This window comes from Amycolatopsis sp. NPDC051371 (assembly GCF_040682155.1).
GTDB lineage: Bacteria > Actinomycetota > Actinomycetes > Mycobacteriales > Pseudonocardiaceae > Amycolatopsis.
The window spans coordinates 1-47313 of the sequence record NZ_JBFBAG010000072.1 but is presented as its reverse complement, the minus strand read 5'-3'; the positions used below and the strand labels follow the sequence as shown (position 1 = coordinate 47313).

39 protein-coding genes, 2 tRNA genes and 1 pseudogene are annotated in these 47313 nt (G+C 70.8%); 32 read left to right on the top strand and 10 right to left on the bottom strand.

Annotated elements, in window-relative coordinates:
- Window positions 1–98 precede the first annotated feature (98 nt).
- A complete protein-coding gene (locus AB0M59_RS49535) occupies window positions 99–920 on the bottom strand; it encodes a hypothetical protein (protein WP_364630032.1) in 822 nt (273 codons plus the stop codon).
- A gap of 145 nt (window positions 921–1065) precedes the next feature.
- Here AB0M59_RS49535 and AB0M59_RS49530 point away from each other — a divergent pair, with 145 nt between their 5' ends.
- The 4 genes from AB0M59_RS49530 to AB0M59_RS49515 all read left to right on the top strand — a co-directional run bounded on the left by AB0M59_RS49530 (window position 1066) and on the right by AB0M59_RS49515 (window position 4700).
- Window positions 1066–1941 (top strand): TIGR03619 family F420-dependent LLM class oxidoreductase, encoded by an 876-nt coding sequence (locus AB0M59_RS49530; protein ID WP_364630029.1) that lies wholly within the window; start codon window positions 1066–1068, stop codon window positions 1939–1941.
- Window positions 1942–1946: 5 nt separating this feature from the next.
- Window positions 1947–2393, top strand: coding sequence for a nuclear transport factor 2 family protein (locus AB0M59_RS49525; protein WP_364630026.1), 447 nt, complete (start codon window positions 1947–1949; stop codon window positions 2391–2393).
- A gap of 116 nt (window positions 2394–2509) precedes the next feature.
- The gene (locus AB0M59_RS49520; RefSeq protein ID WP_364630023.1) at window positions 2510–4075 is read left to right on the top strand and encodes a carbohydrate-binding protein; all 1566 of its coding nucleotides are present in this window, start codon (window positions 2510–2512) and stop codon (window positions 4073–4075) included.
- 34 nt (window positions 4076–4109) lie between these two features.
- A complete protein-coding gene (locus tag AB0M59_RS49515; RefSeq protein ID WP_364630020.1) occupies window positions 4110–4700 on the top strand; it encodes a hypothetical protein in 591 nt (196 codons plus the stop codon).
- Here AB0M59_RS49515 and AB0M59_RS49510 read toward each other — a convergent pair.
- Window positions 4667–5053 (bottom strand): helix-turn-helix domain-containing protein, encoded by a 387-nt coding sequence (locus tag AB0M59_RS49510; RefSeq protein ID WP_364630017.1) that lies wholly within the window; start codon window positions 5051–5053, stop codon window positions 4667–4669. The genes AB0M59_RS49515 and AB0M59_RS49510 overlap by 34 nt on opposite strands.
- 52 nt (window positions 5054–5105) lie before the next feature.
- Between AB0M59_RS49510 and AB0M59_RS49505 the strand changes: the two genes are divergently transcribed.
- From AB0M59_RS49505 to AB0M59_RS49495, 3 genes are all read left to right on the top strand, one after another.
- The gene (locus AB0M59_RS49505; RefSeq protein ID WP_364630014.1) at window positions 5106–5885 is read left to right on the top strand and encodes an NAD(P)H-binding protein; all 780 of its coding nucleotides are present in this window, start codon (window positions 5106–5108) and stop codon (window positions 5883–5885) included.
- Window positions 5882–6655: a haloalkane dehalogenase gene (locus AB0M59_RS49500; RefSeq protein ID WP_364630011.1), complete on the top strand. Its 774-nt coding sequence runs from the start codon at window positions 5882–5884 to the stop codon at window positions 6653–6655. Before AB0M59_RS49505 ends, AB0M59_RS49500 begins: the two co-directional genes overlap by 4 nt.
- An 85-nt stretch (window positions 6656–6740) precedes the next feature.
- Window positions 6741–7373, top strand: a complete 633-nt coding sequence (locus AB0M59_RS49495; protein ID WP_364630008.1) for a maleylpyruvate isomerase family mycothiol-dependent enzyme — start codon at window positions 6741–6743, stop codon at window positions 7371–7373.
- 146 nt (window positions 7374–7519) lie between these two features.
- Here the strand turns inward: AB0M59_RS49495 and AB0M59_RS49490 are convergent.
- Window positions 7520–7593, bottom strand: a tRNA-Pro gene (locus tag AB0M59_RS49490).
- 78 nt (window positions 7594–7671) lie between these two features.
- Between AB0M59_RS49490 and AB0M59_RS49485 the strand changes: the two genes are divergently transcribed.
- A tRNA-Gly gene (locus tag AB0M59_RS49485) sits at window positions 7672–7742 on the top strand.
- On the opposite strand, the gene AB0M59_RS49480 is transcribed toward AB0M59_RS49485, so the two are convergent.
- Complete coding sequence (locus tag AB0M59_RS49480; protein ID WP_364630038.1) at window positions 7697–12358, bottom strand: HAMP domain-containing protein; 4662 nt, start codon at window positions 12356–12358, stop codon at window positions 7697–7699. The genes AB0M59_RS49485 and AB0M59_RS49480 overlap by 46 nt on opposite strands.
- Before the next feature lie 139 nt (window positions 12359–12497).
- On the opposite strand from AB0M59_RS49480, the gene AB0M59_RS49475 reads away from it, so the two are divergent.
- The 3 genes from AB0M59_RS49475 (at window position 12498) to AB0M59_RS49465 (ending at window position 14962) form a co-directional block, all read left to right on the top strand.
- Window positions 12498–14051 carry a SpoIIE family protein phosphatase gene (locus AB0M59_RS49475; RefSeq protein WP_364630005.1) on the top strand — a complete coding sequence of 518 codons (1554 nt, stop codon included), beginning with the start codon at window positions 12498–12500 and terminating at the stop codon, window positions 14049–14051.
- 80 nt (window positions 14052–14131) lie between these two features.
- Window positions 14132–14674 carry a type 1 glutamine amidotransferase domain-containing protein gene (locus AB0M59_RS49470; RefSeq protein WP_364630002.1) on the top strand — a complete coding sequence of 181 codons (543 nt, stop codon included), beginning with the start codon at window positions 14132–14134 and terminating at the stop codon, window positions 14672–14674.
- Window positions 14675–14797: 123 nt separating this feature from the next.
- A complete protein-coding gene (locus tag AB0M59_RS49465) occupies window positions 14798–14962 on the top strand; it encodes a hypothetical protein (RefSeq protein WP_364629999.1) in 165 nt (54 codons plus the stop codon).
- Window positions 14963–15014: 52 nt separating this feature from the next.
- Here the strand turns inward: AB0M59_RS49465 and AB0M59_RS49460 are convergent, their stop codons facing one another.
- Complete coding sequence (locus tag AB0M59_RS49460; protein WP_364629997.1) at window positions 15015–15431, bottom strand: hypothetical protein; 417 nt, start codon at window positions 15429–15431, stop codon at window positions 15015–15017.
- Window positions 15432–15588: 157 nt separating this feature from the next.
- Here AB0M59_RS49460 and AB0M59_RS49455 point away from each other — a divergent pair, with 157 nt between their 5' ends.
- The 5 genes from AB0M59_RS49455 to AB0M59_RS49435 all read left to right on the top strand — a co-directional run bounded on the left by AB0M59_RS49455 (window position 15589) and on the right by AB0M59_RS49435 (window position 19356).
- Window positions 15589–16017, top strand: a complete 429-nt coding sequence (locus tag AB0M59_RS49455; protein WP_364629994.1) for a helix-turn-helix domain-containing protein — start codon at window positions 15589–15591, stop codon at window positions 16015–16017.
- Window positions 16014–16868 (top strand): alpha/beta fold hydrolase, encoded by an 855-nt coding sequence (locus tag AB0M59_RS49450; protein ID WP_364629991.1) that lies wholly within the window; start codon window positions 16014–16016, stop codon window positions 16866–16868. The genes AB0M59_RS49455 and AB0M59_RS49450 overlap by 4 nt, the downstream gene beginning before the upstream one ends.
- On the top strand, window positions 16865–17227 hold the full coding sequence (locus AB0M59_RS49445; protein ID WP_364629988.1) for a DUF4180 domain-containing protein: 363 nt from the start codon (window positions 16865–16867) through the stop codon (window positions 17225–17227). The genes AB0M59_RS49450 and AB0M59_RS49445 overlap by 4 nt, the downstream gene beginning before the upstream one ends.
- Window positions 17228–17284: 57 nt before the next feature.
- Entirely contained in the window at window positions 17285–18379 is a 1095-nt protein-coding gene (locus tag AB0M59_RS49440) for a hypothetical protein (protein WP_364629985.1), read from the top strand.
- A 137-nt stretch (window positions 18380–18516) separates the two neighbouring features.
- Complete coding sequence (locus AB0M59_RS49435; RefSeq protein WP_364629983.1) at window positions 18517–19356, top strand: SAM-dependent methyltransferase; 840 nt, start codon at window positions 18517–18519, stop codon at window positions 19354–19356.
- Between the two features lie 72 nt (window positions 19357–19428).
- Here AB0M59_RS49435 and AB0M59_RS49430 read toward each other — a convergent pair whose 3' ends face one another.
- A complete protein-coding gene (locus tag AB0M59_RS49430; protein ID WP_364629980.1) occupies window positions 19429–20262 on the bottom strand; it encodes an aldo/keto reductase in 834 nt (277 codons plus the stop codon).
- A gap of 23 nt (window positions 20263–20285) precedes the next feature.
- Window positions 20286–20552, bottom strand: a pseudogene (locus AB0M59_RS49425) (MFS transporter); the annotation flags it as partial.
- A 258-nt stretch (window positions 20553–20810) separates the two neighbouring features.
- Between AB0M59_RS49425 and AB0M59_RS49420 the strand changes: the two are divergent.
- The 11 genes from AB0M59_RS49420 to AB0M59_RS49370 all read left to right on the top strand — a co-directional run bounded on the left by AB0M59_RS49420 (window position 20811) and on the right by AB0M59_RS49370 (window position 35125).
- Window positions 20811–21260, top strand: a complete 450-nt coding sequence (locus AB0M59_RS49420) for a MarR family transcriptional regulator (RefSeq protein ID WP_364629978.1) — start codon at window positions 20811–20813, stop codon at window positions 21258–21260.
- A 399-nt stretch (window positions 21261–21659) separates the two neighbouring features.
- The gene (locus tag AB0M59_RS49415; protein ID WP_364629975.1) at window positions 21660–22931 is read left to right on the top strand and encodes an ROK family transcriptional regulator; all 1272 of its coding nucleotides are present in this window, start codon (window positions 21660–21662) and stop codon (window positions 22929–22931) included.
- Between the two features lie 308 nt (window positions 22932–23239).
- Entirely contained in the window at window positions 23240–24355 is a 1116-nt protein-coding gene (locus AB0M59_RS49410; protein WP_364629972.1) for an inositol-3-phosphate synthase, read from the top strand.
- Window positions 24352–25179 (top strand): SCO3242 family prenyltransferase, encoded by an 828-nt coding sequence (locus tag AB0M59_RS49405; protein WP_364630035.1) that lies wholly within the window; start codon window positions 24352–24354, stop codon window positions 25177–25179. Before AB0M59_RS49410 ends, AB0M59_RS49405 begins: the two co-directional genes overlap by 4 nt.
- Window positions 25176–25997, top strand: a complete 822-nt coding sequence (locus AB0M59_RS49400) for a sugar phosphate isomerase/epimerase family protein (RefSeq protein WP_364629969.1) — start codon at window positions 25176–25178, stop codon at window positions 25995–25997. The genes AB0M59_RS49405 and AB0M59_RS49400 overlap by 4 nt, the downstream gene beginning before the upstream one ends.
- Complete coding sequence (locus AB0M59_RS49395; protein WP_364629966.1) at window positions 25994–26539, top strand: EboA domain-containing protein; 546 nt, start codon at window positions 25994–25996, stop codon at window positions 26537–26539. The genes AB0M59_RS49400 and AB0M59_RS49395 overlap by 4 nt, the downstream gene beginning before the upstream one ends.
- Window positions 26539–27390, top strand: a complete 852-nt coding sequence (locus AB0M59_RS49390; RefSeq protein WP_364629963.1) for a TatD family hydrolase — start codon at window positions 26539–26541, stop codon at window positions 27388–27390. The genes AB0M59_RS49395 and AB0M59_RS49390 overlap by 1 nt, the downstream gene beginning before the upstream one ends.
- A complete protein-coding gene (gene eboE, locus AB0M59_RS49385; RefSeq protein ID WP_364629960.1) occupies window positions 27387–28514 on the top strand; it encodes a metabolite traffic protein EboE in 1128 nt (375 codons plus the stop codon). The genes AB0M59_RS49390 and eboE overlap by 4 nt, the downstream gene beginning before the upstream one ends.
- A complete protein-coding gene (locus AB0M59_RS49380; protein ID WP_364629957.1) occupies window positions 28511–29881 on the top strand; it encodes a nucleotide pyrophosphatase/phosphodiesterase family protein in 1371 nt (456 codons plus the stop codon). Before eboE ends, AB0M59_RS49380 begins: the two co-directional genes overlap by 4 nt.
- A 22-nt stretch (window positions 29882–29903) precedes the next feature.
- Complete coding sequence (locus AB0M59_RS49375) at window positions 29904–30908, top strand: sugar phosphate isomerase/epimerase family protein (RefSeq protein WP_364629954.1); 1005 nt, start codon at window positions 29904–29906, stop codon at window positions 30906–30908.
- Between the two features lie 338 nt (window positions 30909–31246).
- The gene (locus AB0M59_RS49370; RefSeq protein ID WP_364629952.1) at window positions 31247–35125 is read left to right on the top strand and encodes a carbohydrate-binding protein; all 3879 of its coding nucleotides are present in this window, start codon (window positions 31247–31249) and stop codon (window positions 35123–35125) included.
- Window positions 35126–35184: 59 nt separating this feature from the next.
- On the opposite strand, the gene xylA is transcribed toward AB0M59_RS49370, so the two are convergent.
- The gene (gene xylA, locus AB0M59_RS49365) at window positions 35185–36333 is read right to left on the bottom strand and encodes a xylose isomerase (RefSeq protein WP_364629949.1); all 1149 of its coding nucleotides are present in this window, start codon (window positions 36331–36333) and stop codon (window positions 35185–35187) included.
- Window positions 36334–36429: 96 nt separating this feature from the next.
- On the opposite strand from xylA, the gene AB0M59_RS49360 reads away from it, so the two are divergent.
- Window positions 36430–37593: an ROK family transcriptional regulator gene (locus tag AB0M59_RS49360; RefSeq protein WP_364629946.1), complete on the top strand. Its 1164-nt coding sequence runs from the start codon at window positions 36430–36432 to the stop codon at window positions 37591–37593.
- 72 nt (window positions 37594–37665) lie between these two features.
- Here AB0M59_RS49360 and AB0M59_RS49355 read toward each other — a convergent pair whose 3' ends face one another.
- The gene (locus AB0M59_RS49355) at window positions 37666–38679 is read right to left on the bottom strand and encodes a glycoside hydrolase family 99 protein (protein WP_364629943.1); all 1014 of its coding nucleotides are present in this window, start codon (window positions 38677–38679) and stop codon (window positions 37666–37668) included.
- 170 nt (window positions 38680–38849) lie between these two features.
- Window positions 38850–42083: a S8 family serine peptidase gene (locus AB0M59_RS49350; RefSeq protein WP_364629940.1), complete on the bottom strand. Its 3234-nt coding sequence runs from the start codon at window positions 42081–42083 to the stop codon at window positions 38850–38852.
- Window positions 42084–42320: 237 nt separating this feature from the next.
- Here AB0M59_RS49350 and AB0M59_RS49345 point away from each other — a divergent pair, with 237 nt between their 5' ends.
- From AB0M59_RS49345 to AB0M59_RS49330, 4 genes are all read left to right on the top strand, one after another.
- Window positions 42321–42935, top strand: a complete 615-nt coding sequence (locus tag AB0M59_RS49345) for a TetR family transcriptional regulator (RefSeq protein WP_364629937.1) — start codon at window positions 42321–42323, stop codon at window positions 42933–42935.
- Between the two features lie 2 nt (window positions 42936–42937).
- A complete protein-coding gene (locus tag AB0M59_RS49340) occupies window positions 42938–43846 on the top strand; it encodes an ABC transporter ATP-binding protein (RefSeq protein WP_364629934.1) in 909 nt (302 codons plus the stop codon).
- Entirely contained in the window at window positions 43843–45399 is a 1557-nt protein-coding gene (locus AB0M59_RS49335; RefSeq protein ID WP_364629931.1) for an ABC transporter permease, read from the top strand. The genes AB0M59_RS49340 and AB0M59_RS49335 overlap by 4 nt, the downstream gene beginning before the upstream one ends.
- Before the next feature lie 310 nt (window positions 45400–45709).
- Window positions 45710–47158: an amidohydrolase family protein gene (locus tag AB0M59_RS49330; protein ID WP_364629928.1), complete on the top strand. Its 1449-nt coding sequence runs from the start codon at window positions 45710–45712 to the stop codon at window positions 47156–47158.
- The last annotated feature ends 155 nt before the right edge of the window (window positions 47159–47313 follow it).

The window sequence follows — 47313 nt, the reverse complement described above, 5'->3', positions numbered from 1 at the left end:
TTGGCCTGCGGGAAGGCCTTCTGCACCTGGTCGAGCAGCGCGGGGGAGCCGATCAGCAGACGCACCGAACGCCACATTGGGGCGCTTGAAGCCGTGGCTCAGAAGTCGAACCCGCCGCCGTCGAAGCCTCCACCATCGAAGCCGCCGCCGTCGAAACCGCCGCCGCCCCAGTCGCCGCCGCCCATGTCGCCGCCGTCGTCGCCACCCATGTCGCCGCCGCCGTCACCACCGTCGCCGCCGCCCGCGTCACCGGACTCGAGCGCGTCCTGCTGGCCCGCGTCGTAGCCCGACTCCCAGGCCCCGGCGCTGGCGATGCCGCCCATGCCGGAGAACATCGCGCTGAACAGGAACATCGACCCGAGACCCCAGGCGCCGGCGACGAGCGCGGGCTTCCACCACGGCTCGCTGTACCAGCCCTGCGGCACGGGCCGCCCGGCCACGCGGCCACCGGGGTAGTAGTACGGCGTGTCCTGGCCCGCGTCGGGCGAGGCGGCGTAGTGCTGGCCCTCGACATCGACGTCGCGGCGCTCGGTCACCTTGCCGGCGCGCTCGCGCTCGGCCTCCTCCGGCAGCTGCGGGCCGGGGTCCATGCCCATCGCGACGCGCGCCGCGCGGACGTAGTAGAGGCCCTCGACGGCGGTGTCCTTGACCAGCCGGGCCTGCTCGATCGTGCGGGCCTGCTCCATCTGCGAGCCGGCCGCGTTGTAGCGCTCGGCGGCGTCCGCCATCGCCTGCATCGACGCGGTGTCGTTGCCGTTGAGGTTGAGGACCTGGCCGCCGAGCCGCTCGACGAGGCGCCGGGCGTCGGCCTTGGCGTCGTCGAGTTCCCGCTGCCGGGCCGCGGCGCGCTGCCGCGAGAAATAGAGGCCGCCACCGACGATCACGACGACGAGCACGATCAGGAAGATCGCGGTGCCCATGGACCACTCCCAGAAGCTCGGTGCCCGGTGACCGGAAGTCACCTTTGATTCGGACAACGCGGACGTTACGCGGAGGGTTCCCGGGACGTGATCCGGCACACCGCGCGGACTGGCCGAAGAAACTAGAACACGTTATAGTTCCGTCATGAAGTTCACCCTGTCGATCGCGATGAACCCGCTTGATCAGCTGGGCGAACTCGCCCAGGCCGCCGAAGAGGCCGGCTTCGCCTCCATCGCCCTGCCGGACTCGCTGTTCTACGCGGAGACGGTGGACACGGACTACCCGTACACGCCCGACGGCAGCCGGTTCTGGACCGGCGAGACGCCCTGGGTGGATCCGCTCGTCGCGACCGCGTCGATGGGTGCGGTCACCAGCCGCATCGAGTTCTACACGTCGGTGCTGAAGCTCGGCTCGCGCAACCCGGTGCTGCTGGCGCGCCAGGTCGGCTCGGCGTCGGTGCTCACCGGCGGCCGCTTCGGCCTCGGGCTCGGCGTCGGCTGGCTGCCGCAGGAGTTCGAGTACTGCGGCGTGCCGTTCGAGCGGCGCGGCAAGCGCGTCGACGAGGCCATCGACGTCCTCCGGCTGATCCTCGACGGCGGCATGGTCGAGTACCACGGCGAGTTCTACGACTTCGACAAGATCCAGATGAGCCCGGCGCCGCCGAAGCGGGTGCCGTTCTACATCGGCGGCCACACCGACGTCGCGCTGCGGCGCGCGGCCCGCGTCGCGGACGGCTGGTCGTCGGCGATGATGAAGCTCGACGAGCTGCGCGACACGATCGCCCGGCTGAAGGAGCTGCTGGCCGAGCGCGGCCGCGCCGACGACCCGTTCGAGTACCAGGCCGTCTGCATCGACAAGTTCGGTCTCGACGGCTACCGCGAGCAGGCCGAGGTGGGCGTCACGGACATCATCACCATGCCGTGGGTGTTCGACGGCGTCGGGTTCGACGCGCCGGTCGAGCCGAAGCTCGAAGCGATCCACAAGTTCGGGGCCGAGATCATCGCGAAGTTCGAGGAGTGACTCCCATGGGCGTGCAGGTCAGCTGGGACACCGGCAAGGAGCAGCCACCGGCGCGGCGCGCGGCGCTCGCCTCGATGACCGCGGTGACGGCGGGGGACAAGGAGGCGTGGCTGGACCTGTTCGCGCCGGACGGCGTCGTCGAGGACCCGGTCGGGCCGTCGTTCTTCGACGAAGAGGGCAAGGGCCACCACGGCCGCGAGGGCATCAGCGCGTTCTGGGACAAGACGATCGGCAACGTGGAGCGCTTCGAGTTCACGATCCGCGACTCGCACGCGGCGGGCGACGAGTGCGCCAACGTCGGCACGATCACGACGTACCTGCCGGGCGGCTACCGCGTCGACACCGACGGGGTGTTCGTCTACCGCGTCGGCGAGGACGGGCTGATCACGTCGATGCGGGCGTTCTGGGAGACCGAGCGCGCGATGGCGACGGCCCGGCAGGTGACGGAGTAGCGTCCCGGCCAGCGGAAACCCAATTTCATATCTGATACACGATACCTTGACGCGCGGTTAAACAGGACTCTTTACTAACTGGTGTAGACCTCCGATGTCTCCACCAGGGAGCAAGCATGTCCTACTTCCGGCGCACGGCGGTCGCGGTCGCCGCGTTCGCTCTCGCGGCCAGCGGCACCGTCCTGGGCCAGACCCCGGCTTCCGCCTCGGAAAACGGGCTCCTGCGCACGCCGCCGATGGGGTTCAACAACTGGAACTCCACGCAGTGCAAGGCCGACTTCAACGAGACGATGATCCGAGGTATAGCCGACCTCTTCGTGAGCAAAGGGCTCAAAGACGTCGGCTACACCTACGTCAACATCGACGACTGCTGGGCGCTGCCCGCGCGGAACTCGGCGGGCAACTTGGTGCCGGATCCCGCGCGTTTCCCCAGTGGCATCAAGTCGTTGGCCGATTACGTGCACTCGAAGGGCCTGAAGTTCGGCATCTACACCAGCGCGGGCACGAAAACGTGCAACACGGCCGGCTTCCCCGGCGGCCTCGGCCACGAGCAGCAGGACGCGAACCTCTTCGCCTCCTGGGGCGTCGACTACCTGAAGTACGACAACTGCAACAACCAGGGCGTCGACGCGCAGCAGCGCTACAAGGCGATGCGGGACGCGCTGGCGAAGTCCGGCCGCGCCATCGCGTACTCGATCTGCGAGTGGGGCCAGAACAAGCCGTGGACGTGGGCCGCGCCGGTCGGGAACCTGTGGCGCACCACCGGCGACATCTCCGACAAGTGGTCGAGCATGATCGGCAAGGCGCAGACGAACCGCGGTCTCGCGCAGTACGCCGGCCCCGGGCACTGGAACGACCCGGACATGCTGGAGGTCGGCAACGGCGGCATGACCGCGGCCGAGTACCGCACGCACTTCAGCCTCTGGGCGATGATGGCGGCGCCGCTGCTCATCGGCAGTGACCTGCGGAAGGTGTCCGACGACAGCTTCTCGATCCTGAAGAACGCCGACGTCATCGCGCTCGACCAGGACCCGCTGGGCAAGCAGGCGACCGTGCTCGGCGCGAACGGCGGCTTGGTCGTCTACAGCAAGGTGCTGGCGAATGGCGACCGCGCGGTGGCGCTGTCCAACGAAACCGGCTCGACGGCGACGATCAGCACGACGGCGTCGGCGACCGGCATCGGCGGCGCGTCGTCGTACACGCTGAAGGACCTGTGGAGCAAGGCGGTCCGGAACACTTCGGGGACCATCAGCGCGTCGGTGCCCTCGCACGCGACCGTGCTGTACCGCGTTTCCCGCGCCGGCGGTTCTCGTTACGAAGCCGAGTCGGCGACCCTCTCGGCGGGCGGCACGGTGGACGCGAACCACGCGGGCTTCTCGGGGACCGGCTTCGCGAACGGCGCCAACGCGGCCGGCAGCTACGTCGAATGGCAGGTGACCGGCCCGGCGTCGGCGTTGACGTTCGGCTACGCCAACGGCACCACGGCGGCGCGCCCGGTGGACATCGCGGTCGACGGCACGGTGGTGGCCACGGCCGTGCCGTTCCCGGCGACCGGCGCGTGGACGACGTGGAGCACGGTGACGCGACCGTTGTCCCTGGCCGCGGGGTCGCACGCGGTGCGGCTCACCGCGACGACCGCTGACGGCCCGGCCAACCTGGACTATCTGGACGTTTCGCCCTAACCTCTTCTCGTATGGCATACGAGAAGAGGGGGCCATGGCCGGTGAAGTGACGACTCCGCTGCTGCCTTGCGCGGACATCGACGAGATCGACGAGTTCTACGCGATGCTCGGGTTCGAGCGGACCTACCGCCAGCTCCGCCCGAACCCGTACGTGGTACTACGCCGCGAGGACCTGCACCTGCACTTCTTCGGGATGGCCGGGTTCGACCCGGAGCAGTCCTACGGAACCTGCCTGGTGCAGGTCCCCGACGTCGGCGCGCTGTTCGAGGCGTTCGCCGCGGGGATGCGCGCGGTGCACGGCAAGCTCCTGGTGGCCGGGGTCCCGCGCATGACGCGGCCTCGCCCGCGCAAGAACATGGGCGGGGTGACGGGGTTCAGCGTGGTGGACCCGGGCGGCAACTGGATCCGGATCGTCCCCCTGGCCGAGACGCCGGCGCAGGCGGCGACCACAAAACTGGGCAAGGCGCTGGAGAACGCCGTCGTCCAGGGCGATTCTCGCGGCGACGTCGGGCAGGCGGTGAAGACCCTGACGGCGTCTCTCGATCGGGAGCGTGCGTCCGCCTCGGCAGCCGATGTGGCCGCCGCGGAAGACTACCTGGCTGAGCTGCGCGAACGGTCGTCGTAGTGCGTGCGGGCTTCTTCGACCTTCGCGAGGTTGGGTGACCACTCGGCGAGGGTCGCGAACATCGGGCCGAGGCTGCGGCCCAGCTCGCTGATCTCGTACTCCACCCGCGGCGGCACCTCGGCGTGGTAGGTGCGCGTGATCAGGCCGTCACGTTCCATCTGCCGCAGCCGCTGGGTGAGCACCTTCGGGGTGATGGTGGCGATGCGGCGCTGCAGTTCGACGAACCGCTGACGCCCGTATTCGTTGAGCGACCACAGGATCGGCGTCGTCCAGCGGCTGAAGACGATGTCGACGATGGGGGTGATCGGACAAGCCAGCTCGGGTGTGGTCTCGGTCACTTTGGGCGTCTCCATCCATTACTTTCCTCTAGGTACCTACTATACGTCGGAATGTAGCGTCGCCCGCATGATCGTAGTGACTGGAGCAACGGGAAACGTCGGACGACCGCTGGTAGAGGCTTTGACGGCGGCGGGTGAAGAAGTGCGGGCCGTGTCCCGCAAGGGGCCGGTGCCGGGTGACTTGTCGGACGCATCGTCGTTGCGTCCGGCCTTCTCCGGTGCGACGGCGGTGTTTTTGCTGCTGCCACCGGGTTTCCAGGGGCCTTTGGAACCGGTGCTCTCGCAGGTCGACGGGGCGCGGGTGGTGCTGCTGTCGTCGCAGGGCGTCGGAACCGGTCGGCACCCTTCGTTCTTCGAGGATGCACTGCGCGCCTCGGGTCTGAAGTGGACGGTGCTACGCGCGGGCGGGTTCGCGTCGAATGCGTTCCAGTGGGCGGAAAGCGTGCGTTATTCGCGAACGCTGGCCGCACCGTTCGGCGACGTGGCGCTCCCGGTGATCGACCCGTCGGACATCGCAGAGGTGGCGGCTGCGGTTCTCGTGGATCCTTCGCACGCCGGCCAGACTTACGAACTGACGGGTCCTGCTCTGATCTCCCCACGCGACCAGGCGGCGGCCATCGGCACGGCCTTGGGTGAGCCGATCGAGTTCGTCCCGCAGACGCGCGAGGAAGCGCGTTCGGACATGTCGGGCTTCATGCCTGCGGAGGTCGCGGAGGCAACGCTGGACATCCTGGGATCGCCATCGCCTGCGGAGCAGCGGGTAAGCCCTGACGTCGCACGGGTACTGGGTCGCCCGCCGCGCACGTTCGCGGACTGGGCAGCACGCAACGCGGTGGCATTCAAATGACGACCTTGTCCTATGTGGAGGCCGGAACCGGCGCCCCGGTGGTGTTCCTGCACGGCAACCCGACGTCGTCGTACTTGTGGCGCAACGTAATGCCGTTGGTCCCGGGCCGCAGGCTGGCCCCGGACCTGATCGGCATGGGCGACTCACCCAAGCCGCAGATCGAGTACACGTTCGCCGACCACGCGCGTTACTTGGACGAGTGGTTCGACGCCCTGGAGCTGGAGAATGTGGTCCTGGTGGGCCACGACTGGGGAGGAGCACTGGCGGCGGACTGGGCGTCACGACACCCAGGACGCGTCCGCGCTCTGGCGTTCACGGAGGCGGTCCTGAAGCCGATGACGTGGGAGGAGTTCCCCCCGGTAGGCGCAGAGGTGTTCCGCGCGATCAAAACTCCCGGCATCGGCGAATCGATGATCGCGAAGTTCCTGGCGTCGCTCCCACAGGAGTACGCGAAGATGTATCCGACCCCGAAGTCCCGCATTCCATTGCTGCGCTGGGCCCGTTCGATGCCCTTGGGCGGCGAACCGGCCACAGTGGTATCGCGCATAGAGGCTTTCGACGGCTGGCTGGCAACCAGCCCGGAGACCCCGAAGCTCCTGATCACGTTCGACCCAGGCTTCGACACGATGCTGACCGAACCGATGATCGAGTGGATGTCCAAGACGTTCGCGTCACTGGAGCAGCTCCACCACCCGGTGAAGGCAGGCCACCACACGCCAGAGGAGCAGCCAGAGTTGATCGCCTCGACGTTAGCCGCGTGGCTGCCCTGAAGAGCGAGCAATCCGTAACAACCGCCCGGCCGGGCCCGCTCGTATCCTCGAACCCGGCCGGTTCCCTCCGAAGCAAGGACACCGCATGGATGAAGCACGGATGTGGTCCGGGGTGGAGCAGGGCCGGCTGAGGCTGGCTGACCTGCTCGACGGCCTGTCGCCGGAGGACTGGGAGCGGCAGTCCCTCTGCGAGGGTTGGCGGGTCCGTGACGTCGCGGCCCACCTGGAGGGCAACGCGAGATTCGGCGTCAGAGACTGGTTCCGCGAGGCAGTGCGAGCCCGAGGCAACTTCAACCGCATGGTCGCCGACTCGGGCAGACGTTTGGGCGCGGAGCCAACCACTGAGATCGTGGCGAACCTCCGGAAGTACGCCGGTTCCCGCCGGGTGCCCCCGGCCCCGGGAGCAGGCGCGGACTCGACGATCATGGACGTCCTGACACACACGCAGGACATAGCGCTGGCCCTGGGTTACAAGCCTGAGATCCCGCCGGAGGATGCGGTGGCGGGACTGGGCAGCCTCTGGAAGCTGAGATTCCCGTTCAACCCGCGCAAGCGGCTGGCGGGCTTGCGCCTGGTGGCAGAGGACGCGGACTGGGCGGTGGGCGCCGGCCCGGAAATAACGGGCCCGGCAGCTGGCTTCCTCCTGCTGCTGACAAATCGCCCAGCGGCGCACGAACATCTGAAGGGCCCAGGCCTGGAGGTGGCCGCAAGAATGTAGGCGACCCGGCAGCAGGGCGCAGCGACGGCAGAGTTCCCAACGGGCGAGTAAGGCGCCGTGGGGGTCCGGGGGCTCGGCCCCCGCGATACAACCCGGATTCCGGAGGCCTGCGCGTTCCGCGGGCACACCCCACCCACGGAATCCGGTCGGGATGACAGGATTTGAACCTGCGACCCTTCGCTCCCAAAGCGAATGCGCTACCAAGCTGCGCCACATCCCGTGACACCCCCAGGGGGGTGTGTGGTCAGCCTAGCGGGTCACGCTAAGCTGACCACGCACCCGGGTACCTCGGGGGCACGCGGGTGTAGCTCAATGGTAGAGCCCTAGTCTTCCAAACTAGCTACGCGGGTTCGATTCCCGTCACCCGCTCCGAACGACGCAGCGTCCGCTTCGAGGGATGCGGCGATCACGTCCAGCAGCTTGTCCGTGTCCACCGGCTTCGTGATGTAGTCGTCCGCGCCGCTGGCCAGGGTGCGGGCCCGGTCCTCCTGGGTCGCCTTCGCCGTCACCGCGATCACCGGCAGGTCCGCGTTGGCCGCTTCCGCCCGGATCGCCGCGATCGTCGCGTTGCCGTCCAGTTCCGGCATCATCACGTCCATCAGCACCAGCGCCGTGTCCTCGTGGCGCTCCAAGGCCCGGATTCCGTCCACACCGGTCTCCGCGTAGACCACCTCCAGGCCCGCCTGCTCCAGGACCGCTGCCAGGGCGAACACGTTGCGGAGGTCGTCGTCGACGATCAGGACCTTCTCGCCGTGGAAGCGCTTCGGTGTGACGTCCGGGGCCGCGACCAGGACCGTGCTCGGGACCGGCGGGAGGCGGGGCAACGACAACGCCGTCACGGCCGGGTCGACCAGGTTGGAGGCCGCTACCGGGAGGTAGAGGGTGAACGTGCTGCCCGCTCCCGGCTCGCTCACCACGCGCAGCTCGCCGCCCAGGAGTTCCGTCAGCTGCTGGCTGATGTTGAGCCCGAGGCCCGTGCCGCCGTACTTGCGGCTCGTCGTGCCGTCCGCCTGGCGGAACGCCTCGAAGATCACCGCCAGCTTCTCCTCCGGGATCCCTATCCCGGTGTCCTCGACCGCGAACGCGATGATGCCCGGCGCGTTCCGCAGCGCTTCCTGCTCCACCTCCGCCGGGTCCGCCGCCCGGATGTGGAGGCGGACGCGGCCCTCGTCGGTGAACTTCGCCGCGTTCGACAGCAAATTCCTGAGGATCTGCTGGAGGCGGTGCTCGTCGGTGTGGACGCTGCCCGGCACCGGCGGGTCGATGTGGACCGCGAACTCCAGGCCCTTGTCCGCCGTCAGCGGGCGGCACAGGGACTCGACGTAGTCCACCAGCTCCGGCAGCGTGATGTCGGTCATCTGCAGGTCGAGCCGGCCCGCCTCGACCTTCGCCAGGTCCAGTATGTCGTTGATCAGCTGCTGGAGATCGGACCCGGCCGCGTAGATCGTCTTCGCGAACTGGATCTGCTTCTCCGTCAGGTTGCCCTCGGGGTTCTCCGACAGCAGCTTCGCCAGGATCAACGCGCTGTTCAGCGGCGTGCGCAGCTCGTGCGACATGTTCGCCATGAACTCGGTCTTGTACTGCGACGCCACCGTCAGCTGCCCGGCGCGCTCCTCCAGCTCCTGGCGCGCCTGCTCGATCTCGCTGTTCTTGACCTCGATGTCGCGGTTCTGCTGGGCCAGCAGCGCGGCCTTCTCGGCCAGCTCGGTGTTGGACCGCCGCAGCTCGCCCTGCTGGGCCTGCAGCTGCTCCGACCGCGCCCGCAGCTCCTGGGCCAGCCGCTGCGACTCGGTGAGCAGCGCTTCGGTCCGCGAGTTCGACAGAATCGTGTTGACGTTGACGCCGATCGTGTGCCGCAGCTGCTCCAGCAGGTCCTGGTGGACCGTGCTGAACTCGTTGACCGAGGCCAGCTCCAGCACCCCGAGCACCTCGCCCTGGAACAGCACCGGCAGCACGATCAGGTTCACCGGCGCCGCCGAGCCGAGCCCGGACGACACCAGCGCGTACTCCGGCGGCGCGTTGTGGACCAGGATCGTGCGGTGGTCCACGGCGGCCTGCCCGATCAGCGACTCGCCGATCGCGAACCGCAGGCCGGCGCGGGACTGGGCGAGGCCGTACGCGGCGATGCACTCCAGCACCGTGCCGTCGCGGTCGTCGTCGCGGGCCAGGAAGAACGCGCCCTGCTGGGCGCGAACCAGCGGGGCCAGCTCGGACAGGATCAGCGCCGCGACGGACGCCAGGTCGCGGTGCCCCTGCATCCGGCCGGACAGCTGGGCGAGGTTCGTCTTCAGCCAGTCCTGCTCGGTGTTGGTCCTCGTCGTCTCCTTGAGGTTCGCGATCATCTGGTTGATGTTGTCCTTGAGGTCCGCGACCTCGCCGGACGCGTCGACGGCGATGTGCCGGGTCAGGTCGCCCGCGGTCACCGCCGTCGCCACCTGCGCGATCGCGCGGACCTGCGTGGTCAGGTTCCCGGCCAGCTGGTTCACGCTCTCGGTGAGCCGCTGCCAGGTGCCGGACACCCCGCCGACCTCGGCCTGGCCGCCCAGCTTGCCCTCGGTACCGACCTCGCGCGCCACACGCGTGACCTCGGAGGCGAACGCCGAGAGCTGGTCGACCATCGTGTTCATCGTGGTCTTGAGCTCGAGGATCTCGCCGCGGGCGTCGACGTCGATCTTCTTCGTCAGGTCGCCCTTCGCGACCGCGGTGGTCACCTGCGAGATGTTGCGGACCTGGCTGGTCAGGTTGTGCGCCATGAAGTTGACGTTCTCGGTCAGGTCCTTCCAGGTCCCGGCCACACCGGGGACCCGCGCCTGACCGCCGAGGATGCCTTCGGTGCCGACCTCGCGCGAGACGCGGGTGACCTCGTCGGCGAACGCGCGCAGCGTCTCGACCATGCCGTTGAGCGTCTCGGCCAGCGCCGCGACCTCGCCCTGGGCGTCGATGGAGATCTTCTTCGACAGGTCGCCGTTGGCCACGCCGGCAGCCACCGTGGCGATGCTGCGCACCTGGTCGGTCAGGTTGGTGGCCATGACGTTGACGTTGTCGGTGAGGTCCTTCCACGTGCCCGCGACGCCGCGGACGGTGGCTTGGCCGCCGAGCTTGCCTTCGGTGCCGACTTCGCGCGCCACTCGGGTGACTTCGTCGGCGAAGGCGGACAGCTGGTCGACCATCGTGTTGAGCGTGGTCTTGAGTTCGAGGATCTCGCCGCGCGCGTCGACCGAGATCTTCTGGGTCAGGTCGCCCTTCGCGACCGCCGACGTCACCGTGGCGATGTTCCGGACCTGGTCGGTCAGGTTGTTCGCCATGAAGTTGACGTTGTCGGTGAGGTCCTTCCAGGTCCCGGCGACGCCGGGCACGGTGGCTTGGCCGCCGAGCTTGCCTTCGGTGCCGACTTCGCGCGCCACTCGGGTGACTTCGTCGGCGAAGGCGGACAGCTGGTCGACCATCGTGTTGAGCGTGGTCTTGAGTTCGAGGATCTCGCCGCGCGCGTCCACCGCGATCTTCTGCGTCAGGTCGCCGCGCGCGACGGCCGTGGCGACCTGGGCGATGTTGCGGACCTGGGTGGTCAGGTTGTTCGCCATGAAGTTCACCGACCCGGTGAGGTCGCGCCAGGTGCCCGCGACGCCGGGGACCTGCGCCTGCCCGCCGAGCTGCCCCTCGGTGCCCACCTCGCGGGCGACGCGGGTGACTTCGTCGGCGAAGGCGGACAGCTGGTCGACCATCGTGTTCATGGTCGTCTTGAGCTCGAGGATCTCGCCGCGCGCGTCGACGGTGATCTTCTGGGTCAGGTCGCCCTTCGCCACGGCCGTGGTCACGTGCGAGATGTTGCGGACCTGGTCGGTGAGGTTGTCGGCCATCCCGTTGACCGAGTCGGTGAGGCTGCGCCACGTCCCGGCCGCGCCGGCCACCTCGGCCTGGCCGCCGAGCTTGCCCTCGCTGCCGACCTCGCGCGCCACGCGCGTGACCTCCCCGGCGAACGCCGAGAGCTGGTCGACCATCGTGTTCAGCGTGTTCTTCAGCTGCAGGATCTCGCCGCGGGCGTCGACGTCGATCTTCTTCGTCAGGTCGCCGTTGGCCACCGCGGTCGCCACCAGCGAGATCCCGCGGACCTGGTCGGTCAGGTTGTCAGCCATCTGGTTGACCGAGTCGGTGAGGTCGCGCCACGTCCCGGCGACGCCGGCGACCTGGGCCTGGCCGCCGAGCTTGCCATCGGAGCCGACCTCGCGGGAGACGCGCGTGACCTCGTCGGCGAACGACGACAGCTGGTCGACCATCGTGTTGATCGTGTTCTTGAGCTCGAGGATCTCGCCGCGGGCGTCGACGGTGATCTTCTGGGTCAGGTCGCCGCGCGCGACGGCGGTGGTGACCTGGGCGATGTTGCGGACCTGGTCGGTGAGGTTGTCGGCCATCCCGTTGACCGAGTCGGTCAGGTCGCGCCAGGTGCCGGACACGCCCGGGACGACCGCCTGGCCGCCGAGACGTCCCTCGCCGGCGATCTCGCCGGAGAGCCTCGTCACTTCGGCGGCGAAGCGGGACAGCTGCGCGATGAGGCCGTTGACCGTCTTCGCCAGCGTCGCGTACGCGCCCTGCAGCGGGCGGCCGTCCAGCGTCATGGTCATCGGCTGGGAGAGGTCACCCTCCGCGACCGCGCCGAGCACGCGGTCCAGTTCGATCGTGGGCCGCGTGAGGTCCTCGACCAGGCCGTTGACGCTGTCGACGGCGGTGCTCCAGCCGCCCGGGCCGACCTCGGCCTCCAGCCGCTCGCTCAGCCTGCCGTCCTGGCCGACGGCCGCGCGCACCCGCAGCAGCTCGCTGACCAGCCGCTGGTTGCGTTCGGCGATGTCGTTGAACGCGACCGCGAGCTGCGCCGAGATGCCGTCGCCGTGCGGGACGAGCCGCCGGCGGAAGTTGCCGTCCCCGAGATCCCGCACCGCCACGAGCAGCCGCTCCAGCGCCGCCGCTTCGCTCTGGGATTCCGTTGTCATGTGTGCCGACCCTCTCCACCACGCATGCGCCAGCCATGGTCCTCGACCCAGCGTGTCATGATTCGCCCTACACTTCGAGCCAGTCCGCCCGCTCACGCGGTAGCCGTGCGATAGCAGTCCGGAGGCAGGAGGTCCGTGCATGGTGTCACGTCCGGCTCCGGCCTCGGCGGCCCTGCCACCGATGACCGGTGAGGACGCACCGCCGGGCTTCGACGCCTTCGGGCGGGCCGTCCTCGAAGACGTGCGCGACGCGGTGTTCCTCCAGGACGCCGACGGGGTGCTGCGCTGGGCGAACCCGGCCGCGCGGACGCTGACCGGCGGCGCCGAGCCGCGGCTGCACCCGATCGCCGAGACTTCCGGCCACGTCGAGGTGGCGGGTAATCGTCGTCCCGCCCGAATCCGCGCCCTTCCGGGCGGCTGGCACGCCTGGACCGTCCCGGCGGAGGACGTCCCGCAGCGGCACGTCGGCGACTTCCTCGCCGAGGCCGGCCCGCGGCTGGCCGCCGCGCGTGGGCGCCACGGCACCGCGCGGGTGATCGCCGAGCTGGCCGCGTCCGCGCTGGCCGAGACCGTCTTCGTGCTGCTGCCGACCACCCGCGGCCGGTGGGAGTGGTGGAGCTGCGAGCGCCCGTCGGCGCACGGCCACGGCCGGATCCGCCGGGTCCCGGCGCAGGTCGCGCCGGTGCTGGCGGCGACGTTCGCGGCCACCGGCAAGCCCCAGCCGGCTCCGGTTCCCGCGCCCGAGGTCGCCACCCTGCCCTCGGTCGTCGCCGACCGGTTCGCCGGGCACGCCGAGGTGGCGGTGGTGTCGCTGGGCCCGAGCGTCAGTGCCGGCGTCACCGGCGCCCTGCTGCTGGGCCGCAAGGCGGACCCGGACTTCGGCGCCGAACAGGGCCGCGCGGTCGTCGAGTTCGCCAAGGCGGCCGGGACGGCGCTGGCCAACGCGCAGCGCTACGCCCGCCAGGAAGAAGCCACGCGCGGCCTGGAGACCACGCTGCGCCCGGTCGACCCGCCCGAGCTCGACGGCGCCCGGTTCGAGACCTGGTACGAGCCGGCCGCCGGGGTGCTCGCGGTCGGCGGCGACTTCTTCGACGTCCTCGACCACGGCGACGGCAGCGCGTTCCTGGTGCTCGGCGACATCTGCGGCAAGGGCGCCGAGGCCGCGGCGCTGACCGGGCGGGTCCGGCACGCGCTGACCGCGCTCGCGATGGTCGAGCGCGACGGCCGGACGCTGCTGCGCCTGCTCAACGAACTGCTCATCGCCGGCGGCAGCAGCCGGTTCGCCACGCTGGTGCTCGGCACGGCCCGGCCGTCCGACGGCGGGGTCGGCCTGACGCTGGCCTCCGGCGGGCACCCCGCGCCGCTGATCGTCCGCCGGGGCGGCGTGGTCGAAGAGGTCACCGTCCCCGGGACGCTGGTCGGGATCTCGCCGCAGGCCCGGTTCGCCGAGGCGGAGGTGCGGCTGGAGCGCGGCGACGTCTGCCTGCTCTACACCGACGGCATCACCGAGGCCCGCAACCGGCACGACCCGACGGAGCTGTTCGGCGACGACCGGCTGCGTGCGGTGCTGGCGACCGCGGCGGGCCAGCCGGGGCGCGAGGTCGTGCGGCGGCTGCGGCAGGCCGTGCGCGACTGGCTCGGCAGCTCGGCCCACGACGATATCGCCGTGCTGGCAATCGAATGCTCGGACTGATCTACCTCCAGGCAGACCGAGTTTGGCCAGTTCGGGAGCGGGTAATTCGTTCGTGCATTGATCCCGACGACAGGAATCTCATGGCGAACGCACTGCAAGGCCGCCGCGTCGCGATCCTGGCCGCGGACGGCGTCGAACAGGTCGAACTGGAGCAGCCGCGCCAGGCCGTCTTGGACGAGGGCGCCACGGTCGAGCTCGTGTCGCTGGACTCCGGCGAGATCCAGGCGATGAACGGCGACATCGACAAGGGCGACAAGTTCTCCGTCGACCGGAAGGTGGCCGACGTCGGCATCGGCGACTTCGACGCGCTGCTGCTGCCGGGCGGCACGATGAACCCCGACAACCTGCGGACGAACGGCGAAGCGGTCAAGTTCGTCGGCGACTTCGTGCGGGCGGGCAAGCCGGTCGGGGTGATCTGCCACGGTCCGTGGACGCTCGTCGAAGCGGATGTCGTCCGTGGCCGCACGCTGACTTCGTACCCCAGCATCCGGACCGACCTGCGTAACGCCGGCGCCACCGTCGTCGACGAAGAGGTAGTGGTCGACAACGGCTTGGTCTCGAGCCGCAACCCGGACGACCTGCCGGCGTTCTGCCGGACGGTCGTGCGGGAGTTCGCGGGCTGAGGTCCTTTGTAGACATTCACCCGGCCGTGTGTTAAGTCCCGCTTAAATCTGTTGGCTTTCGGCGCCCCGTCGGAGGACGCTGAGGGTGTGACCAGGATCGCCCGCGGAGAGGAGGTGGACACAATGACAGTGCAGGCTCGCCGCTACGGCCGCTGGTGCCGGGAGCACTTCGACGTGGTCGCCGCCCAAGACCTCCCCGCTCCCCGGGCCGCCGACGTCGCCGAGGTTCCGGTCCGGCCGGAACCGCAGCCCGTCGAAACGGTCGCCGAACAGCCTCGGCAGAATTGATCCAGCGCACGAAGAAGCCGCCCCGGTCGCGACCGGGGCGGCTTCTCCCGTATCAGCCGTAGTAGCTGCGGCGGCGATACCAGACCCGCTTGGGTCCCGGCACGCCGATGCGCGTGATGACGTCGGTCAGCACGGCCCCGATGACCAGCCAGATGACCGCGGCCAGGCCGTCGTTGCAGAACACCCGGAACTTCTCGGAGTCCGGGGTGAAGAGGTTGCGCAGGCCGAGGGAGACCCCGGACGACCACTCCGAGATGAGGTGCGCGAAGCCGTTCGCCGCGTTCGCCTCGCCGAACACCAGCAGGATGTGCACGGCGAGCACCAGTGCGAACACCGCGCACACGAGGTGGATGAGGGCGTTGACCGTGCGCACGATCCGGATGCGCGGATGGGTGCGCTCCACGACTTCTTCGGCCGGAGCCGGTTCGTACGGCGGTTCGTAGGGCTCGGGGGGCGGGGGATACGGCATCGACGTCGCCGTCCTTTCGACTGTCCGATGTGGACGTATCTGGGCGAGCGGGACCAACACCGGGGAATACCCGCGACCCGGGTGGGTGAACCGCAAGTTCCCTAAACTTCCCTGAGGGTTGACATGGTAGGGTAGTTTGAGGAACATAAGGAGGGTCATGGCGCAGGAGGTCTTCTCCGTCGAACAGGTCGCCGCGAAGCTCGGGCTGCACGTCCGCACGGTCCGGAACTACGTGCGGGACGGGCGGCTCAAGGCGGTGCGGATCGGCAAGCAGTACCGGATCGCCGCCGACGACCTCGAGGCCTTCACCGGGCTGCCGGTGGCCGAACCGCGGCCGGACCGGCCCGTGGCCGAACTTTCGGGCGTCGCCGAGGTCACCGGCGTCGACCGGGCGACGGCCGACCGGATCGCCACCGTGGTCGTCGCGTCGGTGAACGGACCGCGGGACGGGGGTGAGCGGCCCCTGCGCGTCGAGACCGTCTACGACAAGGAGCGCGCCACCATGAAGATCATCGTGCTCGGCGACCTCGCCGCCGGCGCGGAGCTGCTGCGCTTCGTGGCCTCGTTCACCGAGGGCCTGACATGACCACCGTCTACCGCTCGGCCGAAGGCGCGGAGGCGGTCCGGCGGGGCTACGACGCCCTCCTCGGCCGCTGGCCCGTGTCGTTCGAGTCACGCACTCTCGAGACCCGCCTCGGCGACACCTTCGCCGTGGTCTCCGGCCCGGAAGGTGCCCCGCCGGTCGTCGCGCTGCAGGGCTCCGGCGGCACCGCCGCGCACTGGCTGCCCGACATCGCGACGCTCGCGGAGAACCTGCGCGTGTACGCCGTCGACGCGCCCGGGGAGCCGGGCCGGACCGTCGAAGCCCGGCCGCCGCTCGGGTCGCCGGCCTACGCCGAGTGGCTCGACGACGTCCTCGACGCGCTCGACCTGCCGGGCGCGGCCTTCCTCGGCGCCTCACTGGGCGGCTGGTGGGCGCTCGACCACGCGCTGCGCCGACCGGGCCGCGTGACGGCGCTGGTGCTGGTCAACCCGGCCGGGATCGGCCGCCGCCGGGTCGCACCGCTGCTCAAGTTCGGCGCCTACAGCCTGTTCGGCGCCTGGGGACGGCGGCGTTCGCTGGCCATGGTCGCGAAGGGCGGTCCCGCCGACCCTGGGCGGCGCGCGGTCGGCGAGTTCACCCTGGCGACGTTCGAACACTTCAAGCCGCGGCTGGAGCCGATCCCGGTCGTCCCGGTCGAGCGGCTGCGCGCACTGACGATGCCGGTGCAGGCCCACTTCGGCGCGCACGACGTCCTGCTCGACCAGCGCGACGCCGCGGCGAAGCTGCGGCAGGCCCTCCCGGACGCCGACGTCCGGCTGGCCGAAGACGCCGGGCACTTCCTGCCCGGCTGGGCCGGGACCGCCGCGGAATTCCTGAGGGGAGAAGCCTCGTGATCGACCAGCGCCACGGCACCGGGGTGTGGTTCGTGCCGTCCGAGGGGCCCGAGCTGGCCACCGAGCAGGACGCCGTCGACCTCGTCGGCGCCACCTACGGCCACGGGGTGGACGTCCTCGTCGTGCCGGTCGAGCGGTTCCCCGCGCGGTTCTTCGACATGCACACCAAGCTCATCGGGCACTTCTTCTCGAAGATCGTCCAGTACGGCTTCCGGCTGGTGCTGCTCGGCGACGTCCGCGAGCACGTCGAGGCGAGCACCGCCTTCCGGGACGTCGTGCGGGAGTCCAACCGGGGCCGGAACGTCTGGTTCGTGGCCGACCTCGCGGAGCTCGACGCGCGGCTGGCCGCGGCGCGCTGAGCCGCGCGGTGGAACCTCGCGCGGGGCGGGCAACCCCGCCCCGCGCGGCACGTCCACGTGATCATGAGAATCCCGGCGCTGCTCGCGTCCGTCCTCACCCTCCTCGCCGTGTCCGTCTCGCCCGCGACGGCGGAAACCGTTGTCCCCACGGGGTTCCGGCCCGCTTCGACGAGCTGGACCGGCCCGGACACGGGATACGTCCTGGGGTACTCGCCGTGCGCGAAGTCGTGGTGCCCGGCGCTGCTGGGCACCACCGACGGCGGAACGCACTGGCGCCGGCTGGGCGCGCCGCCGATGGCGTTGCCGGACAACCACAACCACGTCGCGCTGACGTTCGCCGGCGACCGCGTCGCGTACGTCAGCGACGGCGTCCACGTGCGCACGACGCGCGACGGCGGCGCGAGCTGGCACCCGGTCGGTCTGGCCGGCGCGCGGGAGCCCTACTACCTCTCGAAGATCACCGAAACCGCCGGCCGGGTCTTCGCCGTCCTCACCACCTTCGGCGAGGGCCACGGTTCGACACGGCTGTACTCCGGCGTCGCCGGCTCGCCGGTGCTGGCCCCGGTGCCCGGCTTCGCGGCCGGTGGCGGGATCACCTACGGCGACCTGGCCGTCGGCGGCGGCCTGCAGGTCGCGCTCGGCGCGGACTACGGCACCGAGAAGTACTGGACCTCGCGCGACGGCGTCCGCTTCGCCCCGGCCGAACCGCCGTGCCCGGCGGGGTCGGTCGCTTCGCTCGCCGGCGTGCGGGACCAGCAGGTCGTGGCGCTCTGCAGCAGCAGCCCCGGCTCGCCGCAGCCGGGGGCGACCGAGCGGCAGCTGCGGCACGCGCCGAAGCTCGGCGGGACGTTCAGCGGGGCTGACGCGGCGCCCTTCGCCGGGATCACGCAGGGCTTCGGCGCGGCCTCACCGGCGTCCGCGACGGTCGCGGCCGAGGGCGGGGGCACCGGGTTCCTGCACAGCACCGCCGACGGCGGCCGCACCTGGACGACGACCGTGCTGTCCGACCGCGGGCTCAGCCTGACCGATCTCGACTTCCCCGGCCGGGGCACCGGCGTGGTCGTCGACGGCCAGCCCGACGCCGACGGCGGATCCGCTCTGTACCGGACCACGGATGGCGGACACCACTGGCGCGAAGTGCTGATCGGGTAGTTGTGCCTGGCAGTCAAGGCCCTTCGGCCCGGTTCACTTGGTGAACGGCATGTCGTAGTCTGAGCACTGTCCGTTGCCGGACACAGGTGGCCGGGCCCGGGCAGGGGCCGGCGCCACACGACGAGGGAGAACAGTCGATGACGCCTGGCGACCTGCGGTCCGGAACCGAGGGCGGCTCCGCTTCCCTCGATTTCTCCAAGGCGAGCCTGGCCCGGTTGTCGGACGCACTGCTGGGCGGCCACGACCACTACGAGGTCGACCGCGAAGCGATGCGGCGCCTGCTGGCGATCGCGCCCGGCGCGCGCACGATGGCGAAGGAGCACCGCGACTGGCTGGTGCGCGCGGTCCGGTTCCTCGCCGGGAAACGCGGCATCGACCAGTTCCTCGACCTGGGCTCGGGCATGCCGACGGCGGAGAACACCCACCAGGTGGCCCAGCGGTACAACCCGGACGCGCAGGTGGTGTACGTCGACAACGACCCGGTCGTGCAGGTGCACGGCCGGGCGCTGCTCGAAGAGAACTACCTGACCCACGTGACGGGCGCCGACCTGACCCACCCGGCGGAGACGCTGGCCGACGACGTCGTCAAGGACTACCTCGACTTCTCGCGGCCGGTGGCGCTGATCCTGACGTCGATCGTCCACCACATCGACGACTTCGAGCGCGCGAAGTCGATCGTCGCGGAGTACGTGGCGGCGCTCGCGCCCGGCTCGTACCTGCTGCTCACGCACAACTTCGACCCCGAAGAGGACTCGCCGCGCCAGGAGCTGGCGCGGCTGCTGGAGACGAGCTTCCAGGGCACCGGGCTGGGCAGCGTCCACCGCACCCGGGAGCAGATCACGGCGTTCTTCGAGGGCACCGAAATACTCCGGCCGGGGCTGGTCTACCTGCACGAATGGTGGCCGGACGGCCCCCGCATCCACCCGCTGAGCGAGCTGAACTTCCTCACTTTGGGCGGAGTCGCCCGCAAGCAGTGACGCAAGTCCGTGAATGGCACATCGAGGGACTCTGAGTCCCTCAATGTGCCATTCACGGCTTTCCCGGGCGGGTCAGGCGGCGTTGAAGGTGTCCGGGTCCGGGCCGGTGCGCTCACCGCGGTCCAGCGGCGTCAGCGACTCCAGTTCCTCCTCCGCCAGGGTGAATCCGAACAGGTCGAAGTTCTCCTCGATCCGCGACGGCGTCACGGACTTCGGGATCACCACGTTGCCCAGCTGCAGGTGCCAGCGCAGCACGATCTGCGCCGGCGTGCGGCTGTGCTTCACCGCCAGGTCAGCGATGATCGGGTCGCCCAGCAGCGAGCCGCCCTTGGCCAGCGGGCTCCACGCCTCGGTCGCGATCCCGTGCTTCGCGTCGAACTCGCGGACCTCCTGCTGCTGCAGGTAGGGGTGGAGCTCGATCTGGTTGACCGCCGGCGCGACGTCGGCCGCGTCGAGCAGTCGCGTGAGGTGCGCGGGCTGGAAGTTGGACACGCCGATCGCGCGGACCCGGCCGTCGGCGTGCAGCTTCTCGAACGCCTTCCAGGTGTCGAGGTACTTGTCGCGCTCGGGCGTTGGCCAGTGGATCAGGTACAGGTCCAGTTGCTCCAGACCCAGCTTGTCCATGCTCGAGTCGAACGCCTTGAGCGTCGAGTCGTAGCCCTGGGCGGAGTTCCACAGCTTGGTGGTGACGAAGAGCTCGTCGCGGGCGATGCCGGAACCGGCCAAGGCCTGGCCGACGCCCTTTTCGTTGCCGTAGACGGCGGCGGTGTCGATGCTGCGGTAGCCCGCTTCGAGCGCGGCCTTCACGGCGGTGGCGGTCTCGTCGTCCGGGACCTGGAACACGCCGTAGCCCAGTTGGGGCATCCGCACGCCGTTGTTGAGTTCGATCACGGGCACGCTGGTCACGAGGGTTCCTTTCGGTGGGTGGTTCATCGGGCGGGTACCCGTTCCCCGGCTGCGAAACTAGCCGGGGCCTTGCGATCGAGCAGGCCGGAGACGAGCGCCACGGCGAGGCCCGCCGCGGCGAGCACGGCGCCGATCCAGTTGGGCGCGGTGTAGCCGAGGCCGGCTTCGATGGCCTGGCCGCCGAGCCACGCGCCGCCGGCGTTGCCGAGGGTGAACGCGGCGATGTTCGCCGCCGACGCCAGCGCCGGGGCGCCTTCGGCCTTGGCCATCACGCGGGCCCGCAGCGGCGGGCCCACCCTCTTGCGGGGGTTCCGGGTGGCGGAGCCCCCGGCCCAGGGCGAAGGCCCGGAAAGACTCGCGCGCCGATCCCGAAAGCGCTGATCGCGCGGGCGAGCAGAGCGGCGGGCATGGACTTCCCTCTTCCGGAGGTAAACTGGTTACGGGCGTGAGCAACTACAAGCGTCCGAGATAGTTGCACGCGCCGTATATTGCGCAGGCTTGATGGTGCCGCGCGCAGACGTATGCGGCAAGTCCGGGAGAGGTGAACCGTGTCACTGGACGACGACGCCGTCGGAGCCCGCGCGCAGGGCTGGCGCACGCTGGCCGCGCTGCACGCGCGGATCGAGGACCGGCTGCAGCGCGCGCTCGAGCGCGACCACGAGCTGTCGGTGAGCGAGTACAGCGTGCTCGACGCGCTGGGCCGCCAGGACGGCTTCCACCTCCGGATGAACCAGCTGGCCAACGCGGTGGTGCTCAGCCAGTCGGCGACCACCCGGCTGGTCACGCGCCTGGAGAGCCGCGGGCTGCTGGCCCGCTACCTCTGCACGGACGACCGCCGGGGCATCTACACGGAGGTGACGCCGGCGGGGCGGGCCCTGCTGACGGCGGCGCGCCCGACCCACGACACGACGTTGGCGGAAGCGCTGACCGAAGCCGAGGCTCTGCCGGAACTGGCGCCTTTGGTCGCCGCGCTCGGCACACTCACCTTCGCCCCCTGACCCGAGCGCCCCAAGGCGGCCTTGGTTGCGCTCAACGCACCGAAGGCCACCTTGGGTGCGTTGAACGCACCGAAGGCCACCTTGGGGCGCCGGCGGGAGTTGCGGAAAGTTTCGGTGCTGCGCCGACACTTTCGAGCGGTCCGGAGCGAAACCCGGCACGGTCCCGATCAGCGGTACACGACCAACGGCGGTCCCGTTCGGCGGCGGGATTGGGGTGGTCGCGCACCCGAACCCCTGCTCCATCCGAGGGACCCTTTTGCTGCCTGCGTTCGATAGTTTCGCTGGTCAGAACGATTTCTGTGGCTTTTGTCCACGAAAGTCGCCGCGCGCCCTCGTTGACCCGATCGTTTCGCCGCACCTAATTTGTTGAACCACCAGACGAACCGGGGTGGTGTCGGCGTGGACTCCTCCTTCTCGCTCAAACCGGTGCGCCCGGCCGACCAGGCCGCCGTCCGCCGGAGCAACCTGGCGCTGGTGCTGCGGCACCTGCGGGACGCGGGACCCCGCTCGCGCGCGGCGATCGCCGCGGACACCGGGCTGAACAAGGGAACCGTCTCGAGCCTCGTCGCGGAGCTCGTCGAGCGCGGGCTGGCCCGCGAAGGGGAGCGGGAACGCGCCGGCGCGGTCGGGCGCCCGGGCACGATCGTCGAGCTGGACGGCCGCGGCGTCGGCGGTATCGGCGTCGAGATCAACGTCGACTACCTGACCGCGCTCGCCCTCGACCTCACCGGCGCCGTGCTCTTCGAACAACGCGTGGCGCTCGACGTCCAAGCGCTTCCCGTCGCGAAGGTGCTCGACGCGGGCGCGGAGCTGACCGCGCGGGCGCTGCGGGAATGCCGCCGGCTCGGGGTCACGCCGGCCGGCGTGACCGTCGGCATCCCGGCGCTGGTCGACGTCACGAGCGGCACCGTCGCCCTCGCGCCGAACCTGCACTGGACCGACGTCCCGGTGGTCCGCGGGATCACCGACCGGCTGACCCGGCGGCTCGGGCCGCCGTCGTTCCCGATCCGCACGGCCAACGACGCGAACCTCGGCGCGCTCGGCGAGTACGCCATGGGCAGCATGGCCGGGACCGCCGACCTCGTGTACCTGACCGGCGAGATCGGCGTCGGCGGCGGCGTGATCTCCGGGGGCCGGCTGCTCGGCGGCGCGGAGGGGTTCTCCGGCGAGGTCGGGCACATCCAGGTCGACCCGGCGGGCCGCGTCTGCGGGTGCGGGCGCCGCGGCTGCTGGGAGACGCTCGTCGGGATGGCCGGGATGCTGCGGCTCGCCGCGTCGCCCGCGGACCCGGTGCACGACCCGTCGCTCGACCTCGAACAACGGCTCGACATGATCCGCCGCCGCGCCGAGCTGAAGGACAAGCGGACGCTCGACGCGCTCGCGCAGGTCGGCACCGGCCTCGGGGTCGGCGCGGCCGTGCTGGTCAACGTCTTCAACCCGCGCGTGGTGCTGCTCGGCGGCTACTTCGCCCAGCTGGGCCCGTACCTGCTCGGCCCGATGCTGACCGAGCTGGCGGCCCGGGTGATCGCCCCCGGCATCGGGGGCTGCCGCGTCGAGCTGTCCTGGCTCGGGTTTTCCGCGGCTTCGCGCGGCGGCGCGCATGTCGCGCTGCAGGCGGTGTTCGACGATCCGGCACTGGTGCCGGTGCGGCCGGAAAGGGACAGCGGATGAGCTTCGTGGAGGTGACCGGTATCGGCCAGGAGCCCGGCCCGGCCGGCCGAGCCATCGCCGGTGAGTGGGCCCGAAGACCCGGCGGGCCGGGAATCGCCGGCCACGGCGACCCGGTGCTCCGCGGTCTTCGCGTGGGAGCGGGGAAACACTTGATCGACTGCGGCGATGTAGTCCGGGTGGACCTCTGCGCGCCCGGGGGGGACCGCGCTCGCCGCGGCCGGCGGGCGCACCGCGGCGAGCAGTGTCTTGACCCGCGTCTCGCCGGGGGCGAACGGCGCGGGCTGAATCTGCCGAACTGGAGGAACAGCATGGGGAAGATCGGTGTCTGGCTGATCGGGGCGCGGGGATCGGTGGCCACCACGGCCATCGCCGGCGCCGCCGCGATGCGGGCGGGACTGGCGGCGCGCACGGGATGCGTGACCGAACTGCCGGACTTCGCCGGGGCGCCGTTGCCCGGCTTGGGAGATCTGGTCTTCGGCGGTCACGACCTCGTCGGCACACCACTGGTCAAGCGGGCGGAGCAGCTGGTGGCGGCGGGCGTGCTGCCGTCGACGCTGCCCGGTCCGATCAGCGCCGACCTCGAAGCCGCCGAAGCCCGGCTACGCCCGGCACCGGACGGCGGCGGACGTGCGGCGATCGACCGGATCATCGCCGACTTGACGGCGTTCGGTGAGGGTCTGGACCACGTCGTCGTCCTCAACGTCTCCTCCACCGAACCGCCGTGCGCGCCGCACCCGGCGCACGCCTCCCTGGCCGCGCTGGAAGCGGCGCTGGACGACGACGTGCTGCCGCCGAGCGCGATGTACGCCTACGCCGCTTTCCGCGCCGGCTGTGGCTTTGTCGACTTCACCCCCTCCACCGGTGCGCGGCTGCCCGCGCTCGACGAACTCGCCCGCGCGACCAGGCAGCCGTACGCGGGCCGGGACGGCAAGACCGGCGAGACGCTGCTGCGGTCCGTGCTCGCGCCGATGTTCGCCCAGCGCGCGCTGGACGTCCGATCGTGGTCGGGCACGAACCTGCTCGGCGGTGGCGACGGTGCCACGCTCGCCGACCCGGGCGCGGCGTCGAGCAAGAACGCGTCGAAGCAGCAGGTGCTGTCGCAGAACCTCGGCCGGGACGTCGACGGCGAGGTGCACATCGACTACGTCCCGGCCCTCGGCGACTGGAAGACCGCCTGGGACCACGTGCTGTTCGAAGGCTTCCTCGGCACGCGCATGACGCTGCAGCTCACCTGGCAGGGCTGCGACTCCGCGCTCGCCGCGCCGCTGGTGCTCGACCTCGCCCGGCTGACCGGCAAGGCGTGCCGCGACGGCGTCGCCGGGCCGGTGGCCGAGTTCGGCTTCTTCTTCAAGGACCCGGTCGGCGACGGCCCGCACGACCTCGCGTCGCAGTACGCGGCCCTGCGCGAGTGGGCGAACCGGTGAAGGCGCTCGTCGAGCTCGTCCGCGCGCCCGCCGCGCTGACCGTGCCCGGGGACGCCGTCGCCGGGGCCGCCGCCTCGGGCTGGCCCTTCGGCCGCCGGACGCTGGCCCTGACCGGCGCGTCCGTCTGCATCTACTGGGCGGGCATGGCGCTCAACGACTACGCCGACCGCCACCTCGACGCGATGGAACGGCCCGAGCGGCCGATTCCGTCCGGCCGGATCAAGCCGGGGACCGCGCTCGGCGTGGCGACCGGGCTGACCGCGGGTGGGCTGGGCATCGCCGCGGCCGCCGGCGGGAAGCACGCGCTGCGCGTCGCGCTGCCGCTGGCCGCGACCGTCTGGGCGTACGACTTCGTGCTCAAGGAGACCGTGTTCGGGCCGGCCGCGATGGCCGCGGCCCGGGCCCTGGACGTGCTGCTCGGCGCGGGTGGTGCCCGGGCGGCCGTGCCGGCGGCGCTGACGGTCGGGGCGCACACCTACGCGGTGACGACGTTGTCAAGGTCCGAAGTGGACGGTGCGAAGCCCGCCCTGCCGGCGGCCACCCTCGCCGCCACGGCCGGGGTCCGCGTCGCCGCCGGCCGCGTCGGCCCGCTGGCCTCGGCCCTGCTCGGCACGTACGCGCTGACCACCGGGCGGGCGCAGTACGACGCCGTCCGCGACCCGGCCGCGGCGAAGATCCGCCGGGCCGTCGGCGCCGGGATCCACGGCATGATCCCGCTGCAGGCCGGGCTGATCGCCCGCACCGGCGCGTGGCGCTCGGCGCTGGCCGTCGCCGCCGCGTTCCCGATCGCGCGGGCGCTGAGCCGGAGGGTGTCGCCGACATGAGGTTCGGGTACGGCACCAACGGCTTCGCCAACCACCGCCTCGGCGACGCCCTGCGCGTCCTGGGCGACCTCGGCTACGACGGCGTCGCGCTCACGCTCGACCACCAGCACCTCGACCCGTTCGGGCCGGACCTCGCCCGCCGCGTCGCCTCGCTGGCCGCCGAGCTCGACCGGCTCGGGCTCGCCGTGGTGATCGAGACCGGCGCCCGGTTCCTGCTGGACCCGTGGCGCAAGCACTCGCCGACGTTCCTCGACCCCGACCGCGCGCGCCGGATCGAGTTCCTGACCCGCGCGGTCGAGATCGCCGCGGACCTGGGCGCCGAAGCGGTGTCCTTCTGGAGCGGCAACAAGCCCGCCGATCTCACCACCGAGGACGCCTGGGACCACCTGGTCGCCGGGTGTGCCGACGTGCTCAAGGCGGCCGACGAACACGACGTGAAGCTCGGGTTCGAGCCGGAGCCCGGGATGCTCGTCGAGGACCTCGACGGCTACTTCGAGCTGGCGCGACGGCTCGGCGATCCGGAGCGGTTCGGGCTGACGCTGGACATCGGGCACTGCCGGTGCAACGAGTCCGCGTCGGTGCCCGACTGCGTCCGGCGTGCACTGCCGCGGCTGGTGAACGTCCAGATCGACGACATGCGCCGGGGCACGCACGAACACCTGGAGTTCGGGCGGGGCGAGATCGACTTCCCGCCGGTGCTGGAAGCGCTGTCGCCGTACCCCGGGCTGGTCGCCGTGGAACTGCCGCGGGACAGCCACGCGGCCCCGCAGATTGCCCGCGAGTCCCTGGAGTTCCTGCGGAAGGCGGTGGCGACGTGAATGCCTGGCTGGACAAGGCACTGCACGACGTCGCCGCCGACGCGACGGCGTTGCGCACGCTGTTCCCGGGCGTCGGCCGCCGGGTCGGCCGGGGTCCGGCGGAGACGCCGGGCTGGACGGTCGACGACGTGGCCCGGGTCCGGCTGCTCCAGGCGGCGCCGGGCGCGGCCGCGGAGATGCCGGACCTCTACCGCTACGGCGACGCCGCCGAGAAACGGGCCGTCCTCCGTGGACTGTCCGTTGTGGACATCGGCGACGCCGGGCTCGAACTGGTCGCCGACGCCCTGAGGACCAACGACACCCGGCTCGTCACCGCGGCGATGGGGGAGTACGCCGCCGAGCACCTGGACGACTCGGCCTACCGCCACGGCGTCCTCAAGTGCGTCTTCATGGGCATCCCGCTGGCCGAGGTCGCCGGGCTGGACCGCCGGACCGACGAGGAGCTGCTGCGCATGATGCGGTCGTTCGCCGCCGAGCGCACCGCCGCCGGCCGCGCCGTGCCCGCCGACCTCCTCCCGCTGCTGAACGAACAGGACGCCTGATGCGCATCTTCGACCCGCACATCCACATGAGCTCCCGGACCACCGACGACTACGCGGCGATGCACGCCGCCGGCGTCCGCGCGCTCGTCGAACCGGCGTTCTGGCTGGGTCAGCCGCGCACGAACGTCGGCAGCTTCACCGACTACTTCGACGCGCTGGTCGGCTGGGAGCCGTTCCGCGCGAGCCAGTTCGGCATCGCCCACCACTGCACGATCGCGCTGAACCCCAAGGAGGCCAACGACCCCCGCTGCGCGCCGGTGCTCGACCTGCTGCCGCGCTACCTGGAGAAGGACGGCGTGGTCGCGGTCGGCGAGATCGGCTACGACTCGATGACCGCCGAGGAGGACAAGGCGTTCGCCGCGCAGCTGGCCCTGGCGATCGACCACGAGCTGCCCGCGATGGTGCACACCCCGCACCGCGACAAGGCGGCCGGGACCGAGCGGAGCATCGCCGTCGTCCGCGAGTCCGGCATCGCGCCCGAGCGGGTGGTGCTCGACCACCTCAACGAGGTGACCGTCGCGATGGTCAAGGAGTCGGGCTCCTGGATGGGGTTCTCGATCTACCCGGACACGAAGATGGACGAAGAGCGGATGGTGGCGATCCTGCGCGAATACGGGACTGAGCGCGTGCTGGTCAATTCGGCCGCGGACTGGGGCAAGAGCGATCCGCTCAAGACCCGCAAGACCGGCGACGCGATGCTGGCCTCCGGCTTCACCGAGGACGACGTCGACCGGGTGCTGTGGCGCAACCCCGTCGAGTTCTACGGCCAGAGCGGGCGGCTCGCTCTGGAATCGGATACTGCGGACGCCGAGTTCGCGGGCAACTCGATCTTGCGAGGTGCGCGCAAGTGAGGTTCCGGCACTCCGACGGCACGGTCGTCCACCTCGCCTACTGCACCAACGTGCACCAGGCCGAGGACCTCGACGGCGTGCTCACCCAGCTGGCCCGCTTCGGCGAGCCGGTGCGGGAACGCCTGGGCGTCGACCGCCTCGGGCTGGGCCTGTGGCTGGCCCGGCCGGTGGCGAGCGAGCTGGTCGCCGACGCGGGCGCGGTGTCCCGGCTTCGCGGCGAGCTGGCCACGCGCGGCCTGGAAGTCGTCACCTTCAACGGGTTCCCGTACCAGGGCTTCCACGACCCGGTCGTCAAGCACAAGGTCTACCGGCCGGACTGGTCCACGCCCGAGCGGACGCGGTACACCCTCGACCTGGCCGGGCTGCTCGCCGAGCTGATGCCGGAGGACGCCGTGCGCGGCAGCGTCTCGACGTTGCCGCTCGGCTGGCGCACCGAATGGCGGGACGACCATGGCCAGCTCGAGCTGCTCGCCGAGGGGCTGGCGAAGCAGGACCGTCCGGTGCGCGTGGCGTTCGAGCCCGAGCCCGGGTGCGTCATCGAGACGACCGCCCAGGCGGCGTCGCTGCTGTCCGAAGTGGACAAGGACTGGCTCGGCGTCTGCCTCGACACGTGCCACCTCGCGGTCGGGTTCGAGGACCCGGCGGCCGCGCTGGGCCGGCTCGAAGCGGCCGGGCTCGACGTCGTCAAGCTCCAGGCATCGGCCGCGCTGGAGGCCGCGAACCCGGTCGACCCGGCGACGCGGAAGGCCCTGGAGTCGTTCGTCGAACCGCGGTTCCTGCACCAGAGCAACGAAGGCGCTCCGCCGGGCGCCGACGACCTCGATCTCGCTTTGGCCGGTGAGCTTCCGGGCGAGGCGCCGTGGCGCGTGCACTTCCACGTGCCGCTCCACGCCGACCCGGCCCCGCCGCTGACGTCGACCCGGCCGGTGCTGGCCGGGACCCTGGCCGAGTTGTTCGGCGGCGCGAGCGCGCGCACCGACCACGTCGAGGTCGAGACCTACACCTGGCAGGTGCTCCCGGACGCACCCGCCGACGACGCCGGGCTGGTCGCGGGCATCGCGGCCGAGCTGGACTGGACCCGGCGTTCCCTTGTCGAACTGGGCTTGAAAGAGGTTTCGGAATGAGTTTGCTGGTCATCGACGTCGTCGGGCTGACGCCGCGGCTGCTCCCGCACATGCCCAACCTGCGCAAGATGGCCGAACCCGGCTTCACCGCGCAGCTCGACACCGTGTTCCCGGCCGTCACGTGCTCGGTGCAGTCGACGTTCCTCACCGGGCTGCAGCCGGCCGAGCACGGCATCGTCGGCAACGGCTGGTACTTCCGCGACCTCGGCGAGATCTTCCTCTGGCGTCAGCACAACCGGCTGGTGCAGGGCGACAAGTTCTGGGACGCCGCCCGCCGCGCGCAGGCCGGCCACCAGGTCGCCAACGTCTGCTGGTGGTACGCGATGGGCATGGACGTCGACCTCACGGTGACCCCGCGGCCGATCTACCACGCCGACGGCAAGAAGTCTCCGGACGCCTACACCCACCCGCCCCAGCTGCACGACCGCCTGGTCGGCGCGCTCGGCGAGTTCCCGCTGTTCACCTACTGGGGACCGACGGCCGCCATCACGTCGTCGAAGTGGATCATCGCGGCGGCGCAGAAGATCATGGCCGAGGACAAGCCCGACACCACGCTCGTCTACGTCCCGCACCTGGACTACGACCTCCAGCGCTTCGGCCCGGACGCACCCCAGGCCGCGGCGGCCGCCCGCGAGATCGACGCCGCGTTGAAGCCGCTGCTCGATCAAGCGGCCGCGGGTGGCCACACCGTCGTCGCACTCTCGGAGTACGGCATCACGAACGCGAGCCGGCCGGTCGACATCAACCGCGCGCTGCGCCGCGAGGGCCTGCTCAACGTGTACGTCCAGGCGGGCATGGAGTACCTGGACCCGTGGACGTCGCGGGCGTTCGCGGTGGCCGACCACCAGGTCGCGCACGTCTACGTCGCCGACCCCGCCGACATCCCGCGCGTGCGGGACGTCGTCGCCGGACTGTCCGGAGTGGACGCCGTCCTCGACCGTGACGGGCAGACAGGAATAGGTATCGACCACGAGCGGGCGGGCGAGTTGGTCGCGATCGCCGAGCCGGACGCCTGGTTCACGTATTACTACTGGCTGAGCGACGACCGCGCGCCGGACTTCGCGAAGACCGTCGAAATCCACCGCAAGCCCGGCTACGACCCGGCCGAGCTGTTCTTCGACCCGAACGACCCGGCGGTGAAGCTGAAGGCGGCGTCCGCGCTGGCCCGCAAGAAGCTCGGCCTGCGGTACTCGATGCAGGTCGTGCCGCTCGACCCGGCGCCGGTCCGCGGGAGTCACGGGCGGCTGCCCGACGCGCCCGAGGACGGGCCGGTGCTGCTGTGCTCGGACCCCTCGCTCGCGCGCGAGAAGGTCCGCGCCACCGAAGTCAAGGAGCTGCTGCTCGCGGCGGCTGTCCGTACCGAGTAACCGCATTCCAGGAGGTCTGGACATGGCACGACCGTTGACCCTGTTCACCGGGCAGTGGGCCGATCTGCCGTTCGAGGAGGTGTGCGAGCTGGCGAGCGGCTGGGGCTACGAAGGCCTCGAGATCGCCTGCTGGGGCGACCACTTCGAAGTGGATCGCGCGCTGGCGGAGGACGGCTACGTCCAGGCGAAGCTGGAGACGCTGGCCAAGTACGACCTCAAGGTGTGGGCGATCTCGAACCACCTGCTCGGCCAGGCCGTCTGCGACCACCCGATCGACGAGCGGCACGAGGCCATCCTGCCCGCGCGGATCTGGGGCGACGGCGAGGCCGAGGGCGTCCGGCAGCGGGCGGCGGAGGAGATGAAGGCCACCGCCCGCGCCGCGGCGAAGCTCGGCGTGTCCACGGTGGTCGGGTTCACCGGCTCGTCGATCTGGCACACGGTGGCGATGTTCCCGCCGGTGCCGCCGTCGATGATCGAGCGCGGGTACGCCGACTTCGCCGATCGCTGGAACCCGATCCTGGACGTCTTCGACGAAGTCGGCGTGCGCTTCGCCCACGAAGTGCACCCGAGCGAGATCGCCTACGACTACTGGAGCACCGTCCGGACGCTCGAAGCCATCGGCCACCGGGAGGCGTTCGGACTGAACTTCGACCCGTCGCACTTCGTCTGGCAGGACCTCGACCCGGCCGGGTTCCTGTGGGACTTCAAGGACCGCATCTACCACGTCGACTGCAAGGAGGCCCGCAAGCAGCTCAACGGCCGCAACGGCCGGCTCGGCTCCCACCTGCCCTGGGCGGACCCCCGCCGCGGCTGGGACTTCGTGTCCACCGGCCACGGCGACGTCCCGTGGGAGGACGTCTTCCGGATGCTCAACGCCATCGGCTACGACGGCCCGATCTCCATCGAGTGGGAGGACGCGGGCATGGACCGGCTGATCGGCGCACCGGAAGCGCTGGAGTTCGTCCGCAAGCTCAACTTCACCCCACCCACGGCGGCGTTCGACGCCGCCTTCTCCTCGAAGAAATAAGGTATCGCGACTCGCCAAAGGTCTTGAATGAGTCATTCAGGACCTCCCAAGACCTGAATGACTCATTCAGGGCACCGGTTCGTGGTACGGCCCGCCGCCGTGCCGCTGCCCCGACCTCGGTACGCGTGTCGACCTTCTGATCACGCGTGTCGACCCTCCGGACACGTGTGTCGTCCGTCCAGGCACGCGTGTCGTCCATCCGAGTACGCGTGTCGTCCGGTGCGGCACGCGCCGAGACTTCTGTTCAACGGGTGACCGCCAGCCCCGTCGGAAGGTGATCGAAACCGGCTTCGCGCCACTCCGGGGCGAAGCACGCTCAAAACCAGGAAGGAACCCGCATGTCCTTGCCTCCACGGAAGTGGGCGAGGCTGCTCGGCACCACCGTGCTGAGCGCCGGCCTCCTGCTCACCGTCGACACCCCGGCCCGCGCGGACATCCCGCCCGCGGACTACCAGCAGGTCGCCCTCGCCACCGGCGCGGCCGAGCTCGGCGAGGCGATGTCGCTCGCCGTCCTCCCGGACCGCTCGGTCGTGCACACCTCCCGCGACGGCACCGTCCGCGTCACCACCGCGGCCGGCGCGACCTCCGTCGCGGCCAAGTTGAACGTCTACACCCACGACGAAGAAGGCCTCCAGGGCGTCGCCGCCGACCCCGGCTTCGCCTCCAACCGGTACGTCTGGCTGTACTACTCGCCGCGTCTGTCCACACCGGACGGTGACGCGCCGACCGATGGCACCGAGGCCGACTTCGCGCCGTTCAAGGGCGAGCTGCACCTGTCGAGGTTCGTCCTCAAGACGGACAACACCCTCGACCTCGCCAGCGAGAAGGTCGTCCTGAAGGTGGCCAACGACCGCGGCCAGTGCTGCCACGTCGGCGGGGACATCGACTTCGACGCCGCCGGCAACCTCTACCTCACCACCGGCGACGACACGAACCCGTTCTCCTCCGACAGCTATTCGCCGATCGACGAGCGGACCACGCGCAACCCGCAGTTCGACGCGCAACGCTCGTCCGGCAACACGAACGACCTGCGCGGCAAACTCCTGCGGATCCGCCCGCAGGCCGACGGGACGTACACGGTGCCGCCCGGCAACCTCTTCGCACCGGGCACCGCGAGCACCCGGCCGGAGATCTACGCGATGGGCTTCCGCAACCCGTTCCGGATGAGTGTCGACAAACCGACCGGCGTCGTCTACCTCGGCGACTACGGCCCGGACGCCGGCACCACGGACCCGAACCGCGGGCCGCAGGGCCAGGTCGAGTTCGACCGGATCACCTCCGCCGGCAACTTCGGCTGGCCGTACTGCACCGGCTCGAACACGACGACCGAGACGTACAACCACTTCACGTTCCCGAGCGGGCCGTCCGGCGCGAAGTACGACTGTGCCGGCGGGCCGACGAACTCCTCGTTCCGCAACACCGGCCTCGCCAAGCTGCCGGTGCCGAAGGCCGCGTGGATCAAGTACGCGGGCGACGAGGGTTCGCCGCCGGAGTTCGGCAGCGGCTCGGAGTCGCCGATGGGCGGCCCGGTCTACCGGTTCGACGCCGCCTCGACGTCCACGGTCAAGTTCCCGCAGTCCCTCGACGGCAAGTTCTTCGCCGGGGAGTACGGGCGCAAGTGGATCAAGGCGGTGACCGTCAACGCCGACGGCACCCGCGGCGGCATCGAGGACTTCCCCTGGACCGGCACGCAGGTCATGGACATGGCGTTCGGCCCCGACGGCGCGCTCTACGTCCTCGACTACGGCACCGGCGACGACAACCAGGCGCTCTACCGGATCGAGTACCTCGCGGGCACCAACCGCAACCCGGTCGCGAAAGCCGCGTCCGACAAGACGTCCGGCCCGAACCCGCTGACCGTGAACTTCTCGTCCGCGGGCAGCAGCGATCCCGAAGGCGGGGCGCTGAGCTACCGCTGGGACTTCGGCGACGGCCAGACGTCGACCGCGGCGAACCCGGCGCACACCTACACGACCAACGGCACCTATTCGCCGTCGCTCACGGTGTCGGATCCGGAGGGCCTGACCGGCACCGCGAGCCTGGTCGTCACGGTCGGGAACACCGCGCCTTCGGTTTCCCTGGGTGTTCCGGCGGACGGACAGCTGTTCTCCTTCGGGGACACCGTGCCGTTCCAGGTGACCGGCAGCGACCCGGAGGACGGGCCGCTCGACTGCTCGAAGGTCAAGGTCACGTACCTGCTCGGCCACGACAGCCACCAGCACCAGATCACCCAGGCGACCGGGTGCAGCGGCTCGATCGCCGTCCCGGTCGACGGTGAGCACGACGCCGCGGCGAACATCTTCGGCGTCTTCGACGCGCAGTACACCGACAACGGCGGGCTGACGTCACACAGCGTCCGCAAGCTCCAGCCGCGGCACCGCCAGGGTGAGCACTTCTCGGCGCAGTCCGGGATCCAGCTCGCCGACCACGGCTCGGCCGAGGGCGGCCGGACGGTCGGGTACACCGACGACGGAGACTGGATCTCGTTCACGCCGTACGCGCTGGGCAACGCGTCGTCGATCAGCGCGCGGGTGTCGTCCGGCGGCCCCGGCGGATCGCTGGAGGTCCGCGCGGGCTCGCCGACCGGCACCCTGCTCGGATCGGCGGCCGTCGCCAACACCGGGGACTGGGAGGTGTTCCAGAACGTCACGGCGAACCTGGCGAACCGGCCGGCCGGCACGACGACGCTGTACCTCGTGTTCAAGGGCGTCACCGGGCAGGGCAACCTGTTCGACCTCGACGCCTTCACCTTCACCACCGCCGCCCAGGCGGGCGCGGTCGAAGGCGAGTCGTTCACGTCCGGCTCGGGGGTCCAGATCGCCCCGCACGCCGCGGCGAGCGGCGGGAACACCCTGGGCTACATCGAGAACGGTGATTGGGCCGGCTACGCGTCGGTGAGCACGTCGGGCGCGCGGTCGTTCACCGTGCGGGTGTCGTCGGACGGCCCGGGTGGCACGATCGAGATCCGCTCCGGCTCGGCCACCGGCACGCTGCTGGGCACGGTCGCGGTGGCGAACACCGGCGGCTGGGAGAACTTCCAGACCGTCACGGCGTCGGTGTCGAGCGGGTCCGGGCCGCTGTTCCTGGTGTTCCGCGGCGCTTCCGGTTCCCTGTTCGACATCGACACCTTTAGCCTGAGCAGCATGCCGACCCAGGTGGATCCCGCGTACGACGTGCTGGTGTTCTCCAAGACGGCCGGCTTCCGGCACGACTCGATCCCGGCGGGGATCCAGGCGATCCGGGAGCTGGGCGCGGCGCAGGGATTCGGGGTGACGGCGACGGAGGACGCTTCGGTGTTCACCGCCGCCGAGCTGGCCAAGTACAAGGCGGTGGTGTTCCTGTCGACCACCGGTGACGTCTTGGACGCCACGCAGCAGGCGGCGTTCGAGTCCTATGTGGAGGGTGGTGGCGGCTACCTCGGCATCCACGCGGCGGCGGACACCGAGTACGACTGGCCGTGGTACGGGCAGCTCGTCGGCGCCTGGTTCAAGAGCCACCCGGCGATCCAGGCGGCGAACTTCGTCACCGAGGACCACGCGCACCCGGCGACGGCGCACCTGCCGGCGGTCTGGAACCGGACCGACGAGCTGTACAACTACCGCACGAACCCGCGGGGCAGCGTGCACGTGCTGCAGACGCTGGACGAGTCCAGCTACACCGGCGGCGAGATGGGTGCCGACCACCCGATCACGTGGTGCCACCCGCAGGGCGGTGGCCGGGCGTTCTACACCGGGCTCGGCCACACGATCGAGTCGTACTCGGACACCGCGTTCCGGACCGAGCTGCTCGGCGGGATCCGTTACGCCGCCGGGGTCGTCGCGGCGGACTGCGGTTCTTCCCCGGCGACCACGGTGGAGGGTGAGTCGTTCACGTCGGGCTCGGGCGTGCAGGTCGCTCCGCACGCCCCGGCGAGCGGTGGTCAGACGCTCGGCTACATCGAGAACGGCGACTGGGCCGGGTTCGCTTCGGTGAGCACGGCGGGCATCACGCGGTTCAGCGCGGTCGTGTCTTCCGCGGGAGCGGGCGGCACGATCGAGATCCGCGACGGCTCGGCGACCGGCGCCCTGCTGGGCACGGTCGCGGTGCCGAACACGGGCAGCTGGGAGACGTTCCGGACGGTCTCCACCAGTGTCACGCCGGGCTCGGGCCCGCTCCACCTGGTCTTCCACGGCGGCGCGGGTTCCCTGTTCGACATCGACACGCTCACAGTGTCCTAGGAGGTCCGTGAAGGCCACCTTGACGAACTTGTAGTTCCTCAAGGTGGCCTTCACGGCTGTCAGCGGACGCCGAAGAGGTGCTCCAGGGCCAGCTGGTTGAGGCGCGTGAAGTGGTAGCCGCGCTGAGCCGCCGCGTCGAGGTCGAAGTCGTCCTTCAGGAGGTCGTCGAACGACTCGCCCGGGGCCAGCGTCGGCGTCGAGAGGTCCGGGACCCGGGACGCCGCCAGCGCTTCGGCGACCTCCGGGTCCGAGCGGAACTTCGCCGCCTTCTCCTTGAGGATCAGGTACGTCCGCATGTTCGCCGCGGCGGACACCCACACGTCCGACGGGTCCTCGGTGCGCAGCGGCTTGTAGTCGAAGTGCCGCGGACCCTCGTAACCGCCGTTCTCCAGCAGGTCGACCAGGAAGAACGCGCTCTTCACGTCGCCGTGGCCGAAGATCAGGTCCTGGTCGTACTTCGGACCGTGCTGGCCGTTGAGGTCGATGTGGAACAGCTTGCCCTGCCACAGCGCCTGCGAAATGCCGTGCACGAAGTTGAGCCCGGCCATCTGCTCGTGCCCGACCTCGGGGTTGAGCCCGAACATCTCGGACCGCGAAAGCTGCGAGATGAAGCCCAGCGCGTGCCCGATGGTCGGCAGCAGGATGTCGCCGCGCGGCTCGTTCGGCTTGGGCTCGAGGGCGAACCGCAGCGAGTAGCCCTTCTCGACGACGTAGTCGGCGAGCAAGTCGAGGCCCTCCTTGTAGCGGTCCAGCGCCGCGCGGACGTCTTTGGCGGCGTCGGACTCGGCGCCCTCACGGCCGCCCCAGACGACGTAGGTCTCCGCGCCCAGCTCGGCCGCGAGGTCGACGTTGCGCCGCACCTTCCGCAGCGCGTAGCGCCGGACGTCACGGTCGTTGCTGGTCAGGCCGCCGTCCTTGAACACCGGGTGGGTGAACAGGTTGGTCGTCGCCATCGGCACCTTGAGGCCGGTCTCGGCGAGCGCCTTGCGGAACCGCTCGATCGCCTTGTCGCGGTCGGGCTCGGTGGCCAGGAGGTCGTCGTCGTGGAACGTCACGCCGTAGGCGCCCAGCTCCGCCAGCCGGTGCACGCTCTCCACCGGGTCCAGCGGCGGCCGCGTCCCGACCCCGAACGGGTCGTTCGCGGGCCAGCCCACGGTCCAGAGGCCGAAGGTGAACTTGTCGGCCGGCTGGGGAGCGTAGTCGCTCATGACTGTCCTTTCATTTAGTTCACGTTGTAGACTAAATATGCGCCGCGGGGGTCCCGGGCGTCAAGGGGCCGGTTAAAGTGCTCGGCAGGAGGACACATGACCCAGGCCGTGCGGCACGAGGAGATGCGCGCCCGCAACCTCGAGGTCGTGCTGGGCGCGGTCAGCCGCGGCGGCCCGCTGACCCGCGCCGCGCTCGCCGAGCGCACCGGCCTGACCAAGTCCACGGTGAGCAAGCTCGTCGGCGATCTGGTGGACGCGGGCCTGCTGGCCGAGACCGGCCCCGCGCGGGCGGGCGAACGCGGCCGGCCGGGCGTGGAGGTCGTGCTCAGCGGGGCGCGTGTGGCGTCGCTGGGGCTGGAGATCAACGTCGACTACCTCGCGGTGCGGGTGCTCGACCTCACCGGCGGGATCCGGTTCGCCGCCCGCCGCGAGCGGGACAACCGCGGCTCACGGCCGAAGAAGGTCCTCGCCGAGCTGCAGGCGCTGGCGTCGGAGGCGTTGACCGAGACCCACCGGCTCGGACTGGAGGTCGCGGGCGCGGTGCTGGCGGTGTCGGGTCCCGTCGGGGACGGTGTCTTGTTCAGCGCCCCCAACCTCGGCTGGCAGGACGTCCGCCCCGCCGACCTGCTGCGGCTGCCGATCCCCGTCGAGCTGGACAACGAGGCGAACCTCGCGGCACTGGGCGAGCTCTGGTTCGGCGACGGCGAGCGGGACTTCCTCTACGTGTCGGGCGAAGTCGGTATCGGCGCGGGCCTGGTCGTCAACGGCACGCTGTTCGCCGGCGCGCGCGGCCTGGCCGGCGAGCTGGGCCACGTCGTCGTGGCGCCGGGCGGCCCGCCGTGCCGGTGCGGCGGCAGCGGGTGCCTGGAGACGTTCGCCGGGCAGGAGGCGTTGCTGGCCGCGGGGAACGCGGAGTCGGTGCCGGACTTCCTGGCGGCTCTCGAGCAGGGCGGCGCGGCGGCTTTGGAGGCGTGCGATGCGGCCGGACGCGCCCTCGGCGTCGCGCTGACGTCGGCGGTGAACCTCCTCGACCTGGACCGCATCGTGCTGGGCGGGGTGTTCACGCAGCTGTACCCGTGGCTGTCCGGCCCGGTGTCGGAGGTGCTGTCCGCGCGGCTCGGCGGCCTGCGGGGCGCGCCACCGGTGCTGTCGGCGTCACGCCTCGGCGGTGACGCGGCGACGTTGGGGGCGGCGGGCCGGGTGGTGCACCGGGTGCTGGCCGACCCGGCGCCGTTCGTGAACCGGGCTCAGGAGGCGTAGGCCCGCCCCGATGTCATGAACGACTCGTTCATGTGGTCGGGCGCGGTGAACGGGTCGTTCACAGCGCGAGGTTCACCGAAGGGAGGCGAGCTGGGTGGTCCAGTAGCGCGTCCGGTCGAGGTAGGCGGTTTCCGACGCCGCGCCGGAAGTCCCGTAAGCGCCGACGAAAGTCTCGTACCCCGAACCCGGCGGCGACGAACGAGCAGGCTCGATGACCGAGCCCTCGTGCCATTCGTTGAACGACGTCACGGAAACCCAGTCCGCCTGGGCGGAAAGCGCGTTCTGCCATTCGCGGTCGTACGTCGCCCCGTTGTCGCGGCCCAGTGTCGGCGTCGTGTTGCCTGGTACCGCGCGGTCGTCGACGTACCCCGGGCCCACCGACGGTGCCCACACCAGGCCGTTGGCCTCGCAGTATGCGCCCGCTTCGCGCCAGCCCGGCGCTGTCGCCCCGGCGATAGCGTCGTAGGTGTACATCCCGCCGAAGTGCGCGACCTTGCTCGTGTCGGTCGTCTGCGCCAGCACGATCGCGGACGAACGCACCTGGTCGAGCGGCGTCCAGTCGGTGATGCGCAGGCTTTCGAAGACATAGAACGCGCCGCGCCCGCCCTCGCGGTAGAACGCCGGGCTCGAACCGTATCGCGAGAGGAGGTAGTCGATGTCCGACACCGTCGAAGCCGCCGTCCGCCCACCGTAGGGCTCCAGGTGCCACGCGACGCGAATCCCGTGCCGCGCCGCGGCTTCCAGCACGCCGGCCGCCAGACCGTCCTCATAGGACCCCTGACCCCACCAGCTGTAGACGATCACCCCGGCGCCGGACTGCTCGATCCACCGCATGTGCTGCTCGACGGCGCCGGAGAAGTCCCCGGAGTCGTACGGGCCGAGCACCGGGTAGAAGTTCGCGCCGAGGTCGTCGGGTGGCGTGTGCCCGCCTTGCTGCCAGTGCCGGTAAGTGCCGGAACTGTTGCCGTACCAAGGGTAGTAGAACAGGTGGGTGCGGCTGGAAAGCGCCGCGGCGGCGTGCGCGATGCCGGGCAGGGTCGCGGCCAGCAGGAGCAGGGCGGCGAACAACGTCGAAATCCGTCGCATGCGGAAACCCCTCGGTGGATTCGGAGTGTTCCAGACCATACGGACGCATCCCGAACGAGGGCAACAGTTCACCGGACATACGCAAACTTGCGTCGGGAACCCACCAGGAAGCCCACCGGGAAAGCGAAAACCGCCCCGGGTGAACCCGGGGCGGTTTCCGATGAGCGGGACTAGCTCACGGAGTTGACCAGCACCAGCGAGGAGCCGACCGTGACACCCGTGTCGGTCTGCACGGTCAGCTGACCGCGCAGGATCCGGCCCGCCGCCGGGGCGGCGTTCACCGTCACCGTCGCCGGCACGGTCCACGAGCTACCGGACGCCCGCACCGCGTTCGCGTCGGTCACCGCGACCGAACCGAACGCCGGGTTGGTGAACACGTCGAGGTAGTCGAACTCGGTGGAGCCGGCGGGCACCGCGTACCCGTCGACCAGCGCGATCCAGACGCCCGCGGCCGGGTTGGCCACGGTCACCGACTCCTCGGAGTCGCCGTCCGCGCTCTGGCCCGCGACCACGCAGGACCCGGTCGAGCAGTTGTACAGCACCAGGTCCAGGTCGGCGCCGACGTCGGACGTCTTGCCGATCGTGGCCGTCAGCGACGTCGAGCCCGGCGTCACCGCGATCTGGTACTGCTGCTGCTGACCTTCGGCGATCGTCGGCCGCGAGACCTTCGCGCTGCCGAGCGTCGCGCCGTTCAGCTTGCCGGTGAACGCGCCGAGGGTGTTCGTCACGGTGTAGGACCGCGCGATCGGCGTGTTCAGCGTGGCCGAGGCGATGGTGTCCGGGTTGGGCGCGATGGTCGTGCCCAGCACCGAAGCCGACAGCTTGTACGCCGCATTGTCCACATCGGACGTCCGGCGCGCTTCCACGACGATCTCCCACACGCCCGGCAGCGGGTTGGCGATGGTCCGGCTGGTCGGCGTGCCGCCGGGGCAGCCCGCGCCCGCGTCAGGGAGGTAGCAGAACGTCGTCGAGGTGCTCGCCTCGGCCGGCACGCCGGTCGGGTCGTAGCGCAGGAACCGCACCTGACCCTTGCCCGGAGCTCCGGCCCCCGCGTCCAGGTCCACCTTCAGCGCGCTGGCGCCCTGCGGCACCCGCACGAAGTAGCTGGTCGCCTGGTTGCGGGCGATCTTGCCGGAGACGTCGACCTGGTAGCCCTTGGCGGCGGTGAACTCCTGCGGCGCGAAGACCGTGTTGAGGGTCTGCACGTCGATGCCGATGGTCAGCGGGTTGTCCAGGTACAGCAGCGCCGAGTGGACGCCCGCGTTCTTCGGGTTCACCTTGACGTCGAACTTCACCGGCGTGTTCAGCGGCAGCACCACCGTCGACGCCGAGGAGAACGTCCCGTCGTTGCCGGTCCACCGCGCGAAGTACGGCACCGGCTTGGCCGAGCCCGTCGTGCGGGTGATCGTGTACGTGCGGGTGTACGCCTTGCCCGTGGTCACGCCTTCGCGGTCGTGGATGCCCACGCCCGTGTTCGGGGTGGCCAGCAGGCCCGACAGCGTGGTGTGCACCTCGACCGACGTCGCGACGGCGTCCGGCTTCGGGTTGAGCGACAGCGCGACGAACGCGGCCGGGACGTTGAACAGGCCCGCGCCCTGGGCGTACGCGCCGATGCCCGGCACGAACCGCGCGGTCGACTTGATGGCCGCGCGCAGCTGCGCGACCGGCGGCCGCTGGCCCTTGTGCGTCGCCTTGTACGCGCTCACCAGCAGTGCCGCCGCACCGGTCGCCTGCGGCGCCGCCATCGACGTGCCCTGCAGCATCGCGTACCCCGCGGGCAGGTTGTAGGTGCCGGCCACCGGGCTCGGCGCCTCCCAGCGTGGGGTGGTGGAGATCGCCGCGCCGGGCGCGATGATGTCCGGCTTGAAGCCGCCGTCTTCACGCGGGCCGCGCGAGGAGAACGGGTGCAGCGACTCGGCGTTCTGGGTCTTCGAGCCGTAGTTCGAGAGCCAGGTTTCCTTGGTGATGTACGAGCCGACCGAGATCGCGTCCGTGGCCACCGACGGGTCGCCGACGGTGTTCGCCCCGTAGCCGCTGTTGCCGGCCGAGATGAAGATCTGGACGTTGTACTCGGCGATCGTGCGGTTGTAGAGCTCCGCGCGGGCGTTGTTGCCGTCGTTGAGCGCCGGCAGGCCGCCGATCGAGATGTTGATGACGTCGGCACCGTGACTGGCGGCGTAGACGACACCGTCGATCAGGCCCGAGGACGTGCAGGCGGTGCCGGTGAGGCAGACCTTGACCGCCAGGACCTTCGCGCCCGGGGCCGCGCCGTCCATCTTGCCGCCGAACAGGTCGTTGCCGGTGGCGATGCCCGCGACGTGCGAGCCGTGCTCGGCGCCGGCGATGCCGATGCCGACGAAGCCTGGCTTGTCGGTCTGGACCACGAAGGCCATCCGCTCGGCGATGTCGGTCGCCGGGTTGTCCGTGCCGAAGAAACCGACGTCGTACTTCTTGGCGTAGTCGGTCATCGGCTTCTCGTCGGAGAAGTCGCCGTTGCCGTTGAGGTCGACGCGGACCTCCTTGGTCACGCTGTCCTGCAGCACGCCCCAGGAGTCGGCGCGGTCGCCGTCGCGGTTGATGTCGCCGCCGGTCTCGCTGTCCGCGCCGCCCAGGTCGCCGGCGGTTTCGGTGAACAGGCCGAACGTGTACGGGCCGCCGGTCGCCGGGGCCTTCCAGCTCTTGCCGTTCGCCGTGAAGGTGCCGCTGTAGGTCGCGGTGGACTGCGCGACCCAGGTGCCGTCACCGGAGTTGGTGGCGTTGGCGTTGTACCAGTCGACGATCTTGCGTTCGCCGTGACTGGTGGTGGCCAGCGCGGGGGAGTCGAGGTCGACGCCGGAGTCGAGCACCGCGACCGTGGTGTCCTTGCCGTCCCAGTTGGGCAGGACCTGGCCGAACTGGGCCGCGTAGGTGTCGCCGGTCGGCAGGTACGGGTTCACGCGCGGGGTGTTCTTGCCCGGCGCGGGCTGCGGCGTGGGGTCCTGCGCGCCATCGGTCTTCGGGTCGTCGCGGTAGACGAGGCCGTCGACGTCGACGGCGTTGACCGACTTGAGCTTCGCGGCCTTCTCGGCCTTGTCCGTGGGGACGCTGACCTTGACGTAGTCGAGCTTGGTGTCGGTGGACTGGACGACGCCACCGAGCGCCTTGAGCTCGTTCACGGCGGCGCCGGTCTGGCCCTTTTCCGCCGCGATCAGCAGCGTGACGTCGGGCTTGCCGGCCTTCTCGGCTTCGGCGACGAGCGCGCGGTCGTGCTCGTCGAGGGTCTTGCCGTCGGCCGCGCCCGCGGTCGGCGGGGCCTGCTGGGCGGACGCCACGGGGACGGCGACGCCGAGGACGGAGGCGCCGAGTGCGGTGGCGAGGACGGTGATCCCGGCCCGCCGTCTCCAGCGAGATCTGTGGTCAGTCACTGAGTGGACCCTTCGTGAAGTGATGCGTCCGTGAAGTACACCTCGTGGGATCTTCGTCAGCAATAAGACAGTTAGCCCATTACCCGCAATTGGTTGCGAGCCGAATGGCCTAATCGGCTGACCGGTTGGGCGGCAACCGGATGTGACTTCCGGCGGTCAGACGTCCACTCTTGCTATGTGTGCGTATAGGGGACTACATTCACGTGTAGTCGACTACACGCACGCATAGGACTGCTGATGAGCACGGAAGACTTCACGGCGAGGGCCCGGATCCGCGACGCGGCGATCAGGCTGTTCACCGAGCGCGGCATGGAGAAGACGTCGATCCTCGACATCGCCCAGGCCGCCGGTGTCTCCGGCGGCCTGATCCGCCACCACTTCGGCTCCAAGGACGGGTTGCGCGAGGCGTGTGACACGTACGTCTTCGACGAGCTGCTGAAGTTCAAGGAGGAGGTGCTGGCGAAGGGCGTCGCGAACCCGGGGTTCCTCCCGACGTTCGACGCCCGCCAGCTGCTCTTCCGGCGCTACCTGGGCCGCGCCATGGTCGACGGCTCCGAAGCCGCCGAGGCGCAGTTCACCGAGATCGTCGACGGCACCGAACGCTACTTCCGCCAGCAGGGCATGGACATGCCCGACCCGCGGGGCGTCGCCGCCGCGCTCGCCGCGATGACCGGCGGGCTGATGATCCTGCAGGACCACATCGCCCGCGCGCTCGGCGAGGAGCCGGGCACCCACGAGGCGATGCTGCGGATGTCGATGGCCGCCGGGCACCTGTTCATGAACCCGCTCGCCAACGCCGAAGTCCTCGAAAAGGCCCGCGAAGCGCTGGCCGCCTACGAACGAAAGGAATGACGATGGCCGAAGCGATCACCGCCGACGGCCTCACCAAGGCGTTCGGTTCCGCGAAAGCCCTCGACGGGCTCGACCTGACCGTCCACACCGGCGAGGTGCACGGCTTCCTCGGGCCGAACGGCGCCGGCAAGACCACCACGATCCGCGTCCTGCTGGGGCTGATGCGGGCCGACGGCGGCCGCGCCACCCTGCTCGGCGGGAACCCCTGGACCGACGCCACCGAGCTGCACCGGCGGCTCGCGTACGTGCCGGGCGACGTCACGCTCTGGCCCAACCTCACCGGCGGCGAAGTCATCGACCTGCTCGGCCGGCTGCGCGGCGGCCTCGACACCGCCCGCCGCGCCGAGCTCGTCGAGCGCTTCGACCTCGACCCGCGCAAGAAGGGGCGGACGTACTCGAAGGGCAACCGGCAGAAGGTCGCGCTGGTCGCGGCGCTGGCGTCCGACGTGGAGCTGCTGGTGCTCGACGAGCCGACGTCCGGGCTCGACCCGCTGATGGAAGAGGTGTTCCGGCAGGTCGTCGCGGAGGAGCGGGAACGCGGCGACCGGACCGTGCTGCTGTCCTCGCACATCCTGTCCGAGGTGGAGGCGCTCTGCGACCGCGTCACGATCATCCGGGCCGGGCGCACCGTCGAATCGGGCACCCTGGCCGAGCTGCGGCACCTGGGCCGGATCACGATCGACGCGTCGCTCGCGAGGGTGCCGGACAGCCTGTCGTCGCTGCCGGGCGTGCACGACCTGAGCGTGTACGGCTCGCACGTCCACCTGTCCGTCGACCAGTCTTCGCTGGACGACGTGATGCGCCACCTCGCCGAAGCCGGGCTGCGGAGCCTGGTGAGCCGGCCGCCGACGCTCGAGGAGCTGTTCCTGCGCCACTACCGCCACGACGAGCCGGTCGGAGCGGCGCGATGACCGGCACCTGGTCGCTGCTGCGGCTGATCCTGCGCCGCGACCGGCTGCTGATGCCGCTGTGGATCGTGTGCCTGGCGGTCGCACCGATGGGCTACCTGTCGTCGATCAAGGCGGCCTACCCCGATGCGGCGTCGCGGCAGCACTTCTACGACCTCAACGCATCCAGCGCGACGTTCGTCGTCCGCAACGGCCCGCTATACGGCTCGTCGGTGGGCAACCTGCTCGCGTGGCAGTGCGGGTTCGTCCCGGTCGTCGTCGGGCTGATCGCCCTGCTCACGGTCGTCCGGCACACCCGGGCCGAGGAGGAGGCGGGCCGTCGTGAGCTGACCGGCGCGACCGTCGTCGGACGGCACGCCGGGCTGGCGGCGGCGGTGCTTTGTGCTTGCGGGGCGTGCCTGGTGTACGGCTTGGTCGTCGGCTTCGGTCTTGCCGCGCAGGGCGTCTCGCCGGCCGGCGCGCTGGCGCTGGGGCTCGGATTTTCCTTGGTGGGCTGGGTGTTCGCCGGTGTCGGGGCGGTCGCGGCGCAGCTCACCTGGGGTGCGGGCGGCGCGCGCGGGATCGGGATCGGCGTGCTGGTCCTGGCGTTCCTGCTGCGCGCGGCGGGCGACAGCAGCGCTTCGGCGGGCTGGGTCGCGTGGCTGTCGCCGATCGGCTGGGCGCACCGGATGCGGCCGTTCGCGGGGGAACAGTGGTGGGTCCTCGCTCTGGCCTTGGTCTTCACCGGGGCGCTGGTGGCCTTGGCCGTCGCGCTGTCCGCGCGTCGCGACCTCGGCGCGGCGCTGCTCCCGGCCCGGCTGGGGCGGGCGACGGCGAAGGCGTCACTGCGGTCGCCGCTGGCGCTGGCCTGGCGGCTGCAGCGGGGGACGCTGCTGGTCTGGACCGTCTGCCTGGCGCTGGTCGGGCTGCTGATGGGCGGAGTCGGGAAGAACGTCGCCGAGATGATGCGGGACAACCAGGCCGTCGCGGACGTGTTTTCGCGCCTCGGCGGCGGAGGCGCGGTTACGGACGCGTACCTGGCCGGGACGATGACGTTGTTCGGCCTGGCGGCGGCGGGCTACGCGGTGCAGGCGACGCTGAAGCTGCGTGCCGAAGAGGCGGCGGGCCGGGCGGAACCGCTGCTGGCGACGGCGGTCGGCCGGATCGGCTGGGCGCTCGCGCACCTGACGTTCGCCTTGCTGGGGCCGGCTTTCTTGCTGGCGATGACCGGTCTCGCGACCGGCGCGGCGTACGGCACTTCACTGGTCCCGGCGGCGCTGGCGCAGTTGCCGGCGGTGTGGGTGCTGGCCGGTTCGGCGGCCTTGCTGGTCGGCTTCCTGCCGCGGTTCGCCGCGGCGGCCTGGGGGCTGCTGGGCGCGTTCCTGCTGTTGTCGCTGGTGGGGACGGCGTTGCAGTGGAACGACGTGGTGCTGGGGATCTCGCCGTTCCAGCACCTGGCGCGGCTGCCGGGCGGGACGTTCTCGGTGGCCCCGGCGATCTGGCTGGTGGCGATCGCCTCGGCGGCCGGCGTCGGTGGTCTGGCGGCGTTGCGCCGTCGTGACATGCCGGTGGGCTGACAGCGAAAGGTGACCACCGTGGGGGTCCAGGGGGCTTGCCCTCCTGGCGGGGGTCCGGGGGTTCGACCCCCGGGGCACACCGCGGGGCGAGGCCCGGTGCGCGCTTTCCGCGCACAGGCCTCGCCCCGAGACTCGAGTGGCAACCGAGGGAGTCGAACCCTGCGCGGCTTATGAGGGCGGCGCCCATGGACCGGCCCTGACCCTTCGGCGGGCGACGGCTGCCATCTCTTACAACGGTAGCTGATACCCATCTCATTCCCGTCTCACTCTGTGCTTCACCCGGATGGGCCGAGCTGGCAGGCTGGTCCGCATGGACGATCTACTGCTGCGCCGCGTGCGGCCGGGGCTCGGCGGAGAGCTCGCGGACGTCCGCGTCAACGACGGTCGCGTCACGGCGATCACCGAGCCGGGCTCGACCGGTTTCGCGGCGCGGGTCGTCGACGGCCACGGGGGAACGCTGCTGCCGGGGCTGGTCGACGCGCACGCCCACCTCGTGCAGTGGGCGACGTCCCGCCGCCGGATCTCCCTGGAAGCGGCGCGCTCGGCGGGCGAGGCGATCGAGCTGCTGCTCGCGCACCTGCTGGCGACGCCGGCGCAGGCGGAGGAATTGGTCGTGGGCGCGGGGTTCCGCGACGCGCTCTGGCCGGACCGGCCGCACAAGGACCTCCTGCAGCGGGCGCTGCCCGGGCGCGCGGTGGCGTTGTTCGGCGCGGACCTGCACACGCTGTGGCTGAGCCCGGCGGCGCTGAAGCTGATCGGCCGCGACCACGCGACGGGCGTGCTGCTGGAGAACGACTGCATGAGCGCGACGGCCCAGCTCCCGACGGCCGCGATCGACGTCCAGGACGCGTGGGTGGCGGAAGCGGTGTCCGCGGCGGCGGCGCGGGGCGTGACGCGGATCGTGGACTACGAGTACGCGGACACGGTGGCGGACTGGACGCGCCGAGGTGCGCCGGCGGCCAGGATTTCCTGCGTGATCGCGCGGTTCCTGCTGGACCAGACGATCGAGCGCGGCCACCGCACGGGCGACGTCCTCCCGGATTCGGGCGGGCTGCTGACGGTGGGCCCGTTCAAGCTGTTCGTGGACGGCTCGCTGAACACCCGGACGGCTTTTTGCCATGACCCTTACCCGGGTTCGGAGTCGCCGGGTCTGCTGGAGCTGCCACCGTCCGCGCTGGTTCCGTTGATGCAGCGGGCTTCCGCGCATGGGCTGGTCCCGGCGGTGCACGCGATCGGCGACCAGGCGAACACGATCGCGTTGGACGCTTTCGAGTCGGTGGGCTGTCCTGGGCGGATCGAGCACGCGCAGTTGCTTTCTCCTTCCGACGTCTCGCGGTTCGCTTCGCTGGGGGTGATCGCGGCGGTCCAGCCGGCTCATCAGCCGGATGATCGCGATGTCGCCGATCGTCATTGGCATGGGCGGACTTCGCGGGCTTTCCCTTATCGCTCGCTGCTGGAATCGGGTGCCCGTCTGGAGTTCGGGTCCGATGCGCCGGTCGCGCCGCTGGACCCGTGGGACGGGATCGCGTCGGCGGTGTTCCGGACCGATGATGACCGGCCGGCTTGGCACCCGGAGCAGTCTCTGCCGTTCGAGGAGGCGCTGGCAGCGTCCTCGGGCGGACGTCGGGGGATCGCGGTCGGGGACGTGGCGGACTTGATGGTGACGGCGGCGGACCCGTCTCTCTTGTCACCCGCGGACCTGCGGGCGCTTCCGGTGACGGCCACGATCCTCGATGGGCACGTCACCCATCAGGTTTGAGGACGGCTCACGTCCTTCATGGCTGGCCCCCAGCGCCCCAATGTGGCGTTGGGTGCGTGAGGTCGTCCCGCCGGCGTCCGCCGGGTCATTGGCCCGGCCGATGCGGATCGAGCCGGACGGGCAGCGGTTCGACGCCGAGGCGACCGTCGGGATCG

Excerpts from the sequence above, each read along its gene's own strand:
- AB0M59_RS49370 (WP_364629952.1), top strand. The coding sequence starts at position 31,247 with ATGTCCTTGCCTCCACGGAAGTGGGCGAGGCTGCTCGGCACCACCGTG.
- AB0M59_RS49390 (WP_364629963.1), top strand. The coding sequence starts at position 26,539 with ATGCGCATCTTCGACCCGCACATCCACATGAGCTCCCGGACCACCGAC.
- AB0M59_RS49535 (WP_364630032.1), bottom strand. The coding sequence starts at position 920 with ATGGGCACCGCGATCTTCCTGATCGTGCTCGTCGTCGTGATCGTCGGT.
- AB0M59_RS49505 (WP_364630014.1), top strand. The coding sequence starts at position 5,106 with ATGATCGTAGTGACTGGAGCAACGGGAAACGTCGGACGACCGCTGGTA.
- AB0M59_RS49435 (WP_364629983.1), top strand. The coding sequence starts at position 18,517 with ATGACGCCTGGCGACCTGCGGTCCGGAACCGAGGGCGGCTCCGCTTCC.
- AB0M59_RS49470 (WP_364630002.1), top strand. The coding sequence starts at position 14,132 with ATGGCGAACGCACTGCAAGGCCGCCGCGTCGCGATCCTGGCCGCGGAC.
- AB0M59_RS49400 (WP_364629969.1), top strand. The coding sequence starts at position 25,176 with ATGAGGTTCGGGTACGGCACCAACGGCTTCGCCAACCACCGCCTCGGC.
- AB0M59_RS49355 (WP_364629943.1), bottom strand. The coding sequence starts at position 38,679 with ATGCGACGGATTTCGACGTTGTTCGCCGCCCTGCTCCTGCTGGCCGCG.
- AB0M59_RS49515 (WP_364630020.1), top strand. The coding sequence starts at position 4,110 with ATGGCCGGTGAAGTGACGACTCCGCTGCTGCCTTGCGCGGACATCGAC.
- AB0M59_RS49475 (WP_364630005.1), top strand. The coding sequence starts at position 12,498 with ATGGTGTCACGTCCGGCTCCGGCCTCGGCGGCCCTGCCACCGATGACC.
- AB0M59_RS49375 (WP_364629954.1), top strand. The coding sequence starts at position 29,904 with ATGGCACGACCGTTGACCCTGTTCACCGGGCAGTGGGCCGATCTGCCG.
- AB0M59_RS49525 (WP_364630026.1), top strand. The coding sequence starts at position 1,947 with ATGGGCGTGCAGGTCAGCTGGGACACCGGCAAGGAGCAGCCACCGGCG.
- AB0M59_RS49380 (WP_364629957.1), top strand. The coding sequence starts at position 28,511 with ATGAGTTTGCTGGTCATCGACGTCGTCGGGCTGACGCCGCGGCTGCTC.
- AB0M59_RS49455 (WP_364629994.1), top strand. The coding sequence starts at position 15,589 with ATGGCGCAGGAGGTCTTCTCCGTCGAACAGGTCGCCGCGAAGCTCGGG.
- AB0M59_RS49480 (WP_364630038.1), bottom strand. The coding sequence starts at position 12,358 with ATGACAACGGAATCCCAGAGCGAAGCGGCGGCGCTGGAGCGGCTGCTC.
- AB0M59_RS49330 (WP_364629928.1), top strand. The coding sequence starts at position 45,710 with ATGGACGATCTACTGCTGCGCCGCGTGCGGCCGGGGCTCGGCGGAGAG.
- AB0M59_RS49450 (WP_364629991.1), top strand. The coding sequence starts at position 16,014 with ATGACCACCGTCTACCGCTCGGCCGAAGGCGCGGAGGCGGTCCGGCGG.
- AB0M59_RS49410 (WP_364629972.1), top strand. The coding sequence starts at position 23,240 with ATGGGGAAGATCGGTGTCTGGCTGATCGGGGCGCGGGGATCGGTGGCC.
- AB0M59_RS49460 (WP_364629997.1), bottom strand. The coding sequence starts at position 15,431 with ATGCCGTATCCCCCGCCCCCCGAGCCCTACGAACCGCCGTACGAACCG.
- AB0M59_RS49360 (WP_364629946.1), top strand. The coding sequence starts at position 36,430 with ATGACCCAGGCCGTGCGGCACGAGGAGATGCGCGCCCGCAACCTCGAG.
- AB0M59_RS49530 (WP_364630029.1), top strand. The coding sequence starts at position 1,066 with ATGAAGTTCACCCTGTCGATCGCGATGAACCCGCTTGATCAGCTGGGC.
- xylA (WP_364629949.1), bottom strand. The coding sequence starts at position 36,333 with ATGAGCGACTACGCTCCCCAGCCGGCCGACAAGTTCACCTTCGGCCTC.
- AB0M59_RS49335 (WP_364629931.1), top strand. The coding sequence starts at position 43,843 with ATGACCGGCACCTGGTCGCTGCTGCGGCTGATCCTGCGCCGCGACCGG.
- AB0M59_RS49465 (WP_364629999.1), top strand. The coding sequence starts at position 14,798 with ATGACAGTGCAGGCTCGCCGCTACGGCCGCTGGTGCCGGGAGCACTTC.
- AB0M59_RS49340 (WP_364629934.1), top strand. The coding sequence starts at position 42,938 with ATGGCCGAAGCGATCACCGCCGACGGCCTCACCAAGGCGTTCGGTTCC.
- AB0M59_RS49500 (WP_364630011.1), top strand. The coding sequence starts at position 5,882 with ATGACGACCTTGTCCTATGTGGAGGCCGGAACCGGCGCCCCGGTGGTG.
- AB0M59_RS49495 (WP_364630008.1), top strand. The coding sequence starts at position 6,741 with ATGGATGAAGCACGGATGTGGTCCGGGGTGGAGCAGGGCCGGCTGAGG.
- AB0M59_RS49520 (WP_364630023.1), top strand. The coding sequence starts at position 2,510 with ATGTCCTACTTCCGGCGCACGGCGGTCGCGGTCGCCGCGTTCGCTCTC.
- AB0M59_RS49345 (WP_364629937.1), top strand. The coding sequence starts at position 42,321 with ATGAGCACGGAAGACTTCACGGCGAGGGCCCGGATCCGCGACGCGGCG.
- AB0M59_RS49510 (WP_364630017.1), bottom strand. The coding sequence starts at position 5,053 with ATGGAGACGCCCAAAGTGACCGAGACCACACCCGAGCTGGCTTGTCCG.